Source organism: Nocardia cerradoensis NBRC 101014, from assembly GCF_000308535.1.
Lineage (GTDB): Bacteria > Actinomycetota > Actinomycetes > Mycobacteriales > Mycobacteriaceae > Nocardia > Nocardia cerradoensis.
The window spans coordinates 1-55,776 of the sequence record NZ_BAFW01000252.1 but is presented as its reverse complement, the minus strand read 5'-3'; the positions used below and the strand labels follow the sequence as shown (position 1 = coordinate 55,776).

At 68.3% G+C, this 55,776-nt stretch carries 56 protein-coding genes and 1 pseudogene; 26 read left to right on the top strand and 31 right to left on the bottom strand.

The window, feature by feature from the left end:
• Positions 1-281 precede the first annotated feature (281 nt).
• The 3 genes from ON23_RS26935 to ON23_RS26925 form a co-directional block, all read right to left on the bottom strand.
• Positions 282-1,133, bottom strand: a complete 852-nt coding sequence (locus ON23_RS26935) for a carbohydrate ABC transporter permease (RefSeq protein WP_036507022.1) — start codon at positions 1,131-1,133, stop codon at positions 282-284.
• Entirely contained in the window at positions 1,133-2,116 is a 984-nt protein-coding gene (locus ON23_RS26930; protein WP_051043442.1) for a carbohydrate ABC transporter permease, read from the bottom strand. Before ON23_RS26930 ends, ON23_RS26935 begins: the two co-directional genes overlap by 1 nt.
• A gap of 86 nt (positions 2,117-2,202) precedes the next feature.
• Entirely contained in the window at positions 2,203-3,465 is a 1,263-nt protein-coding gene (locus ON23_RS26925; protein WP_373282256.1) for an ABC transporter substrate-binding protein, read from the bottom strand.
• Positions 3,466-3,766: 301 nt separating this feature from the next.
• On the opposite strand from ON23_RS26925, the gene ON23_RS26920 reads away from it, so the two are divergent.
• A complete protein-coding gene (locus ON23_RS26920) occupies positions 3,767-4,603 on the top strand; it encodes a DUF2786 domain-containing protein (RefSeq protein ID WP_039781640.1) in 837 nt (278 codons plus the stop codon).
• Between the two features lie 138 nt (positions 4,604-4,741).
• On the top strand, positions 4,742-5,254 hold the full coding sequence (locus ON23_RS26915) for a TIGR04338 family metallohydrolase (RefSeq protein WP_245556126.1): 513 nt from the start codon (positions 4,742-4,744) through the stop codon (positions 5,252-5,254).
• 98 nt (positions 5,255-5,352) lie between these two features.
• On the opposite strand, the gene ON23_RS26910 is transcribed toward ON23_RS26915, so the two are convergent.
• Positions 5,353-6,150 carry a VOC family protein gene (locus tag ON23_RS26910; protein WP_039781607.1) on the bottom strand — a complete coding sequence of 266 codons (798 nt, stop codon included), beginning with the start codon at positions 6,148-6,150 and terminating at the stop codon, positions 5,353-5,355.
• 120 nt (positions 6,151-6,270) lie between these two features.
• Entirely contained in the window at positions 6,271-7,245 is a 975-nt protein-coding gene (locus ON23_RS26905) for an o-succinylbenzoate synthase (RefSeq protein WP_174376527.1), read from the bottom strand.
• Between the two features lie 198 nt (positions 7,246-7,443).
• Here ON23_RS26905 and ON23_RS26900 point away from each other — a divergent pair, with 198 nt between their 5' ends.
• Positions 7,444-7,788: a hypothetical protein gene (locus tag ON23_RS26900; protein ID WP_039781606.1), complete on the top strand. Its 345-nt coding sequence runs from the start codon at positions 7,444-7,446 to the stop codon at positions 7,786-7,788.
• A gap of 3 nt (positions 7,789-7,791) precedes the next feature.
• Here ON23_RS26900 and ON23_RS26895 read toward each other — a convergent pair whose 3' ends face one another.
• Entirely contained in the window at positions 7,792-8,961 is a 1,170-nt protein-coding gene (locus tag ON23_RS26895) for a thiolase family protein (RefSeq protein ID WP_039781604.1), read from the bottom strand.
• A gap of 109 nt (positions 8,962-9,070) precedes the next feature.
• Here ON23_RS26895 and ON23_RS26890 point away from each other — a divergent pair, with 109 nt between their 5' ends.
• Entirely contained in the window at positions 9,071-9,562 is a 492-nt protein-coding gene (locus ON23_RS26890) for a winged helix-turn-helix transcriptional regulator (RefSeq protein ID WP_039781636.1), read from the top strand.
• A gap of 90 nt (positions 9,563-9,652) precedes the next feature.
• On the opposite strand, the gene ON23_RS26885 is transcribed toward ON23_RS26890, so the two are convergent.
• A complete protein-coding gene (locus tag ON23_RS26885) occupies positions 9,653-10,732 on the bottom strand; it encodes an ABC transporter ATP-binding protein (RefSeq protein ID WP_039781603.1) in 1,080 nt (359 codons plus the stop codon).
• A gap of 168 nt (positions 10,733-10,900) precedes the next feature.
• Here ON23_RS26885 and ON23_RS26880 point away from each other — a divergent pair, with 168 nt between their 5' ends.
• The 3 genes from ON23_RS26880 (at position 10,901) to ON23_RS26870 (ending at position 14,440) form a co-directional block, all read left to right on the top strand.
• Positions 10,901-11,695, top strand: coding sequence for an LLM class F420-dependent oxidoreductase (locus ON23_RS26880; RefSeq protein WP_039781601.1), 795 nt, complete (start codon positions 10,901-10,903; stop codon positions 11,693-11,695).
• A 124-nt stretch (positions 11,696-11,819) separates the two neighbouring features.
• Positions 11,820-13,616, top strand: coding sequence for an ABC transporter substrate-binding protein/permease (locus tag ON23_RS26875; protein WP_039781600.1), 1,797 nt, complete (start codon positions 11,820-11,822; stop codon positions 13,614-13,616).
• Positions 13,617-13,708: 92 nt separating this feature from the next.
• On the top strand, positions 13,709-14,440 hold the full coding sequence (locus ON23_RS26870) for an amino acid ABC transporter ATP-binding protein (RefSeq protein ID WP_039781634.1): 732 nt from the start codon (positions 13,709-13,711) through the stop codon (positions 14,438-14,440).
• Here the strand turns inward: ON23_RS26870 and ON23_RS26865 are convergent.
• On the bottom strand, positions 14,437-15,195 hold the full coding sequence (locus tag ON23_RS26865) for a glycoside hydrolase family 25 protein (RefSeq protein ID WP_036507005.1): 759 nt from the start codon (positions 15,193-15,195) through the stop codon (positions 14,437-14,439). The genes ON23_RS26870 and ON23_RS26865 overlap by 4 nt on opposite strands.
• Before the next feature lie 51 nt (positions 15,196-15,246).
• Positions 15,247-16,581, bottom strand: a complete 1,335-nt coding sequence (ggh, locus tag ON23_RS26860; RefSeq protein ID WP_036507112.1) for a glucosylglycerate hydrolase — start codon at positions 16,579-16,581, stop codon at positions 15,247-15,249.
• 393 nt (positions 16,582-16,974) lie between these two features.
• Here ggh and ON23_RS26855 point away from each other — a divergent pair, with 393 nt between their 5' ends.
• A complete protein-coding gene (locus ON23_RS26855) occupies positions 16,975-17,685 on the top strand; it encodes an SDR family oxidoreductase (RefSeq protein ID WP_051043440.1) in 711 nt (236 codons plus the stop codon).
• Between the two features lie 179 nt (positions 17,686-17,864).
• Positions 17,865-18,680 (top strand): polysaccharide deacetylase family protein, encoded by an 816-nt coding sequence (locus tag ON23_RS26850; protein WP_039781598.1) that lies wholly within the window; start codon positions 17,865-17,867, stop codon positions 18,678-18,680.
• A 36-nt stretch (positions 18,681-18,716) separates the two neighbouring features.
• Here ON23_RS26850 and leuS read toward each other — a convergent pair whose 3' ends face one another.
• The gene (gene leuS, locus ON23_RS26845; RefSeq protein WP_039781632.1) at positions 18,717-21,554 is read right to left on the bottom strand and encodes a leucine--tRNA ligase; all 2,838 of its coding nucleotides are present in this window, start codon (positions 21,552-21,554) and stop codon (positions 18,717-18,719) included.
• 237 nt (positions 21,555-21,791) lie between these two features.
• Here leuS and ON23_RS26840 point away from each other — a divergent pair, with 237 nt between their 5' ends.
• Positions 21,792-22,196, top strand: a complete 405-nt coding sequence (locus ON23_RS26840) for an SdpI family protein (RefSeq protein ID WP_039781597.1) — start codon at positions 21,792-21,794, stop codon at positions 22,194-22,196.
• A complete protein-coding gene (locus ON23_RS26835) occupies positions 22,193-22,825 on the top strand; it encodes an HAD family hydrolase (protein ID WP_276326921.1) in 633 nt (210 codons plus the stop codon). Before ON23_RS26840 ends, ON23_RS26835 begins: the two co-directional genes overlap by 4 nt.
• Before the next feature lie 13 nt (positions 22,826-22,838).
• Here the strand turns inward: ON23_RS26835 and ON23_RS26830 are convergent, their stop codons facing one another.
• The 6 genes from ON23_RS26830 to ON23_RS26805 form a co-directional block, all read right to left on the bottom strand.
• Positions 22,839-23,228, bottom strand: a complete 390-nt coding sequence (locus ON23_RS26830; RefSeq protein WP_039781596.1) for a cupin domain-containing protein — start codon at positions 23,226-23,228, stop codon at positions 22,839-22,841.
• Between the two features lie 27 nt (positions 23,229-23,255).
• Complete coding sequence (locus tag ON23_RS26825; RefSeq protein WP_039781594.1) at positions 23,256-23,588, bottom strand: YnfA family protein; 333 nt, start codon at positions 23,586-23,588, stop codon at positions 23,256-23,258.
• Positions 23,589-23,664: 76 nt separating this feature from the next.
• Positions 23,665-25,014: an NADP-specific glutamate dehydrogenase gene (gene gdhA / locus ON23_RS26820; RefSeq protein WP_039781593.1), complete on the bottom strand. Its 1,350-nt coding sequence runs from the start codon at positions 25,012-25,014 to the stop codon at positions 23,665-23,667.
• A gap of 143 nt (positions 25,015-25,157) precedes the next feature.
• Positions 25,158-25,922 carry an ABC transporter permease gene (locus ON23_RS26815; protein ID WP_039781591.1) on the bottom strand — a complete coding sequence of 255 codons (765 nt, stop codon included), beginning with the start codon at positions 25,920-25,922 and terminating at the stop codon, positions 25,158-25,160.
• Entirely contained in the window at positions 25,919-26,857 is a 939-nt protein-coding gene (locus ON23_RS26810) for a daunorubicin resistance protein DrrA family ABC transporter ATP-binding protein (RefSeq protein ID WP_039781589.1), read from the bottom strand. Before ON23_RS26810 ends, ON23_RS26815 begins: the two co-directional genes overlap by 4 nt.
• A gap of 132 nt (positions 26,858-26,989) precedes the next feature.
• Entirely contained in the window at positions 26,990-27,505 is a 516-nt protein-coding gene (locus ON23_RS26805) for an EXLDI protein (RefSeq protein ID WP_039781587.1), read from the bottom strand.
• A gap of 160 nt (positions 27,506-27,665) precedes the next feature.
• Here ON23_RS26805 and ON23_RS26800 point away from each other — a divergent pair, with 160 nt between their 5' ends.
• The 5 genes from ON23_RS26800 to ON23_RS26780 all read left to right on the top strand — a co-directional run bounded on the left by ON23_RS26800 (position 27,666) and on the right by ON23_RS26780 (position 32,684).
• Positions 27,666-29,351, top strand: a complete 1,686-nt coding sequence (locus ON23_RS26800; RefSeq protein WP_039781586.1) for a thiamine pyrophosphate-binding protein — start codon at positions 27,666-27,668, stop codon at positions 29,349-29,351.
• Positions 29,352-29,404: 53 nt separating this feature from the next.
• Positions 29,405-30,016, top strand: a complete 612-nt coding sequence (locus tag ON23_RS26795; protein WP_051043438.1) for a hypothetical protein — start codon at positions 29,405-29,407, stop codon at positions 30,014-30,016.
• Positions 30,017-30,028: 12 nt separating this feature from the next.
• Positions 30,029-31,066 carry a 3-oxoacyl-ACP synthase III family protein gene (locus tag ON23_RS26790; RefSeq protein WP_051043431.1) on the top strand — a complete coding sequence of 346 codons (1,038 nt, stop codon included), beginning with the start codon at positions 30,029-30,031 and terminating at the stop codon, positions 31,064-31,066.
• On the top strand, positions 31,066-32,118 hold the full coding sequence (locus ON23_RS26785) for a pyridoxal phosphate-dependent aminotransferase (protein WP_051043430.1): 1,053 nt from the start codon (positions 31,066-31,068) through the stop codon (positions 32,116-32,118). The genes ON23_RS26790 and ON23_RS26785 overlap by 1 nt, the downstream gene beginning before the upstream one ends.
• Positions 32,119-32,207: 89 nt before the next feature.
• Complete coding sequence (locus ON23_RS26780) at positions 32,208-32,684, top strand: hypothetical protein (protein WP_039781584.1); 477 nt, start codon at positions 32,208-32,210, stop codon at positions 32,682-32,684.
• A 63-nt stretch (positions 32,685-32,747) separates the two neighbouring features.
• Here ON23_RS26780 and ON23_RS26775 read toward each other — a convergent pair whose 3' ends face one another.
• Both ON23_RS26775 and ON23_RS26770 read right to left on the bottom strand, forming a co-directional pair.
• Positions 32,748-34,262 (bottom strand): UbiD family decarboxylase, encoded by a 1,515-nt coding sequence (locus ON23_RS26775; RefSeq protein ID WP_051043429.1) that lies wholly within the window; start codon positions 34,260-34,262, stop codon positions 32,748-32,750.
• Between the two features lie 18 nt (positions 34,263-34,280).
• Positions 34,281-34,862, bottom strand: a complete 582-nt coding sequence (locus ON23_RS26770) for a UbiX family flavin prenyltransferase (protein ID WP_245556123.1) — start codon at positions 34,860-34,862, stop codon at positions 34,281-34,283.
• Positions 34,863-34,976: 114 nt separating this feature from the next.
• Between ON23_RS26770 and ON23_RS26760 the strand changes: the two genes are divergently transcribed.
• Complete coding sequence (locus tag ON23_RS26760) at positions 34,977-36,011, top strand: AraC family transcriptional regulator (protein ID WP_051043428.1); 1,035 nt, start codon at positions 34,977-34,979, stop codon at positions 36,009-36,011.
• Positions 36,012-36,021: 10 nt separating this feature from the next.
• On the opposite strand, the gene ON23_RS36165 is transcribed toward ON23_RS26760, so the two are convergent.
• From ON23_RS36165 to ON23_RS26740, 4 genes are all read right to left on the bottom strand, one after another.
• Positions 36,022-36,936, bottom strand: a complete 915-nt coding sequence (locus ON23_RS36165) for an anti-sigma factor family protein (protein WP_051043427.1) — start codon at positions 36,934-36,936, stop codon at positions 36,022-36,024.
• Positions 36,933-37,469 carry a sigma-70 family RNA polymerase sigma factor gene (locus ON23_RS26750; RefSeq protein WP_051043437.1) on the bottom strand — a complete coding sequence of 179 codons (537 nt, stop codon included), beginning with the start codon at positions 37,467-37,469 and terminating at the stop codon, positions 36,933-36,935. The genes ON23_RS36165 and ON23_RS26750 overlap by 4 nt, the downstream gene beginning before the upstream one ends.
• 72 nt (positions 37,470-37,541) lie before the next feature.
• Positions 37,542-38,165, bottom strand: a complete 624-nt coding sequence (locus ON23_RS26745; protein WP_083904254.1) for a YqgE/AlgH family protein — start codon at positions 38,163-38,165, stop codon at positions 37,542-37,544.
• Positions 38,166-38,252: 87 nt separating this feature from the next.
• Positions 38,253-38,582 (bottom strand): GNAT family N-acetyltransferase, encoded by a 330-nt coding sequence (locus ON23_RS26740; RefSeq protein WP_039781580.1) that lies wholly within the window; start codon positions 38,580-38,582, stop codon positions 38,253-38,255.
• Positions 38,583-38,710: 128 nt separating this feature from the next.
• On the opposite strand from ON23_RS26740, the gene ON23_RS26735 reads away from it, so the two are divergent.
• Positions 38,711-40,321 (top strand): alpha/beta hydrolase, encoded by a 1,611-nt coding sequence (locus tag ON23_RS26735; RefSeq protein WP_244970066.1) that lies wholly within the window; start codon positions 38,711-38,713, stop codon positions 40,319-40,321.
• 128 nt (positions 40,322-40,449) lie between these two features.
• A complete protein-coding gene (locus ON23_RS26730; RefSeq protein ID WP_039781623.1) occupies positions 40,450-41,613 on the top strand; it encodes a glycerate kinase in 1,164 nt (387 codons plus the stop codon).
• A gap of 7 nt (positions 41,614-41,620) precedes the next feature.
• On the opposite strand, the gene ON23_RS26725 is transcribed toward ON23_RS26730, so the two are convergent.
• On the bottom strand, positions 41,621-41,968 hold the full coding sequence (locus ON23_RS26725) for a winged helix-turn-helix transcriptional regulator (protein WP_039781579.1): 348 nt from the start codon (positions 41,966-41,968) through the stop codon (positions 41,621-41,623).
• A gap of 92 nt (positions 41,969-42,060) precedes the next feature.
• On the opposite strand from ON23_RS26725, the gene ON23_RS26720 reads away from it, so the two are divergent.
• Positions 42,061-42,957 (top strand): NAD(P)-dependent oxidoreductase, encoded by an 897-nt coding sequence (locus ON23_RS26720; protein WP_373282255.1) that lies wholly within the window; start codon positions 42,061-42,063, stop codon positions 42,955-42,957.
• A gap of 8 nt (positions 42,958-42,965) precedes the next feature.
• Here the strand turns inward: ON23_RS26720 and aroQ are convergent, their stop codons facing one another.
• Entirely contained in the window at positions 42,966-43,394 is a 429-nt protein-coding gene (gene aroQ, locus ON23_RS26715) for a type II 3-dehydroquinate dehydratase (protein ID WP_039781576.1), read from the bottom strand.
• Positions 43,395-43,413: 19 nt separating this feature from the next.
• The gene (gene abmR, locus ON23_RS26710; RefSeq protein WP_039781575.1) at positions 43,414-43,998 is read right to left on the bottom strand and encodes an ATP-binding transcription factor AbmR; all 585 of its coding nucleotides are present in this window, start codon (positions 43,996-43,998) and stop codon (positions 43,414-43,416) included.
• A gap of 270 nt (positions 43,999-44,268) precedes the next feature.
• Here abmR and ON23_RS26705 point away from each other — a divergent pair, with 270 nt between their 5' ends.
• On the top strand, positions 44,269-45,951 hold the full coding sequence (locus tag ON23_RS26705) for an NTF2-like N-terminal transpeptidase domain-containing protein (RefSeq protein ID WP_039781622.1): 1,683 nt from the start codon (positions 44,269-44,271) through the stop codon (positions 45,949-45,951).
• 25 nt (positions 45,952-45,976) lie between these two features.
• Here ON23_RS26705 and ON23_RS26700 read toward each other — a convergent pair whose 3' ends face one another.
• From ON23_RS26700 to ON23_RS26690, 3 genes are all read right to left on the bottom strand, one after another.
• Complete coding sequence (locus ON23_RS26700; RefSeq protein WP_039781574.1) at positions 45,977-46,387, bottom strand: DUF3054 domain-containing protein; 411 nt, start codon at positions 46,385-46,387, stop codon at positions 45,977-45,979.
• A 48-nt stretch (positions 46,388-46,435) separates the two neighbouring features.
• Positions 46,436-47,572: a lysylphosphatidylglycerol synthase transmembrane domain-containing protein gene (locus ON23_RS26695; RefSeq protein ID WP_039781573.1), complete on the bottom strand. Its 1,137-nt coding sequence runs from the start codon at positions 47,570-47,572 to the stop codon at positions 46,436-46,438.
• A gap of 82 nt (positions 47,573-47,654) precedes the next feature.
• Positions 47,655-48,038, bottom strand: coding sequence for a winged helix-turn-helix transcriptional regulator (locus ON23_RS26690; RefSeq protein ID WP_039781571.1), 384 nt, complete (start codon positions 48,036-48,038; stop codon positions 47,655-47,657).
• Positions 48,039-48,171: 133 nt separating this feature from the next.
• Between ON23_RS26690 and ON23_RS26685 the strand changes: the two genes are divergently transcribed.
• Positions 48,172-49,056 (top strand): NAD(P)-dependent oxidoreductase, encoded by an 885-nt coding sequence (locus ON23_RS26685; RefSeq protein WP_039781570.1) that lies wholly within the window; start codon positions 48,172-48,174, stop codon positions 49,054-49,056.
• Positions 49,057-49,066: 10 nt separating this feature from the next.
• On the opposite strand, the gene ON23_RS26680 is transcribed toward ON23_RS26685, so the two are convergent.
• On the bottom strand, positions 49,067-50,542 hold the full coding sequence (locus ON23_RS26680) for an adenylate/guanylate cyclase domain-containing protein (protein WP_039781621.1): 1,476 nt from the start codon (positions 50,540-50,542) through the stop codon (positions 49,067-49,069).
• Between the two features lie 244 nt (positions 50,543-50,786).
• Between ON23_RS26680 and ON23_RS26675 the strand changes: the two genes are divergently transcribed.
• From ON23_RS26675 to ON23_RS26660, 4 genes are all read left to right on the top strand, one after another.
• Entirely contained in the window at positions 50,787-51,956 is a 1,170-nt protein-coding gene (locus tag ON23_RS26675; protein ID WP_051043435.1) for an AI-2E family transporter, read from the top strand.
• A gap of 100 nt (positions 51,957-52,056) precedes the next feature.
• Entirely contained in the window at positions 52,057-53,136 is a 1,080-nt protein-coding gene (gene macS, locus ON23_RS26670) for a MacS family sensor histidine kinase (RefSeq protein ID WP_051043434.1), read from the top strand.
• Positions 53,133-53,804: a response regulator gene (locus tag ON23_RS26665; protein ID WP_039781569.1), complete on the top strand. Its 672-nt coding sequence runs from the start codon at positions 53,133-53,135 to the stop codon at positions 53,802-53,804. Before macS ends, ON23_RS26665 begins: the two co-directional genes overlap by 4 nt.
• Before the next feature lie 59 nt (positions 53,805-53,863).
• Entirely contained in the window at positions 53,864-54,550 is a 687-nt protein-coding gene (locus ON23_RS26660) for a DUF1707 SHOCT-like domain-containing protein (RefSeq protein WP_051043426.1), read from the top strand.
• Here ON23_RS26660 and ON23_RS26655 read toward each other — a convergent pair.
• Together ON23_RS26655 and ON23_RS26650 are read right to left on the bottom strand one after the other, a co-directional pair.
• Complete coding sequence (locus tag ON23_RS26655) at positions 54,495-54,968, bottom strand: VOC family protein (protein ID WP_039781566.1); 474 nt, start codon at positions 54,966-54,968, stop codon at positions 54,495-54,497. The genes ON23_RS26660 and ON23_RS26655 overlap by 56 nt on opposite strands.
• A 70-nt stretch (positions 54,969-55,038) precedes the next feature.
• Positions 55,039-55,776, bottom strand: a pseudogene (locus ON23_RS26650) (hypothetical protein); the annotation flags it as partial.

The window sequence follows — 55,776 nt, the reverse complement described above, 5'->3', positions numbered from 1 at the left end:
CGAGAAACAACGATCCCGACCAGCCTACGGGGCCGGTCGAACGTCAACCAGAACAGCTAATACCCAGTAAATCGCAGACTCACCCGGAAATCGGGCGCGACCGGCCGACGGCCTGTCGGTCCGGCAACTGCGAAGCGGCGGCACGGCTCGGCCTGCGAACCCTTCACTAACCGGCCCACCCGCCGATATCGAAAGACAGTTCGACCTCCGCGCCGGACACCTGATTTCGGGAGCACATGGGTAGCTCCCGGCACGCGGAGGCGTCGGAGCCCGACGTTCCGCTAGCTCTTGACGCCGCCCGCGGTGAGGCCGGAGATGATGCGGCGCTGGAACAGCAGCACCATGATCACCAGCGGCACGGTGACGATGATGCCCGCCGCCATGATCGCCGCATAGGGCTGCACCAGCGGATCGTTACCGGAGAACCGCGCGATCGCGACCGTCACCGGCTCGGTCCGGTCCACCGAGAGCAGACTGGCCAGCAGGTATTCGTTCACCGCGGCGATGAACGCCAGGATCGCCGTGGTGAACACCGCGGGCGCCGCCAGCGGCAGCATCACCAGCCGGAACGCCTGGAACCGGCTCGCGCCGTCGATCCGCGCCGCTTCCTCGAGCTCCCAGGGCAGCTCGGCGAAGAACGAGGCCAGGACGTAGACCGTCATCGGCAGCACGAACGAGATGTTCGGGATGATCATCGCCTGGTAGTGCCCGATCCAGCCGATGTTGGTGAACAGCTGGAACAGCGGCGTCACCAGGACGACCACCGGGAACATCGAGGCGCTCAGGATCAACCCGGCGACCAGCGTCTTACCGCGAAAAGCCATGCGCGCCAGCGCATAGGCGGCCATCATGCCGATCAGCAGTGCGATCACGGTGGTGGCCGCGCCGATGACGACGCTGTTGGTGAGCGCCCGCCCGAAGTCGTTGCCGCGGCTGGTGTCGAACGCGTTGCGGAAGTTCTCGAAGGTCACGTGGGTGGGCCACGGGGTGTTGTCGAAGGTGTAGTCCGGATCGCGGAAGGCGGTCACCGCCATCCAGTAGAACGGGGCCAGACCCCAGATCAGCACGATCAGCGCACCGACGTACACCCGTGCGGACCGCCACGGTTTGCGGCCGGAGGTAGCAGTGGTCATCAGTGTGCCTTCCGCTGTTCTTCCTGCGTCGCCACCGCATTGGCGCCCAGTATCTTCACCAGCACGAACGCCACCGCGAAGATCATCAGGAAGGTGAGCACCGACAGCGCGGCCGCACTGTTGGAGCCTTGCCGCACCTGATCGACAACGAGGATCGAGATGGTCCGGGTCGCCGGGTTGCCCTGCATCATGATGGCCGGCAGATCGTAGAGGCGCAGTGCGTCCATGGTCCGGAACAGCACCGCGACCAGCAGCGCCGGCTTCAGCAGCGGCAGCGTGATGTGGGTGAAGCGCTGCCAGGCCGAGGCGCCGTCGACCTTGGCCGCCTCGTACACGTCGTTCGGAATCACCTGCAGTCCGGCGAGGATCAGCAGGGCCATGAACGGAGTGGTCTTCCAGACGTCGGCGATGATCACCGCGAATCGTGACCACCACGGATCGGTCTGCCACAGGATGTGCGTGTGCAGTACCCGGTTGACCACGCCGTTGTACTGGAACATGAACTCCCACAACCGGGCCGTCACCGCGGTCGGGATCGCCCACGGGATCAGCACCGCGGCACGCAGCAGCGCCCGCCCGCGGAAGGTCTTACCCATCACGGTCGCCATGCCGAGGCCGATGGTCGCCTCCAGCGTCACCGTGATCACCGTGAACAGCAGGGTGATGCCGATGGCCGCCCAGAACTGGGAACCCAGGTTGCCGGTGGGGCAGGGCTCGGTTCCGCCGCCGGGCAGGGTGCACTGCTGCAGCAGCCAGTGCGTGTAGTTGCTGAATCCGGCGCTGCCGCCCTCGACGAACATGCCGGTGGCGGGGTCGAGTCCGGCGTCCTTCTGGAACGACATCCACACCGCGCGCACCACCGGATAGCCGATGACGACCGCGAGCGCCACCAGCACCGGTGCGACGAACAGCCACGCGCGGCCCGACCCCTGCGGGAGCCGTAAGCCCCGGGAGTTACTGTCGCGCTTCGGTTTCGGGCTCACCGGCTGATCGTCGGGTGGCGCGAGATCGGTCGCACCCGAAGGACTCGACACGTTCAACTCTCCTACGGGGCAGACTGCGGACAGGGTCAGGAGCCGGCGGCTTCGATGCCCTTCTGCATGCCGATGATCGCGTCATCGACTGATTTCTTACCGGTCAACGCAGCATATGCGTTGTCCTGGATGGCCTTCGACACCGCCGGGTAGAAGGGGGTGACCGGACGCGGCACGGCGCTGGCGATCGAATCCTTCAGTGCGGGCAGGTACGGGAACTTCGCGATCAGCGCCGGATCGTCGTACATCGACGACCGCACCGACGGGAACGCGCCCTCGGCGACGATCCGCTGGGCGTCCTCGCTGATCAGGAAGCGCAGGAAGTCCAGCGCGGTGGCCTTGTGCTTGGAGTAGGCGCTGATGGCGGCGTTGTAACCACCGAGCGTGGAGGCGCCGATGCCGTCCTTACCGGGCAGCGGGGAGACGCCGAAGTTGCCCTTCACGGCGGAGGAGTCCGCCTGCGCCACACCGTAGAAGTTCGGCCAGGTGCGCAGGAACAGCAGCTTGCCCGAGGCGAAGGCGTTCTGGCTCTCCGGCTCCTTGTAGGAGATGGCCTCCTTGGGGATGTCGCCGTTCTTGTAGGCGTCGGTGAGCACCTGCAGGCCGGCGCGCGACTGCGGGGAGTTCACGGTCGCGGTCTTGCCGTCCGGGCCGACGAACGAGCCGCCGTAGGCGTTGATCACCTCGGCCGCGTTCACGGTCAGACCTTCATAGGGCGCGAACTGTCCTGCGTAGCAACCGATTCCGTGATCGTGCGCGATATTGCAGTCGGCCAGCAGCTCCGGCCAGGTCTTCGGCGGATTCGGGACCAGATCCTTGCGGTAGTACAGCAGGCCGCCGTTGGTGTTGCGCGGCGCGGCGTAGAGGGTGCCCTGGTAGGTCGCGCTGGCGACGGTCGGCGAGAGCAGCGTGGAGGTGTCGAGGGCGAAGGAGTCCTTCAGCGGCTGGATCCAGCCCTTGGCCGCGAATTCCGCGGTCCACGGCACGTCCAGCGCCATCACGTCGTAGTCGGACTGCTTGGCCCGCATGTGCTGGGCCAGATCGTCGTACTGCTGGGAGGCGTCGTTGGACTGTTCCTTGAACGTCACCTGCTCGTTCGGATGGGCGGCGTTCCACCGGTCGATGAGCTGCTTGACCGCACCCGTCTCGGTGGTGTCCTTACCCTCGACATAGGTGATCGGACCGCGGCCGCCCAGGTTCTGGCCGGTCGGGTTGCTGCCGTCGCCGCTCGAACAGGCGCTCGTCAACCCGGCGGTCAGCAGCGCCACCGAGGCGGTGGCCAGCGCGGCGCGGGACACGAGGGACGAGCGTCGTGACACGGCGCGCGCGCGAACCGTGCGCGCCTTGTTCGAGGACGCCTTGTTCAAAGCCATCGATACTCCAGGGTCGTAACGAACACAGCTGTCAGGCGTGAGCGCCCGCACACTGCGCCGGTTGCACAAGGCAAGATACATTGTTCGGCTGCTGTATGGGATTCGGCGTCCGCGGACGGGTGCTACCGCCGGATGGGATTCGGCGTCCGCACCCGCCCCCGTGTCCCGCCCGATCATGTGGCGATGTCGGTGGGTTCTCGTATCCTGGCGCTCGATGTCGACCCAGATGCCTCAGGACAAGTTGCTCACCCGGATCGGTGGGCTGTTGCGTCAGGCCGAGTCGACCGACAACGAGCACGAGGCCGAGGCCTTCATGGCGGCCGCCCAGCGCCTGGCGACCCGTTCGTCGATCGACCTGGCGGTGGCGCGCGCCCATATCGCCGGTCGCGAACGCCGCCCGACGCCGATGCAGAAGGTCGTCCCGATCGGCGAGCCGGGAAAGAAGGGGCTGCGCACCTATGTGCAGTTGTTCGTGGCGATCGCCGCGGCCAACGACGTGCGCTGCGATGTGACCCGCACATCCACGCAGGTCTACGCCTACGGCTTCGATACCGATATCGCGACGTGCGAGGCGCTGTACACGAGCCTGCTGGTGCAGATGGTGCGCGCGTCCGACCACTACATCAAATCCGGCGCCTACAAATCGGCGACGGTGGAGAAGATCGTGGTGGAGACGCGCTGGGGTCGCACGGTGCAGCGTCGCATTCAGGCCCCTGTCGCAGCCGTGACGGCTCGGCTGAATTTCCAGATGGCGTTCGCCGACCGGATCGGCCGCCGGCTCGCACAGGTCAAGGCCGATGTGGAAGCGGAGGCGGTGGACGCGGATACGACCGCCGCCGAATCCGCCGGCACGGCGTTGGCGCTGCGCAACAAGGACCTCGAACTGACCGATTTCTACTCCCGCACCTCCGAAGCCCGCGGCACGTGGCGCGGTCCGCAGGAATCCACCGGGTACTCCCCGGCCGCGCGCCGTGCGGGCGACCGCGCCGGTCGCACCGCGCGCCTGGGCCTGTCGCCCGAATTGCCCTCGGCGCGCGGCACTCTGGAAGCTCCCGGCGCATGAGCCGCACACGAGCCCGGATGAAGGCCTCGGCTCGAGCGTGCGATCGGCTGCCCGGCCCGGGGCCCGTAGTCCGCGCTCGGTACGCGTGCGGAATCGGGTGCACCGAGTGAACGGACTCGAATGGTGCGGGAAAGCGCGGTGACGCAGCGGGATTCGCAGCGCAGCCGGGTCTACGACGCCGAGGGCCTGGTGCGGCGGATGTTCGATCGAGCCGAGGAGTTCGGCGCTCGCACGGTCGACCTGCACGGTTCGCAGCTCACGCTGCCGATCGAGCGGAAGTTCGCGTCGGTCGAGTCGGTCCAGAGTTATGTGGACCGGGTGCTGGCCCTGAATTGGATCCGCGCGCAATGGGTTCGAGCGGACACACCCCTCGCCGTCCGGGCCCGTGCGGGCACCGCGGCGGCGCATTACGAGACCGGCCGCTCGGTGCTGGCCGTCCCGTTGCATACCGGCGGAACCGCTTGGGCCCTACGGGAATTGGTCATCCTGCACGAGCTGGCCCACCACCTGGAGCCGCCGGGCGCCGACCTCGCCCCGCACGGCCCCGAATTCTGCACCCGCTACCTCGAGCTGGTCGACGGGGTCATCGGCCCGGAAGCCGCCCTTCTCCTGCGCGCCACCCTGCACGACTGCGGCGCTCGAGTGGGCTGAACCTGGTTCGGCAACAGGCGCGTGGCCGACGCATCCGGCCCCGGGGGGCGCATGTCGGTGCCCCGGGCCGTTGCGGACGACCCAGGGCATACCGAGCCCTACTGTCCCGGCGTTTCCGCCCGCACCGTCGGGTCGATGAGGCCGAAGATCTCGCCCTGGGGAGCCTGGACGACGGCCGAGCGGCCGAACGGGGTGTCGTCCGGACCCATCAGTACCGTGGCGCCGAGTTCGGTTGCGCGCGAGAGTTTCTCGTCGGTCCCGGCAACCTGGAACCAGGTGAGCCAGTAGGGCGGGTTGTCGCCGGGTGCGTTGCTCGCGTCCATGACACCGCCGGCGACGTCGGCCCCGGGCGGGGAGAAGGTCGAATAGACGAATTTCTCGCCGTCGCCGATTTCGTCGAAGGTCCAGCCGAAGACGCGGCGGTAGAACTCCTGGGCGGTGGCGTAGTCGCCGGTGTGCAGTTCGTTCCAGCAGTAGGAACCGGGTTCGTTGTAGATGCCGGCGCCGGTGTGGGCCTTGGCCTGCCAGACGCCGAAGATCCCGCCGGTGGGATCGGAGGCCACGCACATGCGGCCCACGTCCATGACGTCGAAGGGTGGCACGAAGACCGTTCCCCCGGCCGCGCCGATGGCCTCGGCGATCGCGTCGACGTCGTCGGCGGCGAGGTAGGTGGTCCACACCGAGGGCATCGGCGTCTCGCCCATCTTGGGGCCGATTCCGGCGGCCGGTTTACCGCCCAGCATCGCCATAAGATATCCCCCGGCCTCGGGTGGGCTGTCCATGATCTCCCAGCCCAGCAAACCGGAGTAGAAGTCGCGGGCGGCCCGCGGATCGTCGACCGAGCAGTCGACCCAGCAGGGCGTACCCTGCGGCCACGCAGAATCACGAGTGGGCATTGCGGAACTCCTATCGTGTGTTCGAGCACGTGAGAACTGCCGATGGCACACGATCAGCTAATCACAGTCGGGCGGGCGGGAAAACCCTCGTCCCGGCCCTGTCGAGACCCCGAGATACCGCTACCGGTCCAGAAGCCGCAGCACCCGCTCCAGTCGGCTCCGCCACCACGCCGCGCGCTCCGGATCGGGATGGCGGAAGCGTTCCAGCAGAGCGGGATCCGGAACCGGCGGGGTGCGCGGAACGCTCAGATATCCGTCGACCGGGCGCAGCGAATCCGCGACCACGTCGCCGGCGAACAGGTCGACGGTGCCCAGCCCGCAGGCGTGATCGAGTTCCGGCAGCGCACCGGCCAGTGCGAGCTGCGCCGACAGCCCCACGCTCGTCTCCAGTGCCGAGGAGATCACGCACGGCAGCCCCGCCGCCTGCGCCACTCGCAGCGCCCGCCGCACCCCGCCGAGCGGCGTGCATTTCAAGACGGCGATATCGGCCGCTCCCGCCACCGCGACTCGCAGCGGATCCTCGGCGCGCCGGATGGACTCGTCCGCGGCGATCGGAATGTCCACCCGCCGCCGGACCGCCGCCAGCTCCTCGATCGTCCGGCACGGCTGCTCGGCGTATTCCAAACCCTGTGCGGCACGGTCGATCCGGCGCAGGTTCGCAACCGCCGTATCGACGTCCCAGACCGCGTTGGCATCGACCCGCACGGCGCCGTCGCGACCGAGCGCATCGCGCACGGCCGCCACCCGCTCGATATCCTCGGCGAGCGATTCGGGATGATCGGCGATCTTGACTTTCGCGGTGCGGCAACCGGATTCGGCGACGATGGCATACGCGCGCTCGGGCCCGACCGCGGGAACGGTGCAATTGACCGGAATGCGATCCCGGACCGGTTCCGGCCACCCGTCCTCGATCTGCTCGACCGTGGTCGCGAGCCAGTTCGCGGCCTCGTGGTCGTCGTATTCGACGAACGGGCAGAACTCACCCCAGCCGCGCGGTCCTTCGAGCAACATGCCTTCGCGGACGGTGATGCCGCGGAAGCGAGTCCGCAGCGGAATCGCGTACACCAGCGCCGACGCCGGATCCAGATCGCTCACCCGAGCCAGCCTAACGATCGCGGCGTGGGAGTCCGCGCACCGCGGCTTCCAGAGGTCGACGCCCGCTCGGCTGCTCTCGACGTCGCGTCGAGCACTGCTGCCGCAACTACCGCACACCGGCACCTGCCCGGGGCAGCGAAATGGCGACGGTCCGGTGGTGCTTGCGAGCGCGGCCCGGGGGAGTTTCCATGTGTAGCCATGGAGTTCTGGCCGGAACGCCCGCCGCTGCGGCGCGGCGATGCCGTGCTCAGCGCCGTGGTCTATCTGGCCGGTTGTGGTGTGGCGTGGTTGATCTGGCGTTACGGCCTGCCGTACCGCGATATGGCGCAGCAGCGCACTCGTCCGGGGCCCAGTCATCTGCCGCTGGCCTACGCCGCGGTTTTCCTGGCCCTGGTGGGTGCGCTGCTGCTGGCCGGGCGGTGGACCCTGCGGGCATTGCGGGAACGCCGCCCGGCCTGGCGTTACGCGTTGCTCACCCTGCCGCTGCTCGCCGAGGCGTGGCTCCTCGGTTTCGCGGTGGCGCTGGTCGCGGTGTCGGTCTGACGATCACAGCCGCTCGTAGATGGTCGCGTTCGCCAAACCGCCTGCCTCGCACATGGTTTGCAGTCCGAAGCGGGCGCCGCGTTCGTGCAGCGCGTGGACCAGCGTGGTCGCCAGTCGCGCACCGGAGGCGCCGAGCGGATGCCCCAGCGCGATCGCGCCGCCGTTGACGTTCACCCGGGACAGATCGGCACCGGTGTCGGCGGCCCAGGCCAGGACCACCGAGGCGAAGGCCTCGTTGACCTCGAACAGATCGATATCGGCCGGCGACAGTCCGGAGCGCTGCAACACCTTTCGAGTCGCCGGGATCACCGCGGTGAGCATCAGCAGCGGATCGTCGCCCGCGACCGCGAAGCTGTGCAGCCGGGCCAGCGGCCGCAGGCCCAGTTGCGCGGCCTTCTCGCTGGTCATGATCAGTACCGCGGCGCTGCCGTCGTTGATCTGGCTCGCATTGGCGGCGGTCACGTTCCAGCCGATCTCGGGGAACCGGGCGGCATAGGCCTCACTGTAGTAGGCCGGCCGCAGCCCGGCCAGGGTCTCCAGGGTGCTGCCCACCCGGATGCCCTCGTCGGTGCTCAACCCGGCCAGCGGCGCGAGTTGTGCCTCGAAGGATCCGTTCTTCGTCGCGGCGGCGGCCTTCTCGTGACTGGCGAGGGAGAACTCGTCCATGGCGGTGCGTGAGATCCCCCAGCGCGCCGCGATCAGTTCCGCGCTGATCCCCTGCGGTACCAGCTCGTCCGGATACCGTTCGGCGAAGGCCACGCCGTTGATATCGGTCGCGCCGGCCACGCTCGACCCCATCGGCACCCGGCTCATCGACTCCAGACCGCCGGCGACGACGATGTCGTAGGCTCCCGCCAGCACGCCCTGAGCGGCGAAGTGGATGGCCTGCTGGCTGCTGCCGCACTGCCGGTCGACCGTGGTGGCCGGAACGGATTCCGGATAGCCGGCCGCGAGCGCGGCCCGGCGGGTGATGTTGACCGACTGCTCGCCGATCTGGGTGACCACGCCGCCGATGACGTCGTCGATCAGCACCGGATCGATCCCGCTGCGCCGCACGACCTCGCGCAGGCTGTGGGCGAACAGGTCGACCGGATGCTGGTCGTGCAGCGCTCCGGTGGCTTTGCCCTTCCCGATCGGGGTGCGTACGGCCTCGACGATCACTGCGTCTCTCATGGCGATTCCTCCGGTAGCGCGCCGTTGCGACAATCTGACTTAGTCGCCCTAAAGTCAGGGTAGGAGCTGACATTAGTTATGACAAGTCAGAGTTGGTATGATCGTCGTCATGCCCGTGAAACTGGAAGGACCCCTGCGTGACCTGAATTCTTGGAAGCCGGACGGCTGTTCCATCGTGAAGGCCCTCGACATCGTCGGCGCGCGCTCGGCGATGCTGATTCTGCGCGAATCCATCTACGGGACCACCCGCTTCGATGGTTTCGCGGCGCGGGTGGGTATCACCGACGCCGCCGCGGCCGCCGCGCTGCGCAAACTCACCGACGCCGGGCTGCTGCGCAAGCAGCCGTATCGCGAAGAGGGTAAGCGCACCCGCAACGAGTACGTGCTCACCGAGATGGGCCGGGATCTGCTGCCGGCGATCTTCGCGCTGTGGCAGTGGGGGGACAAATATCTGCAGGGCGGGGTGCCGCCGCTCGAGCGGGTCGAGGACACCACCGGCGAACCGGTGCGGGTGGAGTTGCGCGGTGCCGGAGGCGACGAAATCGGACTGGAGGACATCCGGATCCGTGTGAACGAGGATTGGCGCCGGCCCCGCGGCTGAACGGCGGCACTCGCCGACCGGCGAGTGCCCATCGCATCGCGAACTGCCCCCGAATGCCGAAAAGCGTTCGGGGGCAGTCTGTTTCGATACCTAGGTCAGGCGCCGACCGTCGGCCGGGTCGAAGAAGTAGGTGTGCTCCGCATCGGTGGTGAGCGTCAGCTTGTCGCCCTTCTGCGGCGGATTGCGCCAGTCGGCGCGCGCGACGATGGTCTGATCTCCGCCGGCCTCGCCCAGGGTGCGGCCGTAGATGTAGGCGTCGGAGCCCAGCTCCTCGACCACGTCGATCTCCATGGCGATACCGTCGGACCCGCCGGCCAGATCGAAGTGCTCCGGCCGGATACCGACCACCACGGACTCGCCCGCGGCATCGGCCACCGCGCGCGGCAGCGCGATCGAATGTCCGCCGAGGATGACCGAACCGTCCGACACCGGCAGTGTGAACAGGTTCATCGCCGGTGAACCCATGAAGCCCGCGACGAACAGATTCGCCGGATCCCGATACAGATCCCGCGGTGAGGCGCACTGCTGCAGCAGCCCGTCCTTGAGCACCGCCACCCGGTCGCCCATGGTCATCGCCTCGACCTGGTCGTGGGTCACGTAGACGGTGGTGGTGCCGAGCCGGCGCTGCAACTGGGCGATCTGCGTGCGGGTCTGCACGCGCAGTTTGGCGTCCAGATTCGACAGCGGCTCGTCCATCAGGAACACCTGCGGCTGGCGCACGATCGCGCGGCCCATCGCGACCCGCTGCCGCTGACCGCCGGACAGCGCCTTGGGTTTGCGGTCCAGGAAGTCCTGCAGGTCGAGCAGCTTCGCCGCCTCCAGCACGCGCTGGTTGCGCTCGGCCTTGCCGACCTTGGCCATCTTCAGCGCGAAGCCCATGTTCTCCGCGACCGTCATGTGGGGGTAGAGCGCGTAGTTCTGGAACACCATCGCGATATCGCGCTGTTTGGGTTCGGCGTCGGTGACGTCCCGGTCGCCGATCAGGATGCGGCCGTCGTCGACCTCCTCGAGTCCGGCCAGCATGCGCAGCGAGGTGGATTTGCCGCATCCGGACGGTCCGACCAGTACCAGGAATTCGCCGTCGGCGATCTCGAGATCCAACTTGTCGACGGCGGGTTTGGTGCCACCCGGGTAGAGCCGGGTGGCGTGGTCGAAGGTGACCGTGGCCATGGTGAATCAATCCCTTCACCGGCAGGAACGTGCCGGACGATCCGAGTAGAGGGGTCGGTGCGCGCCCCACAGTAACCCAGCGCCCCGCACGGGGCGCGGCGGGCGAGTAGCCTCGTCAAGGGCCGCTGACCGGCCGCGAGAGCAGCTCACGAGACGAAGGAGCATCGGATGACTCGACCGGTTCGCATCGGAGTTCAGCTACAGCCGCAACATGCTCCCGATTACGGGTTGATCCGGGATGCGGTGCGCCGGGCCGAGGATGCGGGCGTCGACATCGTGTTCAACGGGGATCACTTCTATCCGCTCACCGGCGATCCCGACGGCGCGCATTTCGAATGCTGGACCATGCTCGGTGCGATCGCCGAGCAGACCGAACGCGTCGAACTCGGCGCATTGGTGACCGGCGGCGGATATCGCAATCCCGATCTACTCGCCGATATGGCCCGCACCGTCGACCACATTTCCGGCGGCCGGCTGATCCTCGGCATCGGCGCCGGCTGGTTCCAGAAGGACTACGACCAATACGGCTACGAATTCGGCACGCCCGGAACACGTCTGGCGTTGCTGAAGGAATACCTCGCGCGTATCGACGCCCGGCTGCCGAAACTGAATCCGCAACCGACGCGCCATATTCCGATTCTGATCGGCGGCGGCGGTGAGCGAAAGACGTTGCGACTGGTGGCCGAATACGCGGACATCTGGCACAGCTTCGCCGATATCGAAGCGCTGGAACGCAAATCGAAGATCCTGGCCGAACACTGCGCCGAGGTCGGCACCGACGCGAACCGGATCGAGCGGTCGGTGTCCTGGCCCGGCGCCGAACAGGCCGAGCGGCTGGTGGCCGCCGGGGCGACGTTGTTCACCGTGGGCGCCGGCGGACCCGACTACGACCTGAGCGTGGTCGAGCAGGCCGTCGCATGGCGGGACAACTTCAATCCGGAGTCGGTGGCCGGTATCGCCTGATCGAATCACCGCCGGATCGAATCACCGGGATTCGATTTCCGGCGGGCGATGTGGCAGGGGCGGCGGCCCGTGGACCCGCGTCGCCGTCCTCGGCGCGCCGCCGGCCCCGCTAGGGTTCTCGGCTATGGCCCGTTTGCCCGTCTCGCGCCCGCGTGCGCTCATCGCGCTGATGGCGGCGATGATGCTGCTGTTCGCCGTCGCCTGCAGTTCCGACGGCGGCAGTTCGTCGCAGGCCTCGAACCTGTGCGCACCGCCCGGGCCCTCGGCCGCCTCACCGGCGCCGACGAAACTGGCGAGCGGTGCGACGGCCGGCACCGATCGCTACACCACCGCGACCACCGCGCCGCTCAATTCGATCGATATCACCAAGCTCGGCTTGTCCCAGCCCGGTGTGCTCAGCGTGGGCACACTGTCGGACGCGCCGCCGAGTATCTGCGTGAATCCGTCGGGAACCTTCACCGGATTCGACAACGAACTGCTGAAGGCGATCGGCGCGAAACTCGGATTGCGGGTGCAGTTCTCCGGCACCGAATTCGCCTCGCTGCTCTCCCTGGTCGCCACCGGCCGGTTCGATGTGGGGTCGTCGAGCATCACCACCACCGATGCGCGGCGGCAGCAGGTCGGTTTCACCAACGGCTACGACTTCGGTTACTTCTCGCTCGTCGTGCCCAACGGCAGTGCCATCCACGGTTTCTCGGACCTGAAGCCGGGCGTGCGGATCGGCGTGGTGCAGGGCACCGTGCAGGACGAATACGTCACCGGCACGCTGCATCTGGACGCGGTGAAATTCCCCGACTACAACACCGCCTACGCGAATCTGAAGACCGGGCAGATCGACGCCTGGGTCGCGCCCTCCCAGCAGGCCACCGGTGCGATCAAACCGGGTGATCCCACCTCGATCGTGCAGAACACCTTCAGCCTGGACAATTTCACCGCCTGGGCGGTGCGCAAGAACAATCAGCCGCTGATCGACGCCCTCAATTCCGGCCTCGACGCGGTGATCGCGGACGGGACCTATGCCAAGCTCTACTCCGACTGGGTGCCGCGCCCGCTGCCGCCGGGCTGGAAACCGGGCTCCAAATCCGCGCCGATGCCGCAACTTCCGGACTTCGAGAAGATCGCGGCCGAACATCAGCACAGCGATCAGCAGAACGCACCGAAATCGACGCTGACGCAATTGAAGGAAACGTTCTTCGATTGGTCGTTGTACCGCAAGGCTTTTCCCGATCTGTTCAAGACGGGTCTGCCGAATACGCTGATTCTGGCGCTGGTTTCGGGGGTGCTGGGCACGCTGATCGGCATTCTGCTGGCGGTGGCCGGTATTTCGCGCACCCGCTGGTTGCGGTGGCCCGCGCGGGTCTACACCGACATCTTCCGCGGTTTGCCGGCCGTGGTGATCATCCTGTTGATCGGCCTGGGTATCGGCCCGGTAGTCAAGGGGATCACCGGGAACAATCCGTACTGGCTGGGCGCGGTCGCGCTGGCGCTGCTGGCCTCGGCCTATATCGGTGAGATCTTCCGCTCGGGTATCCAATCGGTGGAACCGGGACAGTTGGAGGCCGCGCGCGCGATCGGATTCGGCTATCGGCAGTCCATGACGCTGGTGGTGATTCCGCAGGGCGTGCGGCGGGTGCTGCCGGCGCTGATGAACCAGTTCATCGCGCTGATCAAGGATTCCTCGCTGATCTACTTCCTCGGCCTGCTCGCCTCCCAGCGGGAACTGTTCGCCGTCGGCCGCGACCTGAATTCCCAGACCGGAAATCTGTCGCCGCTGGTCGCGGCGGGCCTGGTCTATCTGCTTCTCACCATCCCGCTCACCCACCTGGTGAACTACATCGACCGCCGATTGCGCACCGGCCGCGCCGAAGCCGCCGCCGACGAAATCGACCAGGCAGTCATCACGGAAGGACGCGGAGCGTGAGCGACCAGAATCCGAAGGGCGTGAGCGACCAGAATCCGAAGGGCGTGAGCGACCGGAATCCGAAGGGCGTGAGCGACCGGAAGAGCGCCGGCGTGGGCACCAGTTCCTCGCTGACCGGGGTGGATCTGCATCTGACCCTCGGCAACAACCAGGTGCTGCGCGGCGTCGACATTCACGTCGAGGCCGGTCACACCACCACGGTCATCGGCCCGTCCGGTTCGGGAAAATCCACCCTGCTGCGGGTGCTGAACCGCCTGCACGAACCCGATTCCGGTGATGTGCTGATCGACGGGGTGTCGGTGCTGGGCGAGAATCCGGATCGGCTGCGGCAGCGCATCGGGATGGTCTTTCAGCATTTCAATTTGTTCCCGCACAAGACGGTGGCGGAGAACGTGGCCCTGGGACCGCGGAAATTGCGCGGCCTGAGCAAGGAGGCGGCGCGGGCGCTGGCGTTGGAGCAACTCGAGGCGGTCGGGTTGGCGGCGCGCGCCGATACCCGCCCGGCGAATCTGTCCGGTGGTCAGCAGCAGCGCGTCGCCATCGCCCGCGCGCTGGCGATGAAGCCGGAATTGATGCTGTTCGACGAGGCGACCTCGGCTCTGGACCCGGAGTTGGTCAAGGGTGTGCTCGCGCTGATGGCGGATCTGGCTTCCGGCGGTATGACGATGATCGTGGTGACCCACGAAATGGGTTTCGCCCGTTCGGTTTCCGACAGTGTGGTGTTCATGGACCAGGGCAAGGTGGTGGAGTCGGGGTCTCCGGACCGCCTCTTCGACGATCCGGAAACCCCACGCCTGCAACAGTTTCTGTCCCAGATCCTCTAACTGCCCGAACTGCTGCCGCTGAACGGCATATTGGCGAACTGCGCGAAATTGCCCTGCGCCCCGCTGTAGACGTTGAGGTCGGTGTTGCCCGCGATACCGGGCACACTGCCGGAATCGGTGGTCTGCCAGAACGTCCACGCCGGCCAGCCGCCGGGCACCTCGGGCTGGGCGTTACCGCGGTAGTCGGCGATCCACAGCGGATATTGGTGGAACTGGTCGGAATCGGCCATCGCCGTCTGCCAGAACCGCGGGTAGGTGTAGATGATCGGCACGCGGCCGGTCAACGCCTGCACCGTGGTCAGGTAGCGATGGGTCCAGTCGATCAGCGCCGCCGGGGGCAATCCGCCGGAATTCTCCATATCGAGCACCGGCGGCAGGTCCAGCGGGCCGTTCTGGCCGAGGACGACCGCGGCGTAGAGGGCGGCCTGCGGTTCCGGCGGCAGATCCGGATGGGCGTAGTGATAGGTGCCGCGCGCCACCCCGGCCGCGCGCATGAGCAGGCTGTCGGGGACGAAATAGGGATTGACGTAGTTCAGCCCCTCGGTGGCCTTCACCATGGCGAAGTTGTGCCCGGAGGCGCGGACCGCGAACCAATCGATCAGACGGCCGTCGATGTGCTGCCAGGACGACACATCCGGCCCGGTGGGTCCGGCGGAGGCGATACCGGTTGCCGAGAATATGCCGGCAACGGCGAGCAGCGGCAGGGCTGCGGTGAAGCGACGGACTTTCGGACGAGCCACGGTGCGTCGATACATGGCTACGAGAGTAAGCAGCCGAGGCGGTTGTGACCAGTGTTTACGTGTGACTCATCCGAGCCAGTCGAGGACCGCGGCCGCCGTCCACGACTGCTGCATGCTCCCCAGTGGGTCTCCGGTGAAGGGGTCGTAGTACTCCGCGAAGCTGCCGTCGCCCGCCTGCCGCAAACCTTCCGCACGCAGCATGAAGGACCGTTCGGCCCAGCCGCGGCGGGCGAAGACCCAGGAGAACAGCCAGCTCATCACCGGCCACACCGGTCCGCGCCAGTATTCGCGCGGGCGGAAATCCTTCGACACCGGCGAGGTCGAGGGCGGCAGCGCGTAGCGCAGATCGGGGTGCCCGCAGAAGCGCGGTCCCTCGAACAGCCGCAGCAGGCTGCGTTCGGTGGCGCGTGGCAGTCCACCGCACAGCAGCGGTGCGAACATGGCCAGCGTCTCGGTGCCGATCCACTCGTCGGCGCGCAGGTCGAAGTCGCGTGCGGCGCCGGAGCGCGGGTCGGCGGTGGCGATCACGCCGGCGCGGAAATAGTCGGCCCACTCGTAGAGCTCGCGCACGTCGGCGTGCGGCATGCGGTAGTCCTCCCCGATTCCGGCCAGCACCTCACAGGCCAGCGCGAAGACGGCGGTGACGAAGACATCCTCCACAGCGAAACTCATCGTCGAGGCGAGCTGAAAATCGTCGTATCCACAACGGCGCATTTGTTCCACAAGCCACAGGTAGCGGTCGTATTCGCGATCGGAGGGACGCTGCGCCGGGTCGACCACGTCGATATCGGCTCGCCGGTACGGCGGCAGATCGCCGACCACCACGTTGGCGTAGGCGCGATCCCATCGCGGCGAATTGTCCATTCCGGATTCCCAGCCGTGATACAGCGTGATCCGGCCGTGCTGTTTGGGGTCACGGGCATGAGCCAGCCAGCGATGCCAGCGCATCAGATCGACCCAGCGCCGATCCAGGAATTCCGCGGCCACCGCCCGGGTGGTGCGGCCGTGGCGCCGGGAGTGGTCGAGGATGCGCTGAACCGCGATCGCGTGCACCGGCGGCTGGGTGATGCCCGACGTATCGGGACCGGCGGGAGCGTTCGTGGCCAGCCGGCGGCACTCCCACCGGCTCGGTCCCGGGAAATAGCCGTCCACCCCGTTGGCGAACACGATGTGCGGGATCATCCCGTTGCGCCACTGCGCCGACAGCAGGGTGTCGAGTTCGACCACGGCCCGCTCCACACTCAGCGGCGCCAGGCCGACCGCGACGAAGGCGGCGTCCCAGCTCCACATGTGGGGATAGAGCTTCGGGGCCGCGCTGGTCATGGTCCCCAGATCGTTGCCGCGGAGCAGATAGGAGGCCCGGGCAGCCAGTTGGGTGGGGGTGAAGCCGGGACCGTTCATTTCCCTATTCTGCGACGTCACCTTCAGATATGCGCGCCGCCCGGGCGTCGCGTGCCGCACACCGGCCGCTGCTGGGGCATGGTCCGGCCCGGTCACCTGTTCGGCAGTGTCCACCCTCATCGCCTCGTTCGTCGTCCCGCGCGGTGTTCGTCCCCCGACCGCCGCTGTGGCCGGTCGCTCGAATCTGGATTACACCCATCGGCCGGGGCTCGCCACCGGTGGACGACAGATGTCCGCTCGCGGCGGTGTGATTGTCCGGGACGTGCCTCCCCGGTGCGTAGCGCCGCGACAGTGCCGGTGCGTAGCGCCTTGACAGTGCCGTGCGTAGCGCCGCGACAGTGCCGGTGCGTAGCGCCGCGATGCCCGGGGCGGGTGGGGGTCTACGGTGAGCACATGGCCGCAACTTCGGAATCCTCTGCCGCACAGGATGTGCCGACCGCCTTGATCACCGGCGCCGGCCGGGGCCTGGGGGCCGCGATCGCGCGGGAGCTGGCGGGAACGCACCGGCTGCTGCTGGGCGCGCGCTCTGCGGAATCGCTGGCGGCGATCCGGACGGAACTTCCCGATGCCGAACCGTGGCCGGTCGATCTGACCGATTACGCCGCGCTGCCCGCCGCCACGGCGTCGATCGAGCGTCTGGACGTACTGGTGCACAACGCGGGTGTCGCCGAACTCGGATCGATCGCCGAATCCTCGGTCGAGCAGTGGCGAAACACCTTGGAAGCCAATCTGATCGCCGTCGCCGAGCTGACCCGGCTGCTACTGCCCGCGCTGCGCGCCGCGAACGGGCATGTGGTGCTGATCAATTCGGGCGCCGGCCTGCGCGCCAACCCGGGCTGGGGTGTGTACGCCGCGAGCAAGTTCGGGCTGCGCGCCTTCGGTGACGCGCTGCGGCTGGAGGAACCGAACCTGCGCGTCACCTCCGTCCATCCGGGGCGCATCGACACCGACATGCAGCGCGCGATCGTCGCCTCCGAGGAGCGGGATTACCACCCCGGCGAATTCCTCACCGCGGCGACCGTCGCCCGTGCCGTCCGCAATGCCGTCGAGACGCCCCGCGACGCACACCCGACCGAGATCGTGCTGCGTCCGATCGCCCGCTGAATCGGCGCTGCCGGATCGGCGCCGCCGACGCAGGGTGGATCGGCCCCGCCGGCGCAGGGTGGATCGGCCCCGCCGGCGCAGGGGCCGACGCGCCGGAACGACGGGCGCGCGAGTGGCGATGGCGCCGAGGGTGCGGTAGCTTAGGGCAGAAATGACCTCCTACCAGGGGCGACACCGTGATGGGTGACGCGCGGCCGAACCGGCGGCAGCTGCTCACGCTGCTCGCCGCGGGCACGGCGGCCGCCTTGACCGGCTGCACAACGGCCCACAGCGCGACCGGGGACAGGGCGAAACCCGCCGTTGCACCGGTCATTTCGCCTCCGGCGCCTCCGCCCCCGCTGCTACCGCCTCCGCCCACCGGGCCGAAGGCCGTGGTGCCCGCGGGCACGATGACCGCACTGCCGGGCGTCGGCGCGAATCTCGCGCTCACCGTGGACGACGGAGCGAGCCCCGAGGTGGTCGGGGCGTATATCCGGTTCGCGCGCGATACCGGTGCCCGCTTCACCTTCTTCGTGACCGCCGTCTACGACTCGTGGACCGTGCACCGGGACGCGCTGCGTCCCCTGGTGGATTCGGGGCAGATCCAGCTGGGCAACCACACCTGGGACCATCCGGCGCTCACCAAGATCTCCGGCAGCGCCGTCGCCGACCAGCTCCGGCGCACGAAAACGTTCCTGCACAACACCTTCGGCGTGGACGGCACGCCCTACTATCGCCCGCCCTACGGGTACCACAACGCCGCGGTGGACCGGGTCGCGGCCGATCTCGGATATACGGTTCCGACGCTGTGGTTCGGCTCGCTGTCGGATTCCTCGATCGTCACCGAGGACTTCCTGATGCAGATGGCCGCGAAGTATTTCAATCCGCAGGCGATCGTCATCGGCCATGCCAACCATCCGGCCGTCACGCATTGCTACGGCCGGTTGGTCGACATCATCCGCGAGCGCCGCCTCTCGATGGTCACCCTCGACGACGTGCTGTCGCCACCGCGCTGAATTCCCAGCCCCTGAAAAGGGCAGCGTGGAAACGGATTACGCGACGACGTTCACCAGCTTCCCGGGCACGACGATGACCTTGCGCGGGGTCTTGCCGGCCAGGAATTCCAGCAGCTTCTCGTCGGCGAGCGCCGCCGTCTCCACCGTCTTCGCATCGGCATCCGCCGGTACGCTGACCCGGCTGCGGACCTTGCCGTTGACCTGGATCGGATATTCGACCGAATCCTCCACCAGCAGCGCGGGATCCGCGATCGGGAAGGGACCGTGCGCCAGCGCCGTGCTGTGGCCCAGGCGTTCCCACAGTTCTTCGGCGATATGCGGGGCCATCGGGGCCAGCATCAGCACCAGCGGTTCCACCACGGTGCGCGGTGCGCCCTGCGGGTACTGCTTGGTGAGGTGATTGGTCAGCTCGATCAGCTTGGCGCCGGCGGTGTTGTCGCGCAGGGCGGCGTAGTCGGCATCGACACCGTCGATCGTCTTGTGCAGCAGGCGAAGTGTGGCATCGGCCGGCTCGGCGTCGGTGACGCGTGCGGCCCCGGACTCCTCGTCGACCACCAGGCGCCACACCCGCTGCAGGAAGCGGTGCGCGCCGACGACATCCTTGGTCGCCCAGGGACGCGAGGTGTCCAGCGGGCCCATCGACATCTCGTACAACCGGAAGGTGTCCGCGCCGTACAGATCGCACATCTCGTCGGGGGAGATGGCGTTCTTCAGCGATTTGCCGATCTTGCCGTACTCCTGGAAGACCTCGATCTCCACGCCGGAGGTGTTCGTCCAGAAGAACTTGCCGTCCCGCTCGACCACCTCGGCGGCCGGAATGTAGGTTCCGCGCTCGTCGGTGTAGGCGAAGGCCTGGATGTAGCCCTGGTTGAACAGCCGCCGGTACGGCTCCGGGCCCGACACCTCGTCCAGGTCGAACAGCACCTTCTGCCAGAATCGCGCGTACAGCAGATGCAGCACCGCGTGTTCCACGCCGCCGACGTACAGATCCACGCCGCCGGGATCGTTCGCGCCGTGTTCGGCCGGGCGCGGGCCCAGCCAGTAGCGCTCGTTCTCCGGCGCGCAGAACGCCTCCGAATTGGTCGGGTCGGTGTAGCGCAGCTGGTACCAGGAGCTACCCGCCCACTGCGGCATCACATTGGTGTCGCGGCGGTAGAGCTTCGGCCCGTCGCCCAGATCCAGTTCGACGTTCACCCAATCGGTGGCCTTGGCCAGCGGCGGCGACGGTTCGGAATCGGCGTCGTCGGGATCGAAGGTGACCGGCGCGAAGTCGCGCACCTCCGGAAGTTCCACGGGCAGCATGGATTCCGGCAGCGGATGCGCCGCGCCCTGCTCGTCGTAGACGATCGGGAACGGCTCACCCCAGTAGCGCTGGCGGGCGAACAGCCAGTCGCGCAGTTTGTACTGGATGGTGCCCTTGCCGTGGCCGTCGCGCTCCAGGCGCTCGACGACGGTGGCCTTGGCGGTCTCGACGTCCAGCCCGTTCAGGTAGTCGGAGTTCACCAGCAGGCCGTCGCCCGAGTACGCGGACTCCGAGATGTCGCCTCCGGCAATCACTTCCACGATCGGCAGGCCGAACGCTCGCGCGAACTCCCAGTCGCGCTGGTCGTGTCCGGGCACCGCCATGATCGCGCCGGTGCCGTAGCCCGACAGCACGTAGTCGGCGATGAAGATCGGCAGCTGCGCCCCGTTGACCGGGTTGGTGGCGTAGGCGCCCAGGAAGACGCCGGTCTTCTCCTTGTTCTCCTGCCGCTCCAGATCGGACTTGGCGGCGATCGACTTGCGGTAGGCGGCAACGGCTTCGGCCGGCGTGGCGGCGTCGAAGGACCACCGCGCGTCGACGTCGGCGGGCCACTGTGCCGCGGCCAGCCGGTCCACCAGCTCGTGTTCGGGAGCCAGTACCACGTAGCTCGCCCCGAACAGCGTGTCGGGCCGGGTGGTGAAGACCTCGATGTTCTCGCCGTTCGCGCCGAACGAGACCTCGGCGCCGCGCGAACGCCCGATCCAGTTGCGCTGCATGGCCTTCACGTTGTCCGGCCAGTCCAGCAGGTCCAGATCGTCGACCAGGCGGTCGGAGTAGGCGGTGATGCGCATCATCCACTGCCGCAGGCGTTTCCGGAACACCGGGAAGTTGCCGCGCTCACTGCGACCGTCGGCGGTGACTTCTTCGTTGGCCAGCACCGTACCCAGACCCGGGCACCAGTTGACGATCGAATCCGATTGGTAGACCAGGCGATACGAGTCCAGAATCTCGCCCTGTTCGGCGGGGGACAATTCGGCCCACGCGCGACCGTCCGGGGTGGGGCGCTCGCCGGCGGCGAAGGCGGCCACCAGTTCCGCGATCGGGCGGGCCTTGTTCGCCGAGGTGTCGTACCAGGCGTTGTAGATGCGCAGGAAGATCCACTGCGTCCACTTGTAGAACTCGGGGTCGGTGGTGGCGAACGAGCGGCGCCGGTCGTGACCCAGGCCCAGCCGGTCCAGCTGGCGCTGCATGGTGGCGATATTGGATTCGGTGGTCACCCGCGGATGCGCGCCGGTCTGCACCGCGTACTGCTCGGCGGGCAGGCCGAAGGCGTCGTAGCCCAGCGCGTGCAGCACGTTGCGACCGTGCATGCGGTGATAGCGCGCGAACACATCGGTGGCGATATAGCCCAGCGGATGGCCGACGTGCAGGCCCGCACCCGACGGATACGGGAACATGTCCTGGATGAACAGCTTGTCGGCCGGGGTCTCGCCGGCCAGCGGGCCGACCGGATTCGGCGCGTGGAAGGTGCCGCGCTCCGCCCACACCCGCTGCCACTTGCTCTCCAGGGCGCCGGCCAGTTCGGCGTTGTAGCGGTGCGCGGGCACATCGGTTCCGGGAAGCGTGGGCAGGCTGCTTTCGGGCCCGTCACCCCGGCCGGTCGATGCGCCGGCTGTATCGGTTGCACGAGTGTCCTGCACGGTCCTGCCTTCTTGTCGCCGAGTTCCCCTGGTGAACGTCTGTGGACAACGTCGTCACTCAGGGTAGAGCCTGCGCACGTCAGCACCCAAAAAGGGGTGAGCCGGGCGTTCGTGGCGGCGGCGAGCCCCGCGGGCGCCACGTTTTGATACCGGAGTACCGTATTCCGGGTGTTCGTGGTCGCGCTCCTCCTGTTTCTGCCGGCGGCCGTGGCCGTGGTCACGGGCGTGCTCGGGCTGACCGGCACCCTGCCACCCAATCGGTTCTTCGGTGTCCACACCGACGAGGCCCTGCGCACCGAAGAGGCGTATCGCGTGGCCAACCGCGTCGCCGGGCCGACTTCGGTCGGTGCGGGTCTGCTGCTCGCCGCCGCCGGTGCGATCGCGCTGGTCGCGACCGTATGGGTGGGTTTGGCCGCCGCCGCGGTGGCGTTGGTCGTGGCGCTGTTCACCCTGGGCGCCGGCGTGAACGCGGCGAACGAGGCCATCGCGGGCCTCGCTCCGGCCGAGGTCGGTGGCTGCGGCAGCTCCTGCGGCGCGTGCTCACTGCGCGACGCCTGCCAGCCCGCCAAGTGATCCGCCCGCCGTCCGGTACGACGGCGCCGCTCACGGTCGGCTTCGACCTCGATATGACGTTGATCGACTCCCGGCCCGGCATCCGCGCCTGCTATCGGGAATTGTCGCGCCGCACCGGCACGCCGATCGACAGCGATCTGGTCGTTACTCGCCTCGGGCCGCCGCTGGAACACGAGCTGGCCAACTGGTTCCCCGCCGAGCGCGTCCCGGCCGTCGCCGATCTGTATCGGGAGATGTATCCGGAATACGCGATCACCGGCACCGTGGAACTGCCCGGCGCCCGCGCGGCGGCTGCGGCGGTCCGGGCGCTGGGTGGCCGGGTGATCGTGGTCACCGGCAAATACGAACCGAACGCGAAACTGCACCTGACCCACCTCGACATCCCGGCCGACGCGGTGATCGGCGACCTGTGGGCCGAGCAGAAGGCCCAGGCGCTGCGCGACCACGAGGCGAGCGTGTACGTGGGCGACCATGTCGGCGATATGCGCGGTGCCCGCACCGCCTCGGCCTATGCGGTCGGGGTGACCACCGGTCCGTGCGACGCGGCCGAGCTGCGGGCCGCCGGTGCCGATGTCGTCCTGCGGGACCTCACCGAATTCCCCGGCCTGCTGCCCGACCTCGTGAGCTGACTCCGGCCGGCGCCTACCGCCGGTCCGTGTCGCACTCCGGTGCGCCGATCGAACGGGACAGCGGACTGCCGGCCGGAAGGACGTAGAACACGGTGAGCCGCAAGGGTTTTCGCGTACGGTTGCGGGCCGTGTGGGCGTGGGCGGCGCCGGCCGGCTCGCGGAATATCCGGCCCGGGCGATAGGTGACCGGTACGCAGTCGGTTCCGGGGTGGTGCAGGGTGCTGCCGGTGACCAGGACGAACAGGGTGCCGTCGTGATAGTGCCAGCCACTGTCACCGCCCGGTTCGATGATCGTCTGCCGGAGCAGGAAATCCCGCCCCGCGCACCGGAACCGCAGCAGCACCCGGCTGCGGGTGCCCACGGCCGGCGGTGGATTGGGCTGGAAACGTCCGGAAACGGGCATATCCCGATGATGCCGGACCGGTGCGGATCAGCCGCGCGGCGCGTACATGATGACCGCGACGCCGAGCAGGCACACCGCCGCACCCGCCACATCCCATCGGTCGGGACGAAATCCGTCGAACGCGACGCCCCACAGCAGCGATCCCGCGACGAAGACGCCGCCGTACGCGGCCAGGATGCGCCCGAAATGAGCGTCCGGTTGCAGCGTCGCGACGAATCCGTACAGCCCCAGCGCGATCACCCCCGCGCCCATCCACGCCCACCCACGGTGTTCCCGCACCCCCTGCCACACCAACCACGCCCCGCCGATCTCGGCGAGGGCGGCCAGGACGAAGAGCAGGATCGAGCGCACCACGGTCACGAGGCCGAGCCTATGCCCCCGGCGCCGCGGCGCTAATGCCCCGGGCGCCGCGGCGCTAATGCCCCGGCGCCGCGGCCTAGACGATGCCCAACGCCAGCATCGCGTCGGCGACCTGGGTGAAACCGGCGATGTTCGCACCGGCCACGTAATCGCCCGGGGTGCCGTACTCCTCGGCGGTCTCGAGGCAGCGGTCGTGGATGCCGCGCATGATCGTCTCGAGGCGTTGCTCGGTGTGTTCGAAGGTCCACGAATCGCGGGAAGCGTTCTGCTGCATCTCGAGTGCGCTGGTGGCCACGCCACCGGCATTGGCGGCCTTGCCCGGTGCGAAGGTCACGCCCGCGTCGATCAGCAGCCGGAAGGCCTCGGGGGTGCAGGGCATGTTGGCGCCCTCGGCGACGATGGCGCAGCCGTTCTCGATCAGCAGGCGGGCGTCGCTGCCGTTGAGTTCGTTCTGCGTCGCACACGGCAGCGCGATATCGCACGGCACCGCCCAGATCGAGCCGGAATCCACGAAATACGCCGAGCCGCGGGCGATATCGGGATATTCGTGGATGCGGCCGCGGCGGTCGTGCTTGATCTCCTTGAGCAGTTCGAGGTCGATCCCCTTGTCGTCGACGATGTAGCCCGAGGAGTCGGAACAGGCGACGACGGTGCCGCCCAGCTGGTGCACCTTCTCCACGGCGTAGATCGCGACATTGCCCGAGCCGGAGATCACCACGCGTTTGCCCTCGAAGCTGTCGCCGCGCCGGTCGAGAATCTGCTCGGTGAAGAAGACGGTGCCGTATCCGGTCGCCTCGGGGCGCACCTGCGAGCCGCCCCAGCTCAGCCCCTTACCGGTGAGCACCCCGGATTCGTAGCGGTTGGTGATGCGTTTGTACTGGCCGAACAGGTAGCCGATCTCACGCCCGCCGACGCCGATGTCACCGGCCGGCACGTCGGTGTATTCGCCGATGTGCCGATACAGCTCGGTCATGAAGGATTGGCAGAAGCGCATCACCTCCGCGTCCGACCGCCCCTTGGGGTCGAAATCCGAGCCGCCCTTGCCGCCGCCGATCGGCATTCCGGTGAGCGAGTTCTTGAAGATCTGCTCGAAGCCGAGGAATTTCACGATGCCCAGATAGACCGACGGATGGAATCGCAGGCCGCCTTTGTAGGGCCCGAGCGCCGAATTGAACTCCACCCGGAAACCGCGATTGATCTGCACCGTCCCGCTGTCGTCGACCCAGGGTACGCGGAAGATGATCTGCCGCTCCGGTTCGCACAACCGCCGGATCACGGCCGCGTCGACGTACTGGGGGTGTTTGGCGACGACCGGTCCCAGGCTGTCCAGTACTTCCCGAACGGCCTGGTGGAACTCCGATTCGCCGGGGTTGCGCTGCAGTACCTCGGTATAGATGTCCTGCAGCTTCTCGTCCAGGGCGGCCATGGACGCACTCCTTCCGGTCGTCGACTGCGCCGACGGCCCGAGCCGGATGGTGTCCGGCCCGGGCCGCTCGGCCTCGGTCCTACGTTCTCACGCGCGGACGATGCGGTTTCGACCGGTATGTCCGTTAATCACTGGGTGATAGCTCAGTTGGTCTTGCGGCGGAACAGCGAGCGTGACCACAGGTAGCCGACCACCGCGAAACCGACGCACCAGGCCACCGCCGCGATGCCGTTACCGCCGATGGCCGTGCCCATGAGGAGTCCGCGCAGCGTTTCGGTCAGCGGTGTGAAGGGCTGGTACTCGGCGAATTGCCGGACACCGGCGGGCATGGTGTCGGTGGGGGCCAGGCCGCTGCCGAGGAAGGGTAGGAAGATCAGCGGAGTGGGGGTGTTGCTCGCGCCCTCCGGCGTTTTCGCGGCCAGCCCGAAACCTACTCCGAGCCAGGCCAATCCGAAGATCACCAGGATGATGAGACCGAAGGCGGCCAGCCACTCCACGATCGTGGCATCGGGCCGGAAGCCGATCAGCACCGCGACCGCGACCATCAGCCCGACGCCGAGCACGCCTTGGGTCACGGTCCCGGCCACCTGGCCGGTGAGGATCGAGGAATGTGCCATGGGCATGGTCCGGAACCGGTTCACGATGCCCTTGGTCATATCCGAGGCGACGGCCACCGCGACGCCGACCACCAGATAGGCCGGGATGATGAGCATCATGCCGGGAACCAGATAATCGATGTAGCTGCCACCGGTGGCCTTCTCCAGCGCGCCGCCGAAGATGTAGTTGAACATCAGCAGCATCACCAGCGGCATGATGAACATGCTGATCGTCATGCCGGGATATCGCTTGGCGTGCAACAGATTCCGGCGCAACATGGTGCGGGAGTCGGCGAGGGTGTACGTGGTCATCGTGCGGTTTCCTTCTCGGGTGCGGTGTGGCCGGTGAGGGTGAGGAAGACGTCGTCGAGATCGGGGGTGTGCACCGAGAGGCTCTCGGGCTCGATGTGCGCGCGGCCGAGCCGGTCCAGGACGTCGCGCAGGGATGCGACGCCGCCGTCGCTGGGCACCGCCAGCGTCGAGTCCGTGGTCGTTCCGCCGAGTAGTCCGGCGGCGCTGCGCAGTTGTTCGTCGTCGCCGAAGGTCAGGCGGATATGTCCGCCCGGCACAAGGCGTTTCAGCTGTTCGGGCGTGCCCTCGGCGACGATCCGGCCGTGGTCGAGCACCGCGATCCGGTGCGCGAGTTGGTCGGCCTCCTCCAGGTACTGGGTGGTGAGGAAGATGGTGACGCCGTCGGCGACCAGCTCGCGGATGATGTCCCACATGCCGCGCCGGCTGCGTGGATCCAGGCCCACCGTGGGTTCGTCGAGGAAGATGATGCGCGGTTCGCCGACCAGCGTCATCGCCAGGTCGAGCCGGCGCGTCATACCGCCGGAGTAGCTTCCGGCGACCTTGTCGGCGGCGTCGCGCAGGTCGAAGCGGGCCAGCAGGTCCTCGGCGATGCGCCGGCCCTCGCTGCGCGGCAGATGGTGCAGATCCGCCATCAGCAGCAGGTTCTCGCGGCCGGTGAGCAGTTCGTCGACCGCCGAGAACTGGCCGGTGACGCCGATGGCGGTGCGGACGGCATCGGGTTCGGCGACCGGATCGTGGCCGCCGACGCGCAGACTGCCGTCGTCGGGCCGGGTCAGGGTGGCGAGGATGTGGACGGTGGTGGTCTTGCCCGCGCCGTTGGGACCGAGGAGCGCGAAGATCCTGCCCTCGGGCACGGTGAGGTCGATACCGTCGAGCACCACGTGGTCGGCGAACGATTTGCGCAGGCCGGTGACCGAGATGGCCGGTGAACTCATGGTCGTCCTTTCATAATAAGATAGCGATGAATGCATGCGTCGACCGAGCCGTGTCCGCGGGTTTTCCGGCGGACAAGGTGGGTCGATATCGAATTGTCTTGCGGCCGAGGCGGAGTCGGCCCTAGCGGCAGATCAGATGTCGAGATCCTCGATCTGCGGATGCGCGGTCAGATCGCTGATGCGGTCGTACAGCTTGTCGGGAACCCTTCCTTTCAGGTCGGCCGGAGAGTCGTAGATGTCCATGGTGAATTCCCCCCAGTCCGGATCCGTGACGCCGAGCATCCGCCGCCAATTGGTCAGATCCTTCAGCCAGTTCGTGTCGGTGGGGTACTCGGTCCATTCGGAACGCTGCCGGTGCAGCACGTATTTGCCCTTGCGCGATCGGAATACGCGGATCCGCTCGAAACGAGCGTCGCTCATATCGCTCGACTCGGTGAGCAGTGCCCCGGAGAACCGCACCTGCCGGGCGCCGTTGTGGCCGACCCGCAGGACGATCTCGTCGAATCCCTGCAGCCGCCCCTCCTCCAGTTCGATGTACCGGCGCAGTGCCGTCACGATCGCACCCGACAGATTGCCGCCGACCAGCTCCTGGGCGCGCTGGAACAGGGGGAGATCCTCATCGGAGACGTACACGGTCTTGTTCGGCATGGCCCAACTATACGTAGATGTATACGTAGACACAAGAGCGCCTTTTCCCGATGGCATGCGGCTGCGGTGAACCGGCCGGGGGCGTGCTTCGTATCCCCGCTGAGTGCGTTCGGTCCGGCAGCGCGGCCGGCTTCGGACCGCCCCACGGGAAGGAGCGGCGATGCCGACACGAGTGGTCGACTATCTGGTGCAGGCCGTATCGGACATGGGCGTGCGACACATCTTCGGTGTGGACGGCGCCAATATCGAAGATCTCTACGACGCGGCCTACGACGCCGCGGACCGGATCACCGCGGTGGTGGCCAAACACGAATTCGCCGCCGCCACCATGGCCGACGGATATGCCCGCGCCACCGCGGGTTTCGGCGTGGTCTGCGCTACCTCCGGGGGCGGTGCGATGAATCTGATTGCCGGACTGGCGGAGTCGCACGCCTCGCGGATTCCGGTGCTCGCGCTGGTGGGGCAGGCGCCGACCGATCTGGAAGGGAGAGGCGCGTTCCAGGATTCCAGTGGACGAGCCGGAACCTTCGACGCCGCCGAGCTTTTCGACACGATCTCCCTGTATTGCGCACGGGTGGAGACGCCCGCTTCGTTACCGGCGCATCTGTCCCGCGCCGTCGCGGCCGCACGGGCGGGCGGTCCGGCGGTCCTGCTGCTGCCGAAGGATGTGCAGCAGGCCGAACTCGACGCCGGTCCGTTCGTCGCGCCGCGTCCCGTGCACGGGCGAGACGACGCCGGTATCGAACGGCTCCTGGAGGGGCTGCGCGCGGCCCGGGTGGTCGGCAAGGTCGTGATCATCGCCGGCGCGCAGGTCGCTCGCGACGATGCTCGTGACGAACTGCGTGATCTGGCAGCGGTTCTCGACGCCGGGGTCGGGGTCGCGCCGGACGCCAAGGATGTGTACGACTGCACCGAACACGGCTTCCTCGGGGTCGCCGGAAGTATGGGCCATACGGAACTGGCCGATGCCCTGCGCGGCTGCGCGCTGTGCCTGCTGGTCGGCACCCGGATGCCGGTCACCGCCCGCGCCGGTCTGGAATCGGTACTCGGCGCGTCGACGGCGTCGGTCGGCGGCGAGCCGCCCTACCTCCCCGCGGTTCACGCGACCAGTACCGATCTGGCCGCCACCCTCCGCGAGCTGACCTCGGCGCTGACGACCGGCGCGGGCCGGGTGCACCGGGTGGAACCGCGGCGGCCGCGCCGGGCACCGGATCCACTACCGGTGCCACCGGCGGACGGGCCGGGGCTGCGGTACCGCGACATCGTCGAAACACTCAACGCCACCGTGCATTCCGATACCGATGTCTTCGCCGACGCCGGCAATACCGGCGCCTCGGTGGTCCATCACCTGCGCCCGCCGCGCGACGGCCGCTTCGTCGTCGCCCTCGGCATGGGCGGCATGGGCTACGCCTTCGGCGCTGCTATCGGCTCCTGTTTCGCCCGCCGGCACCGTGACGACGGTACCGAGCGCCGCACCGTGGTCGTGGCCGGGGACGGTGCCTTCTACATGCACGGCATGGAAATTCACACCGCCATCCAGTACGGGCTGCCGGTGACCTTCGTCGTCCTCGACAATTCCGCACACGGCATGTGCGTGACCCGTGAGCAATTGTTCTACGGAGATCGCTACAGCTTCAACAGATTCCACAAGGCGCATCTGGGAGCCGGAATGGCGGCGATGTTCCCGGATCTGCCCGCCTTCTCGCCGGCGACGCCGGCCGAGCTCACGACAGTGCTGTCGTACTGCCTGGAAACGCCTGGGCCCTCGTTCGTTTCGATCGACTGCGATCCGGACGAGATACCGCCGTTCATCCCCTTCCTGTCCGCATCGAGGAGGAATCCGTGACCACCAGCACCGCACCCGCACTCAGCGATATTCCCGACCACCCGCATCGGGTCATGCCCGGATTGTTGCGTATCGAGAATTCCGATCGCGAGACGACCACTCCGATCATCATGGATATGCTGCGCTCGGTCTATCCCCACGACCAGGTCTTCGGGCAGTTCTGCCCGGTGCAGGACTACATCGCCGCACCGCCGCGCGAATTGTACGAATACCTCTCGCACACCCAGAGTTTGGAGGAATGGACCTACAGCCTGCGCGGCTTCACCGAAACCGCCACCCCGGGGCTGTGGGAATCCTACGACCGGCTGGGCAAGGACACCCGGATCTTCACTCGCACCGAGGCCAACCCGGATGCGATGACCGTGGACTACCACTGTGCGTGGGACCAGGGTGAACACCTGTGGATGATCTATCTGATGCGCGTCGTCGACGCCCAGGTGGTGTTGAACAAGCCCGGTTCGGTGGTGCTGTGGACCAATTGCCGCCACCCGTTCTACGACGCGAATCCCTATCCCGACAAGGCCCCGGAGGGCCGCAAGGTCTGGGTCGGCGATTTCTGGGAGATGTTCTCCGCCGGACACCGGCTGGAGCTGGACAACCTGAAAGCGATCGCCGAATACCGTGCCGCGCACGGACTTCCGATCACCCCCGAGTGGATGAAGTGAGGATGCGCCGAAATGGATTTCACCGATCCCGCCCTGCGGCTCGCCCCGGTCAGTCTGGTCGATGTGGCCTGCTATCTGCCGGGTGAGCCGGTAGGTACCGAATACTTCACACAATTCTCGCGTTCGGAGCGAATGGCGAAGAACGTCATGTTCCGCGCGCCGCACGGCCGCCATCACAAGGGCCGCGACGAAACCGCCGTGGATATGGTCGAACGCGCGGTCGCGCCGTTGATCGAACGCCACGGCGCCGGCACGCTCGCCGATATCGACGTGCTGCTCACCCACACCCAGCTGCCCGACAATCCCGTCATGGGCGCCGGGCCGGAGGTGGCGCGGCGGCTGGGGATGAACCCGAAATGGGTGTTCGATGTGCACAACGGCGGCTGCGCGGCATTCATCCACATGATGATGCTGGCCCGGATGATTCTGCAGACGACCGACGCCCGCACCGCGTTGATCGCGACGACGCAGAACACCGCCGGACCGGTCTTCACGCAGACCGAGATTCGCAAACTCGCGCAGGCGCCGGTGCCGGGTGACGGCTGCGGAGTGGGTTTGCTGGTCAAGGACAACCGTGCGCCGATCCTCGACGTGGAATGCCGTACCTTTCCGGAATTCGCCGGGGATATGGATTTCTCCACCGGTTCCGAACGCAAGTACTGGGAACCCGGCGAGGGTCAGGGCTGCGTGAGTTTCACCGAATCGAAGGTGACGAAGGTCTTCGCGCGCGGCAACCGGCTGGTCCCCGAACTCGCCCTCGCGGTGTGCGACCGCATCGGGGTCAAGGGCCGCGATATCGACACCTTCGTCACCAACCAGCCGAATCGGCTGTTCCTGCGGAACTGGCACGATGCGCTGGAACTGCCCGCCGAACGCCATCCGGATTCCTTCGATCGGTGCGGAAATCTGTTCGCCGCGGGCATTCCCGTGACCCTCGATATCGAGAACCGGGCCGGCCGGTTGCGCAACGGTTCGGTGGTGCTGCTGGCGGCGTTCGCCCATGCCGGGGATTTCGCGGCCGCGGCCGCGGTGCGCTGGGGTGCGGCGTGATGGAGTTCGATCTGGCACTGAGCGAAAATCCGTTTCCGCCACTGCCTTCGGTGCTGGCGGTGGTGAACGAGGCGATTCGCGACGCCAACCGGTATCCGGAATTCCTGCCCCGGCGGCTGCCCGCGGTGATCGCCGCGCATCTGGGCGTCGATGCCGATCAGGTGGTGGTCGGGGCGGGCGCGACGGGGGTGGCGTCGCAGATCATGCAGGCGGTCGCGGGGCCGGGCCGGCGCATGGTGCTCGCGACGCCGACCTTCGACGGCTATCCGATCATGGCCGCCATGGCGGGACTGGATGTCGTTGCGGTGCCGCTGGATTCGAACGGGCGGCAGCGGCCGTCGGCGATGGCCCGCGCGGTCGACGACCGGACGGCTCTGATCGCGATCTGCCGCCCGCACAACCCGACCGGAACCGTGGTGCCCGCCGCTGAGTTGAAGGCCTTCCTGTTCGGCGTGCCGCGACATGTGCCGGTGATCCTGGACGAGGCCTATGTGGAATTTCTGGCCGATGCCGAGACCGTCGACCCGCACGAACTCATCGCCCGCTTTCCCAATCTCCTGGTGTTGCGCACCTTTTCGAAGGCGTACGGACTCGCCGGACTCCGCATCGGGTATGCCTTCGGCGCGCCGGAGCTGGTCGCGCGGGTGCGGCGGCTGCAACTGCCGTTCGGAATGCCCGACTACGCGGTGGCCGCCGTGCGCGCCTGCTATGCCGCGTCGGCCGAGCTCGCCGAACGTATCGCCGATATCACCGCCGAACGGGAGTCGCTGCGAGCGGCGTTGCGGCACAGGGGTTTAGCCGTGCCGTGCAGCCGCGGGAACTTCCTCTACCTGCCGGGGCCCGCGGTGCACGCGACGCTGGCGGGCGCGGGGATCGCGGCCAAGGGTTATCCCGACGGCAGTGCGCGGATCGCGGTCGGTGATCCGCGTGCCGATGCCGCGGTACTGCACGCCTTCGACGGCGGTGGTGAGCCGGTGCCGCGCCGGCGCCCGCCGTCCGGGCAGGCCGCCGGAGATCGGTGCACCGGCTATCCGGTGGGGGTCGGTAGGTAAATTTTCTAGCGGCGCTAGACAAGCTAGTCATCTCCATCTACTGTTGCATTAGAAGCTAGCAACGCTAGATGATGACTAGGAGTCCTCCCATGCTGACCACATCCGCCCAGGTGCTCGCCGTGCTGGCCGTTCTCACCAACGCCATCGTCTACGGCACCGATGTCGCCGCCGCCCTCATCTTCCGGCCCGTCTACGCCAAACTCGACGACGCGACGATGACCGTCTCGGCCGGATGGGGGCACTACTACGGCGACCGGCGGATGCCGTTCGCCGGTGCGGGCGGTGTGATCAGCACCGTCCTCGCCGTCCTGGTCGCGGCCGTCGCGGGAGCCACCGGCGCCGCGGTGGCGGCCGGGATCGCGTTGCTGGCGCTGCTGTCCTGGCTCGGCCTCTACGCGCGGATCGCCAAGCCGATCAACACCGCGCAGACCCGGGCGGCGATGACCGGCGTCATCCCCGCTGACGCCCGTGCGCTGCAGGACAAGTGGGAGAGCATCCTGGGCTACCGGGTCGGCCTGCAGGCGCTCGCGCTCGCCGCCCTGTGCACCACCCTCGCCCTGCTGTGAGGCCGGAAGCGGGTCGGAGCATCGCGCCGCCGGCCCGCACGGGCTGCCCCGAGACCGGTGCGTTCAGCGGTAGCCGTACTTGTGCCAGTTCGACAGCACCCGCTGCTGGATCTCGGCGGGCCAGCCGTTCTCGAAGCTGCCCTTGACCGGGCGCCTGCCGCCGGGATAGAGATCGGCGAGCAGACAGTTGTAGACGACCTTGCCGGCCTTGAAGCTGTGTGCCTCTTCCTCGGACAGATAGACCGCCAATTGATCGGATATCGCAGGTGGATAATGGAATTCGCCGCGATCGACATCGGGATGCGAGCGGGTGGCGAAGGCCCAGACCACCTCGTCGAGGGCGGTGATGTCGACATCGTCCTCGACCACCAGGATCTTCGGCGCGTTGACCGAGGTCTTCCCGGTGAAGATCACTCCCGCGATCCGATCGATCAATTCGTGTGAGGCCAGTCCGGTGCTCTCGTGCCAGTCCTGGCGTACCGCCAGTGTCAGCCAGTGCACGGCGGCCTCGAAGTTGTACCACGCCGAGGAGACCGGTAATCCGTTCTCCCGCAGCAGATACAGGATCTCCGCCGCGCTCGTGGTGCCGATGATCGTGTGATCCTCCTCGACCGGCGGACCTGCCGCCACGGTCGGCTGAATGGCGCCGTCGCGGTAGGTGATCGCGGAGACGTGGAACACCTGCTTCGGCGTCGCCTCGGTGGCGTTGTACCCCGGAAACTCGTTGAACGGGCCTTCCAGCACCGTCTCGTCCAGCGAAATATGGCCCTCGATCACGATTTCCGCGGTGGCGGGAACCATCAGATCGACCGTTTCCGCCGGGACGACCTTGATCCCCTCGCCGAACAGCGCTCCCAGATAATGGCTTTCGTCGGCGCCCTCGGGCAGCGGCATGCCGCCGACCCACGGCAGCGCCGGTTCGACGCCGATGGCGAGCGCGATCGGCATCGGGGCGCCGATCTCGGTCCATTTCGACCGGATGATGCCCAGATGCTGCGGCGCCGGAATCAGGCAGGCCAGCGTGTTGCGGTCGGCGATCATCATGCGGTTGATCGACCAGTTCGTCCAGGAACCGTCCGGGGTGCGCACGATATTCATGCCGTAGGTCTGGATGTAGCGGCCACCGTCGTTACCATGCAATTTCGGTGTGGGAAAGGCGAACAGATCGATGTCGTCGCCCAGCATCACATTCTCCTTGCACGGGGCCTGTGCGCGCTCGACCACGACCGGCTCGATCCCCGGCTTGCTCCGCGCACTCGCCAGCACATCGACGATCTGCTGCCCCGAGGCATCGGCGGGCAGACCGAGCGCGAGCGCGATGCGGGCGAGCGGATGCCGCGGCCCCGACAGCGCACCCGGTGCGCCGAGTACGCGGAATCCGGTGTCGCGGTAGCCGGTGATATCGGTGAAAAGTGGTGCGGGAGCGCGGAGATCATAGGAGCGCCGGATGATCGCGCCGATTTCCAGATCCCAGTCGACCTCGGTGTCGATGCGCTGAATTTCCCCGATCCGTTCCAGTTCGGCGATGAACTCCCGCAGGCTCTCGAGGTGTTTGAGCGGCGTATTCGATTGATTCACAATCGTTTCCCCATACTGTCATTCGCCCCAGCGGGGCATATCCGGTACATCGATGCCCAGCAGATCCAACGCTCGGGCGACGGTATGGTCGACGAGTTCATCGATACTGCCTGGGCGCAGATAGAAGGCGGGCACCGGTGGCATCACGATCCCGCCCATTTCGGTCACCGCCGTCATCGCCCGCAGATGCCCTAGCGTCAGCGGTGTCTCGCGCACCAGCAGGACCAAGCGGCGGCGTTCCTTCAACGTCACATCGGCGGCGCGGGTCAGCAGATTGTCGCCGTTGCTGTAGGCGATGGCCGACAGGGTGCGAATCGAGGACGGCGCCACCAGCATTCCCGCGGTTCGAAACGATCCGGAAGCGATGGCGGCGCCGATATCGGACGGCCGGTACACCACATCCGCCATCGCCGCGAGATCCTTGGCGCTCAATTCCGTTTCGTATTGCCGCGTCTGCTGTCCGGCCGGCGTGACCACCAGATGGGTCTGCACCCCGGCCTTGCGCGCGAATTCGAGCGCCCGCACGCCGTAGGCGATTCCGGTGGCTCCACTGATCCCGACGACCAGCCGCGTGGGCTGCTCGTCCACTCCTTGTGACACCGCCTCAGCCTCATCGGAGACGCCGTGTGACGGTAGGTCCGAACGTGCCGGTCACCGGACCGAAGGCGTCAGCTTCGCGCCGGCGACACGCCGACGGCCACTTATCATGGTCGGGTGGACAAGTCCGTACCTGCCTATAATGCGGTAATTGTCCGTTGTGTACTGAAAACCGCGGCGGACGGACTCGATATTCACGCGCTGTTGCGCGAATCCGGGGTTCCCGACAGCGTTTTGACGAGCGAATACGGCATGGTCACCAGCAGCGCCTATTTGCGCCTGTGGGAACGCGCCGAATTCCGGCAACCCGCCCCGGACAGCGGATTGCGCATCAGTACGACCTACCACCTCGGTAAGCACGGCATTTTCGATTATCTGTTCAGTACCGCGGCGACCGTCGGCGCGGGCCTGGACACCGTCCGCCGCGCCGGCATCGCGATGGCGACCAATCACCGCTACACGGTGCGCACCGACGAACTGCGGGGCGAACAGACCCTCGCGCTGGAACTGGTGGAAGGCGACGGCCGCGGCGCCGAGTTGACCGTGCAGGCCTCTTTCGCCAGCACCGTGGCCCGCATCCGGCACGGAAGCGGCCGACCGGTCTCACCGTCGCGAATCACCCTGCGGCAGAAGCCGCCCCGATCGCACCGGAGCTTCGCCGAAGCGTTCGGGACCGACCGCATCGACTTCGACGCACCGGCCGACACCCTGACCCTGCGCACGGCCGATCTGAACCTGCCGCTGCCGACCGCGGATCCCGCCCTGGCGCAGATCGTCGAGCGCTACGCCACGATGATGGCGACACCGCTGCTGTGCGAGCCGACCTGGCCGGATCGAGTGCAGCGCACACTGGCCCACGCCTTGGCCGAACGGGACGCGACCCTCGAGGCGGTGGCCCGCCGGCTCGCCGTGAGCCCGCGGACACTGCAGCGCCGACTGGCGGAATCCGGTACGACCTGGCGGCGGGAACTCGATCTGGCGCGGCGGTCCGTCGCCGGCACCGTCGCCGAGACGACGACCCAATCCGCACTGGCGTATCGGCTCGGATATTCGGACGCGCGGGCATTGCGGCGGGCCGCGCGGCGGTGGAAATCCGATATCGCCGGCGAAACCGCGATGGAGGGCGATCTCGATTCCCGGCGAACCGGATGAGGGCGGTCGCTCACACCGTTCCGCGCAGGAACACCTGATTCGTTGTGGTGGAACGGATTTCGACCGATCGGATCTGATCCGGCGGGGCCGATGTGATGCCGTCCGCGGTCACCGTCTGCCCGGGATGGGCCGTCCACTGCGCCACCATCGACTGCGTGCCGTCGGTGTGCACCACCCACAGGGCGCCGTCCCAGGTGTAATCCGTATCCGAGGGCGCGTAGTTGCACGACATGTTCACCCGCGTGCCGGAACGCAGTTGCGTCAGCGTGAAATTCGCGGTGATGGGCGACGGGATCACCTGATCCATCTGCCGCTCCGTCACCACCTGCTCGGCGGTGGGCGGATTGTTGTGCTCGGTGTGCGCGACGGTTATCGGGATGGTGATGGCGACCGCGGCCGCGGCGGCGGCCACCGCACCGGCGAGAGCGAGCCACGGACCGCTGCGGCTGCGCTTGCGCTCACGCGCGGCGGCCAGGGAAGCGGGGGCTTCCCCCGGCTCGGTGCGCCCGGCTTCCGGGGGTGTTTCGCGGACCGCCGGCGTCTCCGCGGCCCGGTCCGGCTCGGCTGTCCCGGATTCGGCGGCCGGGCCGGTGGCCGGATGCGATTCGAAGGGCAGCATCCCGGCGCCGTCGGTGGTCGCCTCGCTCGCGCGCACCCGGTTCAGCAGGGCGTCGAAGCCGGCGTCGCCGAAACTGCCGGCATGGTCGGCGGCGGTCTCGTCGTCGAGCAGCGAGAGCGCGACGTCGTCGGGTACGTGGCTGAGCAGTCCCGGCAGGCCCGACAGGTCCGCGACGGCGAGCCGGCATTCGTCGCAGTCGGCCAGATGCGCCTCGTATTCGAGCCGCTGGTCGCGGTCGAGGGCGCCGAGCAGATACGGTGCATCCCAGGTCGCGTAGTCGTCGTGTGACGCGGTGTCGGCCGTCATTTCGTCACCCCCATCTCCTGTAGGGCCGAACGCAACGCTCGCATCCCGTAGTGCATCCGGGATTTGACGGTGCCCTCGGGTATCGCCAATTCGTTCGCTATCTGCTGTGTCGACAATCCGCGATAGTAGGCCCGCACGATCACCTCCCGGTGATCGGAGCTCAGCCGAGCCAGCGCGTCGGTGATCACCCAACTGTCCACTGCGCGTTCCGCCTCATCCGGAGCCGTTTGTTCGGGCGGTGTGTCGGTGCCGTACTCGCGCCGATGCCGCGCACTGCGGAATTCGTCGACGGCGAGATGCCGGGCCACGGTGAACAGCCACGCCCGCGCCGACGCCGTCGACTGGTCGAGGACCTGCGGCCGCTGCCACGCCCGCAACAGCGTCTCCTGCACGATGTCCTCGGCGCGCCCGGCATCGCAGACCAGGCTGTAGGTGAATCGCCACAGCGTCGGTGCGTGCTCGTCGTAGAGGACCCGCAACAACTGCGCCCGGGAGGGCGCCGCGTCGACGGGGGGGATCGCGGAGTCAGACATCGGCGCCGACCGGGCGTATCCGCCGCCTCGGTCGAGGCGAGCGTCGGGGGACCACACTCCGTGGATACGTAATCAATTGCGTTCTAGTTCGATGGGGTGTGTCGCCAGGAGCGACAGCGGCAGCGGCTGCCGGCGCAACACGTGCGCCCACAGATCGGTGCGTCGCGCCAGCGGATCCGACGGCAACGCCGACAACACGATCCAGTCCCCGCGTTCCAGTTCGCCTTCCAGCTGACCGAAGGTCCACCCGGCGTAGCCGGCGAAGATGCGGATGCCCTCGACCAACGGTGCGATCAAATCGGGATCGGAGTCCAGATCGAGCAGCGCCACGCGACCGTCCACGCGGCGCAGCCCGCGGATGCCGTCGATCGAGGCACCGACGCGGACCGTGGTCAGGCACAGTGCCGAATCGCGCTTCACCGGCCCGCCCACATACAGGGTGCGGGGTCCGGCCGCGAGATCGGCCCAGCGTGGCAGCACATCCTGCACCGCGGTTTCGCTCGGGCGGTTCAGGACGACACCGAGACTGCCCGCATCGTTGTGTTCGACGATGTAGATCACGGTGCGCCGGAAAGTGGGCTCGACCAGCTCCGTTGCCGAGACCAGCAAGGTGCCGGGCCGCACCGCCTGTTCCTCGTACCGGGATTCGCGTCTCGGGCGGTCGCCGTGTTCCTCTGCGCGTGCCACGGTAGTCATCATCGCACCGTCGCGGGGCGCGCGCTGTGTTTAGTGGCGCGTGATTCGCGGTTCGATTCCGCAGCGGCCGCCTCGGCGCGCCGCCGGCTACTGCGGCAGGCCGAATCGCTCGCGCGCCCATTGCGGCACCATCGCCAGATATCGCGGCCGGGATTCGACGAAATGATGGACCATCGGACACAGCGGCAGAATGCCGAAGCCCTGTTCCACGGTCCGGTCGAGCGCGCCCTGCACCAGCAGGCGGCCGTAACCCAGGCCCTCGTACTGCGGGTAGATCTCGGTGTGCACGAAGGCGCGCTCGGAGGCGGTGTCCTGATACGCGGCCACCCCGGCATGCTGTCCGTCGACCCACAGTTCGAACCGGTCGAACTGTGGGTTGTCTCGAATCTCGGTGTTCTGCTGCGCAGCCTGCGTCATCCGCTGAGCCTAGAACGTGCCGCTCACCGCGGGCGTGCGACTCCGCCGACAACCTTCCCCGTGTCGGGCGTGGTTCGAGTTGTCGCACCCGGCGCGGGTGGCGACAATGCAGGGGCTCGAGTGGTCGGATGCTCGATGCGACGACGGCCGTCGACCGGCCGGACGGGGAGACGGCGCGGATGGGACGACGGGGACTACCTGTGGCGGCGCGATCGGCCACCGTTGCGGTGCTGACGGCGGTGCTCGCGGCGCTGGCACCGGCGAGCGCGCATGCCGAACCGGGGTTCGGGACGTGCCCGGCCGGTTCCGTCGGCGAGAGGACCCCGGTCCGCTGTGCGTCGATCTCGGTGCCGATGGACTACTCCGCGCCGGACGACGCGCGAATCGATGTGACCGTCAGCCGGATTCGCGCGAGCGGGCAGCGATATGGGACCCTCTTCGCCAATCCGGGCGGGCCCGGTGCGGACGCCCTCGACTACTGGGGCGCCCGGCTGTCCCAGCTGCCGAAGGACCTGGTCGAGCACTACGACCTGGTGGCCGTGCAGCCACGCGGTCTGCGCTGGTCGACGCCACTGACCTGCGGGGCCGAGATCGCACAGGATGCCGACCACGAGCGCGAACCGCTCCGGAAGGCGTGTGACACCGCCCAGCCCGGCTATCTGCGGACCATCACCACCGAGACCACGGCCCGCGATATGGACGCGGTGCGCGCGGCGCTGGGCGTGGACCGCATCGATTTCCTCGGCATCTCCTACGGGACCTATCTGGGTGCGGTCTACGCCTCGCTGTTCCCCCAGCGTGTCGACCGGATGGTGCTGGACTCCAACGTCGACCCGCACTGGGTGTGGACCGAACAGTTCGCACAACAGCAGCTCGCGGGAAAGCAGCGGCTCGACGATCTGTTCGGCTGGATCGCCCAGCACGACAACCTCTATCACCTCGGCGATTCCGCGCTGCGGGTGTACGAGACCTGGGTGCGGCTGGTCTCGGCACAGGGCGGTGGCTGGTACGCCAACCTGACTCCGCCCCCGGTGTCGGCGGCCGACCTGCCGCGCGAGCTGCCCGCACCGCTGCCCGCCCTGGCGCGCGAAGGTGTGAACGCCGGTGCCGAGGAGCTGGGCAAGGCGCAGAATCTCGTGCGCGCGTTGGCCTCCGGCGGCATGTCGGCCCAGGTGCCGTTGGTGTCGGCGACCACCGTGGCCGCCTACACCCGCGGGTTCTGGCCGAGTCTGGCGCAGGCGATGGCCGAGGCGAATACGCAGCCCGGCGATCTGCGGCGGATGCGCGCCATCGCGGGCGCGGCGACCACCGACCCGACCGGCCAGGCGGTGTTCGCCGCGATCACCTGCAATGAGAACGCGGTGCCGGCCCGGTTGGACGCCATCGGTTCGGCGGCCGCCATCGTCGCCTCCGGCGGCAACGCCCTCGACGCCCGCGCCGATCTGGTGCGCAGCGGATTGGCCTGCGCCGATCGGGATCCCGTGACCACACCGGTGCCGATCGCCGACCACGGCCTGGCCACGGCCCCGCTGGTACTGCAGAGCCGCAACGACGCGGTGACCGCCTATCCGGGCGGTCCCGCGATGGCCGCGGCTCTACGCGGGCATCTGATCACCGTCGATGGTGGCGACCACGGGACCTTCGGCCGCGGTAACGCTCCGCTCGACGACGCCGTGCTGCACTACCTGCGTACCGGCGAGGTGGGCATCGATCATGTGGATCAGGCGCCGATGCCGTGAGTCCGGCCGCCCCGCGACGGTCGCGGCTGGAGCGGCAGGCGGCTCCGGCGGATCGGGTTCCCGGCGTGCTCGGGGCACGCGCAGTACCGTGAGCGTGTTCGACTGCTTGCCGACGGATTGGGGTGGCGATGGTGCGTGCAAAGCCGTGGCGAGTGGTGATAGCACCGGACAAGTTCAAGGGTTCGCTGGCGGCGCCGGAGGTGGCGGCGGCGCTCGCCGCCGGAATCGCGCGCGAGGCGCCGGATGCGGAGGTCCGGCAGGTACCCGTTGCCGACGGTGGCGACGGCACCGTCGACGCGTTCGTGGCCGCGGGGTGGGAGCGGGCGCGGGTCGACACCGTCGGGCCGACCGGTGCGCCGCATTCGGCGAGCTACGCGGTGCGGGGGAATACGGCTGTCGTCGAATTGGCCGCGGCTGTCGGGCTGGTCGAATTGCCCGGCGGCCGAACGGATCCGATGGGTGCGAGTACCTACGGTCTCGGCGTGCTGATCCGCCACGCGCTGGAACACGGCATCCGCGAGGTCGTCCTCGGCTTGGGCGGTAGTGCGTCCACCGACGGCGGCGCCGGCATGCTGCAAGCGCTGGGGTTGCGCATCCTGGACGAGGACGGCGCCGAAATCGGTTCGGGCGCAGCGGCTCTGGCTCGCGCACGTCGCCTCGACTACGCCGCTCTGCATCCGGCCGTTCGGGAGGCGACCTTCGTACTCGCCGGAGACGTCGACAACCCGCTGCTCGGACCGGACGGTGCCGCAACGGTTTTCGCGCCACAGAAGGGCGCGTCACCCCGGCAGTGCGCCGAACTCGAAGCGATCCTGGCGCAGTGGGCGCACCTCGTCGACACGAGCGGTCATCCGTTCGGGACGTGGGGTGCGCATCAGCGCGGCGCCGACCTGGCCGCGCATCCCGGAGCGGGCGCCGCGGGTGGGACCGGATTCGGGGCCATGGCGGTGCTCGGGGCGCGGCAGCGGTCCGGGATCGAGGTGATTCTCGAGTTGATCGATTTCGCCGGCCGGGTCCGGGACGCGGACTTGGTGGTGACCGGCGAGGGGGCGATGGACGAGCAGACGTTGCGCGGCAAGGCGCCCGCCGGAGTCGCGGCCGCCGCCGCGGGTGCGCGGGTGGTCGCCGTCGCCGGACGCTGCACCCTGAGCCCGGAGCGACTCCGCGCCACCGGCTTCGCCCGCTGCTATCCCCTCAGCGACCTCGAACCCGATCCGGGGCGATCCATCGCCGAGGCCGCACGCCTGCTCGAAGAACTCGGCGCCCAGCTAGCGCGCGACTACCTGCGCTGACCCGGCCTCACGCCGAGACGGGGTCGAACAGTCCGTCGCGACGTCGTTCACCCCACTGCTCGAGCGGGCGCAGGGCCGCGGCCAATTCGACCCCCGCGGGAGTGAGCGAATATTCCACTCGCGGCGGGATTTCGGGAAACACCTCGCGGCGGACCACGCCGTGGGACTCCAGATGGCGCAGATTCTCGGTGAGCACCTTCTCGCTCACCCCGGGCAGCAGGGCGCGGATGCGGCCGAAGCGCTGCGGGCCCTCGCCCAGCACCCACATCAGGTGGAGTTTCCACTTGCCGCCGACCACGTCGATGGCCACCGACATCCCGCATACCGAGTGTTGTGTGTCACATTCGTTCGCCATGTCGGCCTCCTGACCATTTTCCGAACGTCGAGGTAAGCAACCGCACGTCGACGTGCGTTATTGCCGCGGACGCGGATCCCGGCGACGATCGAATCCGGCGCCGATCGGAAGAGCTTCGAAACAGCAAGGAGTACACCATGTCCGAACGTTCCTCCGTCACGGTGATCGGGCTGGGCCCGATGGGCCGGGCGATCGTGCGCACACTGCTGGCCGCGGGCACCGAGGTGACGGTCTGGAATCGCAGCGCCGGCAAGGCCGAGGCGATGGCGGAACTGGGCGCCCGTCGTGCCGAGTCGGTGGCCGACGCACTGGACCGCAACGAGGTGATCGTGCTGAGCCTGACCCACTACGCCGCCATGTACGACGTCCTGGGCGCGGCTCCGGAACGGTTGCGGGACAAGGTGATCGTGAACCTGTCCTCCGATTCCCCGGAGCGCACCCGCGCGGGCGCCGACTGGGTGCGCTCGCACGGGGCGCGGTTCCTGTCCGGAGGTTTCATGTCGGCCGGCGACAACATCACCCATCCGGCGTCCTACATCTTCTACAGCGGTCCGCGCGAGGTGTTCGACGCCCATGCCGACCTGCTGCGCCCGCTCAGCGCACCGGAGTACCTCGGCGCCGACGACGGGCTGGCGCAGCTGTTCTACCAGGCCCTGCTCATGCTGTTCCATCCCTGGTTGATCGGCTACAACCAGGCCCTGGCCGTGATCGAGCGCGCCGGCCACGACGTCGACCGCTTCCTGCCGTTCGCGCAGCGTTCCGCCGAGGCGTTCCCCTTCTTCATGGCCGAATACGCCGCCGCCGCGAAGGCCGGCGGCTGGGGTGACGAGGCCGCCGCCCGCATGATGGTGGCGGGTGCGGCCCACGTCGTCGAGACCAGCGAGGAGGCGGGGGTGGACGCCACGCTGTCGCACACCGTGCGCGAGCTGTGGGAGAAGGTGGCCGGCGCCGGGGTGCCGATGTACCGGCTACTGCGCGACGGGGTCTGAGCGAACGCTCAACGGGTGCAGAGGAATTCGATCGCTGCCGCGTATCCCCGGATCCCCATTCCGGCGATCACCGCGGTGGCGATCGGCGAGATGTAGGAGTGGTGCCGGAATTCCTCGCGGGCGTGCACATTCGAGATGTGCACCTCCACGATCGGCACCTCGGGAATCACCAGGGCGTCGCGCAGGGCGACCGAGGTGTGGGTCAGGCCGCCGGGGTTGATCACGATCCCGGCTTCCACCCCGCGAGCGGCGTGAATCCGATCGATCAGCGCCCCTTCGGAATTGGACTGGTAGGCGGTGATCTCGCGATCGAAGCGGGCAGCGGTCTGCCGGCACAACTCGACCACGTCGTCGAGGGTGTCCGAGCCGTAGACCTCGGGCTGGCGGGTGCCGAGCATATTCAGATTCGGGCCGTTGAGCACGAGAATCGGTGCCATGACCGGTACCCTAGCCCGGTCACAGGCCGCGCGGCCCCTCGGCTCGCAGGTCGTCCACCTTGCGCATCGCCGTCCGCAGTTCCGCCAACCACTCCTCGGCGTGCTTACCGGCCAATTTCACCGTCCACGCGAGTGCGTCGGCGCGGGAGCGGGCGACCCCGGCGTCGACGAGCGTGTCGAGCACCTTGCGTTCGGGCTGGCGCAGCCGCGTCATCACCGGAACCGACAGGTGGGTGAACAGGGTGCGTTCACCGTTGACCGAGACGCCCCACGCCACATTGCGGCCGTAGCGTGCCTGAGCCTCCTGGGCGATCTGCATGCGGGCCGGTCGCGTCGACTCGCGGAAGCGTGCGATCAGTCCGTCCACCGTCGCGGCCGACGGTTCGGAGCCGGCTGCGTCGTCGTCGCCGGATTCGGCGGCCGGCAGTGCCAGTTCGCCGATGACCACGATCTCGTCGCGGTCGATCTCGATGGTCGCCGGACCGTTGAACCACTCACTCGGCAACCTTCCGGCGAACCAGTCTGGAGCGTCGGCGGCGTCGGGGAGATCCGCCTGTTGCCAGCCGCCCGGCCGGCCGAATCCCCGTCCGTGTCCGTGTCTCATGATGTTTCCTCACTGCGAGAGTTTCGCTGTAACCGTGATTACAAGATTACGCCGCAAGATGGCTCGTCGGGTTTCGCTGTCGGAGGAAACGGGAAAGGTCCGAACACGTCCGCGGATTTCGCCGACCGGCTGCAACGGATGTCGGGGATCGGGCACTATTGTGGTCGCTGAGCATGGAAGATGCGGTCGGTGCCTAGGTGGGACCGCGGGCAACTCCTTCGGGTACCGTTGGTCTTGTTGCTGGAGTGACAAGAGTGAAGAGTGGGCGACATGGATGTGTGGGGATCCCGCCGCTTTCGCGTTCGGGGCGCAGTGGCACTGGCCGCAATTGCTGCCGTAGCGATCGTGATGGGGTCGTGCGATTTTCACAGCACGCCGAGCGGACCCGAAGGGGTCGTCGAGCATTTCACCCAGCTAATGGATGATCGCGACGCAGCCGGCGCCGCCGCACTGACCTCGTACCCCTCCGGTGCCGAGAGCACCCTGAAGTCCATGTTCGACGGACTCCAGCCCGGTAAGCCCGATTACAAGCTGGTTCAGTTCATCAGCCTCGACGGCGATTCGGCGATGTTCAACCTCAAAGCCGCCTGGAATTTCGGCCCGGGCAAGGACTGGAGTTACGACCTGCAGGGCAATATCCGCAAGCTGGCTATCGGCTGGCGGATTTCCTGGGACCCCACCGTCGTCATGCCGCAACTGGACTCCAAGCGCTCGGTGAAACTGGTCCGCACCGAGGCGACGCCGCCACCCAAGGTCAACGACAACGACGGCCAGCCGCTGCTGACCCAGCAGACCATCAACGTCATCAAGGTGGACCCCACCAAGACGGGCGATCCGGTCGGCACCACCAACGCCTTGGCCGATGCCATCGCGCCGGTCGCGCCGCTGATCACCGGTGCCTCGCTGATGCAGCAGCTGGCGGGCTCGCAGGGTAAGCCGATCACCGCGGTGAGCCTGCGCGAGGACGACTTCGCCATTCTCGAGCCGCGGATGGCCTCGATTCCCGGCGTGGTGATGGAGAAACAGCCGAGGCTGATCGTCGCCGACCGGCGGGTGTGGTCGCCGATGACCGAGGCGCTGCAGAAGGTGTGGCAGGAGAACCGGGATCAGCACGCCGGCTGGGGTGTGCAGCTGTTCGAACCCGACGGCAGGATGGTCACCCAGCTCGCCGGATATCAGGGCCCGCCCGGGCCGGACATCGCCTCCACGATGGACCAGAAGCTGCAGCGCGCGGCCGAGGACGCCGTGGTGAGTGTGGGTACGGCCGCATCGATCGTGGCGATTCAGCCCTCCACCGGAGCAGTGGTCGCGGCCGCCCAGAACAACTACGCCAGCGCTCAGGGCGCGCCCGCCTTCACCGCGACCTATCCGGTCGGCGGTGCGATGGACCTGTTCAAGGCGGTCGCCTCGATCCAGAAGAAGAAGGCGCCACAGGACGTTTCGGTGCAGGATGCGGCCGAGGCGGCGGCCATGCTGGGCGTCGGCATCGGATTCAAGGTTCCCGGACTGGACGAGACCACGGGCCGGCTGCCGATCGGTGGTCGCGGCGTCGAGCAGGTCAAACAGGGCGCCAACGATCCGATTCTGGCGAGCCCGTTCGGAATGGCCATCGCCGCCGCCACGATCGCGCGTGGATCGGTGGCGCCGCCGATGATCGAGATCGGCCGGCCCGGCACCACCGAGGCCAAGCTGGAACCGCTGCCCGGCGATGTGGTCGACAAACTGCGCGGGATGCTGCGCGACGCGACCGGTAGTCCGCAGGAGGTGACGGTCTCCCGCTACGCCGGCGTCACGGCCTTCACGGCGAACGCCGGTTCGGACGGGTGGCTGATCGCCAACGCCGGTGACCTGGCCTTCGCCATCCACATCGACGATGTCGACAGCGGTGACGCCACCTCCCGGATGGCCGCGCGCATGCTGCAGTCGCTGGCCACGCCGGACGACAAGAAGTAGCCCTCGCGAAACGGTCCGCGCGGAGTCAGTTCACGGGTGCGCCGGTGACGCGAATGCGCCGGGCGGCGACGGCCCACACCGCGCGCCAGCCCAGCAGGAAGACCGCGAGGACCGTCGCCGCGACGATGACGAAGCTGACCGCGGTGCCCTGACCGCTGAGCACGCGCAACACCATGCCGCCGATCAGCGTCGACAGCCACACCACCACTCCGGTCGGCCACACCGCCGATCCGTCGACACGCGCGAGCGCGGCGGACGGTCGCCCGCGGCCGGCGATCGCCAGGGCAATCACCCAGCCGATCAGCAACCCGGCACCGAACGGCCAGACCGTGCGCAGCAGACCCGCCGCCACCGCCTCGTCGTGGCTGCGCCGGCCGATCGCGCAGAACACGATCACCAGCACGATGTCGATCAGCAGCGGCAGCCATTTCCTCACGGTCGCCAGGGTAGTGACAGCGGTGCGGCAGCCGGAGCCCGGGACCGCTCAGGCCTGCGGCTCGCCGTCGGGCCGCTTGTCGCGACCGTCGGCGCGGCGAGGTTCGGCGAGCAGGGCCGAGCGCCGTTCGAATTCCTCCTCGAACTGCGCATCACCGAGCTGCGGATTACGGAAGCGGAAGGCGAAGACGATCCAGCCGACGATCGCGACGAGAATGAAACTCACCATGCGGTAGACGAAGGCGGCGGCCACCGCCTGCGCGGCCGGCAGTCCCGCGGCGGCGGTGAGGCTGTAGATCAGGGTGGCGTCGACGTAGACGATGCCACCGGGTGCGAACGGAATCGTGCCGACCGCCTTGCCCACGCTGAACGCGATCAGCAGGCCCGCCCAGCGCGGATCGGCGCCGACCGCGTAGCAGGCCGCGCCGAGGCAGGCCACATCGCCGAGCCGATGCACGACCGCCCAGAACGCGACCCACGCGACGTCGCGCCGGTTCAGGTCCACCGATTCCAGCTGATGCAGCACCTCGTCGACGTGCGCCAGACCGGAATCGGCCGGATGGCGCCGGATCCGGTTGACCAGCCGCACCCCGCGGCGCACCAGCGCCTGCAGCGCGCCGGGATTACCGGAGACGTATTTGCCCGCCCACACCAGCAGCGCCACCGTGCCCAGCATGAGGGCCAGCTTCCACGGGCCGACGCGATTGCCGACCAGCAGCGCGCCACCGACACCGAGCAGCAGCATTCCGCTCGTCGCGACCACACCGGACATCAGCAGCTGCCAGGACGCGACGATCGCACTCGCACCCCAGCGGCGGGTCTGGCGATAGGTGAAGGCGGTGGAGAACACCTGGCCCGCCGGCAGCGACACCGACATCGCGGTGGCTCCGTAGACGACCGAGACCGAGGCGCGCTGCGAGACGTCGACCCCGCCCGCGCGCAGCAGGCGCTTCTGGATGCGGCCGAATCCGCTCATCGACAACGCCTGCATCCAGATGCACAGTGCGACCCAGCCCCAGTGGATCTCCGTGAGGTTGCGCCAGGAATCGTGCAGGCGCGGCCACAGGTATACGCCCTCGGCGATCAGCAACGCCGACAGGGCAACGCCGAGGACCCATTTCAACCAGCGGAACCTGCGCCGCGCGGGCCGCGCCGGTTCGCCGCCGGGTTCAGCGTGGGCCGTCACGACGCCCAGCCTAGTGGGGCCGGGCCCGAAGGCGGCAGCGGACGCGTAACCACGAAGGCGGCAGCGGACGCGTGGTCCCGGGTCAACCGGCCGTGACAGCGCGGGACGGGGTGTCCGGCGCCGTCACGCGCGCGGCGCCGATGCGGTCGATCCGCGCACGGCCCCACGCGCCGAGCGGTTCGAGTGCGGTGTTCAGCGATCGGCCCAGGTCGGTGAGGCGGTACTCGACTCGCGGCGGCACCTCGGGGTGGGCCTGCCGGTCGATCAGACCGTCCTCCTCGAGTTCGCGCAGTTGCTGGATCAGCATCTTCTCCGAGACTCCCGGCAGGCCGCGCCGCAGTTCACCGAACCGCCGGACGCCGTAGTTCTCGAGTTCCCAGAGGATCAGCCCTTTCCACTTACCGCTGACGACATCCATCGCGGCGTCGATCCCGCAGAAGTACGGACCGAATCTTTTCGCGCCCATCCACCCTCGCTACCTGTTCACCTACCTGTTGGTGGGTACCGCACCGAATAGTAGGTACTTGTCCCGACAACTCGCGGTGACCAGGGTGGATGACGGCGCGCCCAGCATCCACCCGAACAACAGGAGTATCTCGATGACCGCGAACGCACACACCACCGTGGCCGTGCTGGGCCTGGGCCCGATGGGCCGGGCCGTCGCCACCGTCCTCACCGGGGCCGGCAATCCCACCGCCGTCTGGAACCGGACCCCCGGCAAGGACAGCGAACTCGTCGCGCTCGGTGCTGTGAGCAGCGTCGATCCCGCCGCCGCGATCGATGCCGCCGAGCTCGTGCTGACCGTGCTCAGCGACCATTCCTCGGTGCATCAGGTCCTCGACCCGGTGGCGGATCGGTTGCGCGGCAAGGCGCTGATCAACCTCACCAGCACCGCTCCGGACGATTCACGTGAGCTGGGCCGGTGGGCGGCGGCCCGGGGGATCGACTTCCTGGACGGCGGCATCATGGCGGTGCCGCCGATGATCGGCGGCCCCGGTGCGTCGATCCTCTACAGCGGGTCCGCCGCGGTCTTCGAGCGATTCCGGACCGACCTCGAAAAGCTCGCCACCGCAGAGTATTTCGGCGAGGATGCCGGCACCGCCGCACTGCTCGATTTCGCCCTGCTGGCCGGGATGTACGCCATGTTCACCGGCTTCTTCCACGGCGCCGCCATGGTTCGCTCGGCCGGGGTCACCGCCACCGAGTTCGCGCCGCGGGCCGCCGCCTATGTCACCGCGATGGCGGCGTTGATGCCGGCCTACGCCGCGGTGATCGACAGCGGCGACTACACCGACGAGGCGCAACCGGCGCGATTCCACAAATCCGCGTTCGACGCGATCGTGCGCGCCAGCCGCGATGCCGGGGTGGCGCTCGATGTCGTCGCGCCGATCAAGAACCTGATCGATCGGATGATCGCCGACGGCCGGGCGGAGTCGGGACTGGAGCGGATCGTGGAGGAACTGGCGGGTTCCGGGAAGGTGTAGCCGGAGCTGGTCAGCCCAGGGCCTTCGGCCACGCGAGCCTGGTCTTGCGGCGGCGACCGCGCAACTGCACCTCGTCGCCGGAGATCCACTGCTTCTGTTCGTCGTCGTCGGCGAAGTACAGGGCGCTGCCCGAGGCCAGGACGCGGCCCGGATGTTCCTTCGCCAATTCGGTGAGCCGCGAGGCCTCGTTCACCGGATCGCCGATCACCGTGTACTCGAAGCGATTCGCGGCGCCGATATTGCCGGCGACGGCGAGGCCGGCCGAGACGCCGATGCCGATGTCCAGGCCCTGCACCTCGCGCAGCGCCTCGCGCAGGTCGCGGGCCGCGGCCAGCGCGGCGGTCGGGGCGTCCGGACGGTCCAGGGGCGCACCGAAGATCGCCAGCGCGGCATCGCCGACGAACTTGTTGATCAGGCCGTTGTGCCGGTCGACCACATCGACCACCACCCGGAAGAATTCGTTGAGCAGGCTGACCACCTCGGTGGGCGGCCGCTCGGCGGCGGTGGCAGTGGAGCCGACCATATCGACGAACAGCACGGCCACGAACCGGGTTTCACCACCCAGTTCGGTGCCGTACTCCAGCGCTCGGCGGGCCACTTCCTCGCCGACGTGCTGGCCGAACAGTTCCTGCAGTTCGCGGCGCTGCGCGGCCTCTTCCATCATGCGGTTGAAACCGACCTGCAGCAGGCCGATCTCACTGCCGTCGAAGACTTCGACCTGCACATCGCGCGCACCCGCCTGCACCCGGTTGATCGCGCGGGAGAGCTGGCGCACCGGGTCGGAGATGCTCGACCCGGTGAGCATCGACAGCGCCAGCGCCTGCATGATCACCACGCCGCAGAGCAGCAGAATGGAGATGGCCAGCGACTGCGCCGAGAAATGCACCTGCGAGGTGATCTGGGTGACGCACAGCAGCACGATCGCGATGGTCGGCGCGAACGTACCCATACCCCAGGTCATCGCCATGCGCGTGCCGACGCCGGGGGTGAGGGTGTGATCGAAGGTGCCGGTGGTCAGCGCGTGCGCGGCGACCGGCCGCAGAATCCGCTCACCCAGCATGTAGGTGAAACCGAACACGATGGTGGCGGCCATACATTCGGTGACGATCACCGCGCCCGCGAGCTCGGGCGTTTCCACGATGATCCGCGCGGCCAGCACCGCACCGCCCACCAGCCACAACAGCAGGTGCAGGATGGACTGCCGCAGCGGCGCGTGCAGGGCCGCCATCTGTTCCTGGCGACTGGGCGGCCCGCCGCGCATCTGCCAGCGCATCACCGGACGCAGCATCAACGCCGAGGCGGTGACGCTCAGGAATCCGCCGATCGAGAAGACCAGCGCCGGAAGCAGCAGACCGGCGCGCCGCAATCCGTTCGGCGTGCCCTCGGGCGCGGGCAGCCCGTACTGGATGAACGCGTAGACCAGGACCGCACCGAAGGCATTGGCCGCCAGCATGGATGCGAGGTACAGCGGCCAGCGCGTTCGCATGGTCTGTTTGACCGCTTCCAGAGGCGCTGACACGTTGACCAATCTAGCGGGACGCGTCGTAGGTCACCGGATTCGGGCGGAGCGGACACGTGCCGGTTACGTCCCCGGCCGATAGGCTCGCGGCGTGAGTGCGGACAGCAAGACCTCGTGGAATCCGGCCGAGCCTGCCCCGGCGGGCGTCGCATCGGCGGCTTCGGGCCGTACCGCATCCGTTCGCGGGCGCGAGCGTACCGCCGCCGACTCGGTGCATCCACTGGTGCGCCAGGGCGCCGAATGGTGCTGGCGACTGTTGATCATCCTGGTGGCGGTGCTGGCGGTCGCCTATCTGGCGCACAAGCTGACCACGGTCGTCATTCCGGTCGCGATCGCCCTGCTCGCGGCGGCGCTGCTCTCGCCGCTGGTGGATCTGCTGCAACGCCTCGGAATCCCGCGCGGCATCGGTGTATTCGTGGCCCTGGTCGGATCGCTGGGCCTGCTGGCGGGGATCTTCACCTTCGTCATCGAGCAGTTCATCACCGGTGTGCCGCAGCTGACCGACGAATTCAAGACCAGCATCCACACCGTGCAGGACTGGCTGATCAACGGGCCGCTGCATCTGAGCAACGATCAGATCCGCAACGGCGGCAATACGATCATCAAAACGCTGGAGGCCAATCAGGATTCGCTGACCAGCGGCGCGCTGACCACCGCCGCCGCGGTCGGCGAATTCCTCACCGGCGCCTTCCTGACGCTGTTCATCCTGATCTTCTTCCTCTACGGCGGCGACCAGATCTGGAATTTCGTGACCCGGATCGTGCCGACCCCGCAACGCGAACGGGTGCGCACCGCCGGGCGGCTCGGCTTCGGCACGCTGATCGGATTCGTGCGCGCCACCGTCGTGGTGGCGGCCGTCGACGCCATCGGCATCGGCGCCGGGTTGGCGATTCTGAGTGTGCCGCTGGCTCTTCCGCTGGCGTCGCTGGTGTTCATCGGCGCGTTCATCCCGATCGTCGGCTCGCTGCTCGCGGGTTTCATCGCGGTTTTCCTGGCCTTGATGACGAAAGGTTTCGTCACCGCGCTGATCGTGCTCGGCATCACGGTGGCGGTGATGCAGCTGGAAGGCCATGTGCTGCAACCGTTGTTGCTGGGGCGCGCGGTCCGCATCCATCCGCTGGCGGTGGTGCTGGCGATCACGGCCGGCGTGGTGCTGGCCGGTATCGCGGGCGGTCTGCTGGCGGTGCCGTTCGTCGCGGTGATGAATACCGCGATCCGCTCGCTGCTGGTCGGCAGTCCGGAAGAGCTGTATCAGGAACTCAATACCGGCGAACCGGGGGAGCCGATGTTCCACGCCGATCCCGACCGGCCCGACCCGGGCCGGTATCGACCGGCCGAATCGCGGTCGGATGCGGGCGGCGGTGATGCGGACGAAGGCTGAGTCCGCGGGCGCCGCGCCGCCCGCCGACTCGACCGCGCCCGGACCGACAGCCGCGACCGCGCCGCTGTGGCGGGCGGCACAGGTGTTTCGTCTGGTCACGATGCTCTACGCGGTGGGCCAGCAGTTCGCCTCGGTGTCGTCGTACCAGCGGCAGCCGCTGAGCTGGGTGCTGATCGGCATTCTGGTGTTCTGGTCGGTCGTCTCGGCGCTGTGGCTCTCGCGCTGGTCGGTCACCGGGTGGGAGCGCCGCGCGGTGGTGATCGGTGATCTGGCGGTCGCCGCCGGGTTGATGGCGGCGACCCGGCTGGTCGCCGACTACCCCTGGTACCACGGCCATCAGACCGTGCCGACCACGCTGTGGGTGGCGAATGCGGTGATGTCGGCGGCGATCGAATGGGGTGCGCTCGGCGGTGTGGCGGCCGGGCTGGCGATCTCGGTGGCGAGCGTCGTGGTGCGCGAACAGTGGGAACTGGATCTGTGGTCGGATGCGACTGCGCCCGTGCTGGTTTCGGTCGGGCTCGCCATCGGGCTGGCGGCGGCGACGGCGCGGCGCGCGCAGCGGCAACTCGAACAGGCGATGCGGTTGACCGCCGCCACCGCCGAACGCGAACGACTCGCCCGCGAAGTACACGACGGGGTGCTGCAGGTTCTCGCCTACATCAGTCGCCGAGGTAGCGAAATAGGCGGCACCACAGCCGAATTGGCCGACCGGGCGCGGGAACAGGAAGTCGCGCTCCGGGTGCTGATCTCCGAACAGGGCCGAAACGGTTCGACTCTCGGCGCCCGCGAAGATCTGCGCTCCCTGTTGTCCGCGTTCGCCGCGCCGTCGATCTCCGTGTCCGCGCCCGGAGAGCCGGTGACGATCGGCGGATGGACCGCCCGCGAGATCGCCGCCGCTGTCGGTGCCGCGCTGTCCAATACCGCGCTGCACGCCGGAGTCGAGGCGAAAGCCTATGTGCTGCTGGAGGATATGGGTGACGGGGTGGTGGTCAGTGTGCGCGACGACGGGCCGGGGATCGCGCCCGGCCGGCTGCCGGCCGCGGTCGCCGAAGGACGGATGGGCGTCTCGCATTCCATCGTGGGGCGGATCGAAGCGCTGGGCGGCACCGCGGAACTGCTCGACACCACCGACGGCACCGAATGGGAATTCCGGATTCCACGCGACGGGGAGCGGCGATGAGCGGATCGGAAGACGCGGCAGCACACGATGTTTCGGTGATGGTGGTCGACGACCATCCGATGTGGCGCGACGGCGTGTCCCGCGACCTCACCGAGGCCGGTTTCCGGGTGGTGGCGACGGCCGACGGTGTCGGCACGGCGGCGCGGCGGGCCGCCGCGGTCGGTCCGGACGTCGTGCTGATGGATATGCAACTGCCCGACGGCACCGGCGCCCAGGCCACCGCCGAGGTGCTGCGCGTCTCGCCGCGCAGCCGGGTGCTGGTGCTCTCCGCCTCGGACGAACGCGGGGACGTGCTGGAGGCCATCAAGGCCGGGGCCAGCGGCTATCTGGTCAAGAGCGCGTCGGCGGCCGAACTGATCGACGCGGTGCGGGCGACGGCCGCGGGCCAGGCGGTGTTCACGCCCGGCCTGGCCGGTGTGGTGCTGGGCGAATTTCGTCGCATCGCCGGGGCGGGAGCGGGCACCGGCGCCGAGCGCCCGGTGCTCACCGAGCGAGAGACCGAGGTGTTGCGGCTGGTGGCCAAGGGGCTGTCGGCGAAACAGATCGCGACCAGGCTGAGCGTCAGCCACCGCACGGTCGAGAACCACGTGCAGGCGACGCTACGCAAACTGCAGCTCGGCAACCGGGTCGAACTCACCCGGTACGCCATCGAACAGGGCCTCGAATAGGGGCCGGATCAGGGATTGCCCTGATGTGCTCGGGCCGCGGCGTCGGTAGCCTCGTGGACATGGGTGGTGAGACCGTTTCCGCCCCGGGGTCCGCGGGAACCGGGGGAGCCGTGGGCGACCGTGACCTGCGGGTGTCGGATACCGAACGCGAACATGTCGGGACCCTGCTGCAGCGCGCGGTCGGGCTGGGCATGCTGTCGCTGGGCGAGTTCAGCGAGCGGATGGATACCGCGCTGGCGGCCAAGACGCGCGGTGAACTCAACGCCGTCCTGATCGACCTGCCCGGGATTCGCCTTGCGGGACAACCGAATCCCACCCAGCCGACCGGTCCGGCTCCGACATGGCGGTGGGGCGCTCCCGGTGGACGCACCGAGGCGGAAACCGCGATTCGGCCGCGGCTGTCCGGCGTCACCCGCAAGGGACCGTGGCAGGTGCCGCCGTCGCTGTATGTCAACAGCTACCTCTCCGGCGTCACCCTGGATTTCACCCAAGCCGTGATGTCGACCCAGGTGGTCGAGATCCGGGTCGACGATTTCTGCAGCTCGCTGACCATGATTCTGCCCGGTGAGGCGACCGTCGACCTCAACGGCGTGGAGTTGATCGGCTCCAGCGCCAACAACAAGGTGCGCACCGGCCCGCCGATCGGACCGCTGCACATCGTCGTGCACGGGCGCAGCCGGTTCAGCTCGATCACCGCGAAACATCCGTTCGGCGTGCAGTGGAAGAAGCTGATGTCGGGATTCTGATCCCCACTCGAACCCCCACTCGAACTGCGTACTCGACGACCTCGCCGAGTCCGATCATGTTGCCCTCGCTGTCGCGAAACCACGCACCCCGTTCCGCGCGCCCTTTGCTCGGGTAGTTCCCCTCGATCTCCATGATCCCGCCGACCGTGCCCGGATACTCCTCGAACACGACCCCGCGCTCCCGCAGGGCGGCCACGGTGGCCTCGATATCGTCGACGTAGAACGCCAGTTGGGTGAAGGAACCGTCGGCCGCTCCGGCCGACGCGAACAGGCAGAACACTCCTGCCGCCCCCTCGTAGCGCAGTCCGCCCGGCCGCTCCTCCACGGGGTTCAGCCCGAGTTTCTCGGCGTACCAACGCCGTGCTCGTTCCAGATCCTGTGTGGGTACCCGTGCCTCGATCCGCGCGGAGTTCAGCATGGGGGCATGGTAGAGCCGCGAGCCCCGGGCGGGGGCCGGTTACGGGAACCTTCCGGCCCGCGCCCGGGGATCAGTCCCGGTTCTGGCGGCGCAGCAGTTCGTTGACGCTCACCGTGCGGCCGCTGGTGCGGTGCTTACCCTCGTCGTCGGGATCGGCCGGTTCCGGCTCGGGGCGGCGGCGGGACGAGCGGAGGTCCGCCATCCACTGTTCGATGTTGTTGCGGTTGTCCCCACCGGGTCCGGCGGTGTGGTCGGACGGATTTCCGGAGGCATCGGATTCGGCTGCGGGCGTGGGATTCTCACGCTCCGGTGCCGTCGACGCTCCGGCTTCCCCGGCGTCGGACGTGGTCTGCTGCGGACCGGGCGGCATCGCGGAGCCGAGGTCTCCCCGGGGCCCCGGAGCCGGAGCGTTGTGGCCGCCGGCCGGTGGCCGGTTGCCCGGATTCGCGGGTTCGTGCAGCTCCTGGGTCGCCTCCGCGTCCCTCGGCTCCCGAGGCATGCCGGGCGGCACACCGCCGGGCCCGGATTCCGGTGTCCGCGTGGGTGAACGGCGCATGCCGTCGGTCGGGACCCGCCGCGGCGGCTGCACGGCGGGAGGGCGTCCTTCGGGGGCGACGCGCTGCGACGGGTCGGGACCCTGCTGGGGGCGTCCGGCCGGTTCGGACCATCCGGCGCCGTGCCCGGTAGGCGCGGACGCGCCAGGGGTGCCCTGCAGCGGGTTCGCGGGGTGTCCGGGGCCGTCGGGAGGTCCGCTGTGGCCGGGCCGTCCGGCGTCCGGCGTCTGCCCGGGTCCCTGGGCGGGCGGCTG

What these genes read in the sequence shown, in the direction of transcription:
- ON23_RS26665 (WP_039781569.1), top strand. Translation starts at nt 53,133, where the DNA reads ATGAGCGGATCGGAAGACGCGGCAGCACACGATGTTTCGGTGATGGTG.
- ON23_RS26780 (WP_039781584.1), top strand. Translation starts at nt 32,208, where the DNA reads ATGCTGACCACATCCGCCCAGGTGCTCGCCGTGCTGGCCGTTCTCACC.
- ON23_RS26795 (WP_051043438.1), top strand. Translation starts at nt 29,405, where the DNA reads ATGCCCGGATTGTTGCGTATCGAGAATTCCGATCGCGAGACGACCACT.
- ON23_RS26805 (WP_039781587.1), bottom strand. Translation starts at nt 27,505, where the DNA reads ATGCCGAACAAGACCGTGTACGTCTCCGATGAGGATCTCCCCCTGTTC.
- ON23_RS26875 (WP_039781600.1), top strand. Translation starts at nt 11,820, where the DNA reads ATGGCCCGTTTGCCCGTCTCGCGCCCGCGTGCGCTCATCGCGCTGATG.
- ON23_RS26685 (WP_039781570.1), top strand. Translation starts at nt 48,172, where the DNA reads ATGACCGCGAACGCACACACCACCGTGGCCGTGCTGGGCCTGGGCCCG.
- ON23_RS26740 (WP_039781580.1), bottom strand. Translation starts at nt 38,582, where the DNA reads ATGACGCAGGCTGCGCAGCAGAACACCGAGATTCGAGACAACCCACAG.
- ON23_RS26750 (WP_051043437.1), bottom strand. Translation starts at nt 37,469, where the DNA reads ATGTCTGACTCCGCGATCCCCCCCGTCGACGCGGCGCCCTCCCGGGCG.
- ON23_RS26855 (WP_051043440.1), top strand. Translation starts at nt 16,975, where the DNA reads ATGGCCGCAACTTCGGAATCCTCTGCCGCACAGGATGTGCCGACCGCC.
- ON23_RS26880 (WP_039781601.1), top strand. Translation starts at nt 10,901, where the DNA reads ATGACTCGACCGGTTCGCATCGGAGTTCAGCTACAGCCGCAACATGCT.
- ON23_RS26910 (WP_039781607.1), bottom strand. Translation starts at nt 6,150, where the DNA reads ATGCCCACTCGTGATTCTGCGTGGCCGCAGGGTACGCCCTGCTGGGTC.
- ON23_RS36165 (WP_051043427.1), bottom strand. Translation starts at nt 36,936, where the DNA reads ATGACGGCCGACACCGCGTCACACGACGACTACGCGACCTGGGATGCA.
- ON23_RS26730 (WP_039781623.1), top strand. Translation starts at nt 40,450, where the DNA reads ATGGTGCGTGCAAAGCCGTGGCGAGTGGTGATAGCACCGGACAAGTTC.
- macS (WP_051043434.1), top strand. Translation starts at nt 52,057, where the DNA reads ATGCTCTACGCGGTGGGCCAGCAGTTCGCCTCGGTGTCGTCGTACCAG.
- ON23_RS26655 (WP_039781566.1), bottom strand. Translation starts at nt 54,968, where the DNA reads ATGCTGAACTCCGCGCGGATCGAGGCACGGGTACCCACACAGGATCTG.
- ON23_RS26935 (WP_036507022.1), bottom strand. Translation starts at nt 1,133, where the DNA reads ATGACCACTGCTACCTCCGGCCGCAAACCGTGGCGGTCCGCACGGGTG.
- ON23_RS26865 (WP_036507005.1), bottom strand. Translation starts at nt 15,195, where the DNA reads ATGTATCGACGCACCGTGGCTCGTCCGAAAGTCCGTCGCTTCACCGCA.
- aroQ (WP_039781576.1), bottom strand. Translation starts at nt 43,394, where the DNA reads ATGGCACCGATTCTCGTGCTCAACGGCCCGAATCTGAATATGCTCGGC.
- ON23_RS26735 (WP_244970066.1), top strand. Translation starts at nt 38,711, where the DNA reads ATGCTCGATGCGACGACGGCCGTCGACCGGCCGGACGGGGAGACGGCG.
- ON23_RS26850 (WP_039781598.1), top strand. Translation starts at nt 17,865, where the DNA reads ATGGGTGACGCGCGGCCGAACCGGCGGCAGCTGCTCACGCTGCTCGCC.
- ON23_RS26900 (WP_039781606.1), top strand. Translation starts at nt 7,444, where the DNA reads ATGGAGTTCTGGCCGGAACGCCCGCCGCTGCGGCGCGGCGATGCCGTG.
- ON23_RS26815 (WP_039781591.1), bottom strand. Translation starts at nt 25,922, where the DNA reads ATGACCACGTACACCCTCGCCGACTCCCGCACCATGTTGCGCCGGAAT.
- ON23_RS26790 (WP_051043431.1), top strand. Translation starts at nt 30,029, where the DNA reads ATGGATTTCACCGATCCCGCCCTGCGGCTCGCCCCGGTCAGTCTGGTC.
- ON23_RS26660 (WP_051043426.1), top strand. Translation starts at nt 53,864, where the DNA reads ATGGGTGGTGAGACCGTTTCCGCCCCGGGGTCCGCGGGAACCGGGGGA.
- ON23_RS26895 (WP_039781604.1), bottom strand. Translation starts at nt 8,961, where the DNA reads ATGAGAGACGCAGTGATCGTCGAGGCCGTACGCACCCCGATCGGGAAG.
- ON23_RS26810 (WP_039781589.1), bottom strand. Translation starts at nt 26,857, where the DNA reads ATGAGTTCACCGGCCATCTCGGTCACCGGCCTGCGCAAATCGTTCGCC.
- ON23_RS26830 (WP_039781596.1), bottom strand. Translation starts at nt 23,228, where the DNA reads ATGCCCGTTTCCGGACGTTTCCAGCCCAATCCACCGCCGGCCGTGGGC.
- ON23_RS26680 (WP_039781621.1), bottom strand. Translation starts at nt 50,542, where the DNA reads ATGCGAACGCGCTGGCCGCTGTACCTCGCATCCATGCTGGCGGCCAAT.
- ggh (WP_036507112.1), bottom strand. Translation starts at nt 16,581, where the DNA reads ATGAACGGTCCCGGCTTCACCCCCACCCAACTGGCTGCCCGGGCCTCC.
- abmR (WP_039781575.1), bottom strand. Translation starts at nt 43,998, where the DNA reads ATGAGACACGGACACGGACGGGGATTCGGCCGGCCGGGCGGCTGGCAA.
- ON23_RS26705 (WP_039781622.1), top strand. Translation starts at nt 44,269, where the DNA reads ATGGATGTGTGGGGATCCCGCCGCTTTCGCGTTCGGGGCGCAGTGGCA.
- ON23_RS26800 (WP_039781586.1), top strand. Translation starts at nt 27,666, where the DNA reads ATGCCGACACGAGTGGTCGACTATCTGGTGCAGGCCGTATCGGACATG.
- ON23_RS26690 (WP_039781571.1), bottom strand. Translation starts at nt 48,038, where the DNA reads ATGGGCGCGAAAAGATTCGGTCCGTACTTCTGCGGGATCGACGCCGCG.
- ON23_RS26745 (WP_083904254.1), bottom strand. Translation starts at nt 38,165, where the DNA reads ATGACTACCGTGGCACGCGCAGAGGAACACGGCGACCGCCCGAGACGC.
- ON23_RS26890 (WP_039781636.1), top strand. Translation starts at nt 9,071, where the DNA reads ATGCCCGTGAAACTGGAAGGACCCCTGCGTGACCTGAATTCTTGGAAG.
- ON23_RS26785 (WP_051043430.1), top strand. Translation starts at nt 31,066, where the DNA reads ATGGAGTTCGATCTGGCACTGAGCGAAAATCCGTTTCCGCCACTGCCT.
- ON23_RS26885 (WP_039781603.1), bottom strand. Translation starts at nt 10,732, where the DNA reads ATGGCCACGGTCACCTTCGACCACGCCACCCGGCTCTACCCGGGTGGC.
- ON23_RS26725 (WP_039781579.1), bottom strand. Translation starts at nt 41,968, where the DNA reads ATGGCGAACGAATGTGACACACAACACTCGGTATGCGGGATGTCGGTG.
- gdhA (WP_039781593.1), bottom strand. Translation starts at nt 25,014, where the DNA reads ATGGCCGCCCTGGACGAGAAGCTGCAGGACATCTATACCGAGGTACTG.
- ON23_RS26920 (WP_039781640.1), top strand. Translation starts at nt 3,767, where the DNA reads ATGCCTCAGGACAAGTTGCTCACCCGGATCGGTGGGCTGTTGCGTCAG.